Annotated in this window: 52 protein-coding genes, 2 tRNA genes and 1 pseudogene; 33 read left to right on the forward strand and 22 right to left on the reverse strand. The window is 63.2% G+C overall.

Going from position 1 to position 57,414, the window contains the following annotated elements; all coding sequences use genetic code 11:
• Positions 1-329: 329 nt before the first annotated feature.
• On the reverse strand, positions 330-1,106 hold the full coding sequence (locus tag BM193_RS26515; RefSeq protein WP_070282850.1) for an enoyl-CoA hydratase: 777 nt from the start codon (positions 1,104-1,106) through the stop codon (positions 330-332).
• Between the two features lie 174 nt (positions 1,107-1,280).
• Here BM193_RS26515 and BM193_RS26520 point away from each other — a divergent pair, with 174 nt between their 5' ends.
• A complete protein-coding gene (locus tag BM193_RS26520) occupies positions 1,281-2,489 on the forward strand; it encodes an MFS transporter (RefSeq protein WP_254786432.1) in 1,209 nt (402 codons plus the stop codon).
• A 136-nt stretch (positions 2,490-2,625) separates the two neighbouring features.
• Positions 2,626-3,063: a universal stress protein gene (locus BM193_RS26525; RefSeq protein WP_092804077.1), complete on the forward strand. Its 438-nt coding sequence runs from the start codon at positions 2,626-2,628 to the stop codon at positions 3,061-3,063.
• 37 nt (positions 3,064-3,100) lie between these two features.
• On the opposite strand, the gene BM193_RS26530 is transcribed toward BM193_RS26525, so the two are convergent.
• Entirely contained in the window at positions 3,101-4,096 is a 996-nt protein-coding gene (locus BM193_RS26530; RefSeq protein WP_254786442.1) for a murein transglycosylase A, read from the reverse strand.
• Between the two features lie 283 nt (positions 4,097-4,379).
• Between BM193_RS26530 and BM193_RS28915 the strand changes: the two genes are divergently transcribed.
• Positions 4,380-4,526 (forward strand): hypothetical protein, encoded by a 147-nt coding sequence (locus BM193_RS28915; protein ID WP_175533430.1) that lies wholly within the window; start codon positions 4,380-4,382, stop codon positions 4,524-4,526.
• Between the two features lie 24 nt (positions 4,527-4,550).
• Here the strand turns inward: BM193_RS28915 and apaG are convergent, their stop codons facing one another.
• On the reverse strand, positions 4,551-4,925 hold the full coding sequence (gene apaG, locus BM193_RS26535; protein ID WP_092804098.1) for a Co2+/Mg2+ efflux protein ApaG: 375 nt from the start codon (positions 4,923-4,925) through the stop codon (positions 4,551-4,553).
• A gap of 168 nt (positions 4,926-5,093) precedes the next feature.
• Here apaG and rpe point away from each other — a divergent pair, with 168 nt between their 5' ends.
• From rpe to BM193_RS26570, 7 genes are all read left to right on the forward strand, one after another.
• Positions 5,094-5,768, forward strand: a complete 675-nt coding sequence (gene rpe / locus BM193_RS26540) for a ribulose-phosphate 3-epimerase (protein WP_034753544.1) — start codon at positions 5,094-5,096, stop codon at positions 5,766-5,768.
• On the forward strand, positions 5,768-6,484 hold the full coding sequence (locus BM193_RS26545; protein ID WP_092804074.1) for a phosphoglycolate phosphatase: 717 nt from the start codon (positions 5,768-5,770) through the stop codon (positions 6,482-6,484). Before rpe ends, BM193_RS26545 begins: the two co-directional genes overlap by 1 nt.
• 243 nt (positions 6,485-6,727) lie before the next feature.
• The gene (gene trpE, locus BM193_RS26550; protein ID WP_092804071.1) at positions 6,728-8,224 is read left to right on the forward strand and encodes an anthranilate synthase component I; all 1,497 of its coding nucleotides are present in this window, start codon (positions 6,728-6,730) and stop codon (positions 8,222-8,224) included.
• Between the two features lies 1 nt (position 8,225).
• The gene (locus BM193_RS26555) at positions 8,226-8,789 is read left to right on the forward strand and encodes an aminodeoxychorismate/anthranilate synthase component II (RefSeq protein WP_092804068.1); all 564 of its coding nucleotides are present in this window, start codon (positions 8,226-8,228) and stop codon (positions 8,787-8,789) included.
• Between the two features lie 65 nt (positions 8,790-8,854).
• Positions 8,855-9,898 (forward strand): anthranilate phosphoribosyltransferase, encoded by a 1,044-nt coding sequence (gene trpD / locus BM193_RS26560; protein ID WP_092804065.1) that lies wholly within the window; start codon positions 8,855-8,857, stop codon positions 9,896-9,898.
• A gap of 34 nt (positions 9,899-9,932) precedes the next feature.
• Positions 9,933-10,733, forward strand: a complete 801-nt coding sequence (gene trpC, locus BM193_RS26565; protein ID WP_092804062.1) for an indole-3-glycerol phosphate synthase TrpC — start codon at positions 9,933-9,935, stop codon at positions 10,731-10,733.
• A 20-nt stretch (positions 10,734-10,753) separates the two neighbouring features.
• The gene (locus BM193_RS26570; protein WP_092804059.1) at positions 10,754-11,224 is read left to right on the forward strand and encodes a hypothetical protein; all 471 of its coding nucleotides are present in this window, start codon (positions 10,754-10,756) and stop codon (positions 11,222-11,224) included.
• On the opposite strand, the gene BM193_RS26575 is transcribed toward BM193_RS26570, so the two are convergent.
• The 10 genes from BM193_RS26575 to dkgB form a co-directional block, all read right to left on the reverse strand.
• Complete coding sequence (locus tag BM193_RS26575; RefSeq protein ID WP_254786433.1) at positions 11,175-12,380, reverse strand: GGDEF domain-containing protein; 1,206 nt, start codon at positions 12,378-12,380, stop codon at positions 11,175-11,177. The genes BM193_RS26570 and BM193_RS26575 overlap by 50 nt on opposite strands.
• Before the next feature lie 60 nt (positions 12,381-12,440).
• Positions 12,441-13,619, reverse strand: coding sequence for a GGDEF domain-containing protein (locus BM193_RS26580; RefSeq protein WP_254786434.1), 1,179 nt, complete (start codon positions 13,617-13,619; stop codon positions 12,441-12,443).
• 166 nt (positions 13,620-13,785) lie between these two features.
• The gene (locus BM193_RS26585) at positions 13,786-15,633 is read right to left on the reverse strand and encodes a M61 family metallopeptidase (protein WP_092804053.1); all 1,848 of its coding nucleotides are present in this window, start codon (positions 15,631-15,633) and stop codon (positions 13,786-13,788) included.
• A 27-nt stretch (positions 15,634-15,660) separates the two neighbouring features.
• Positions 15,661-16,269 carry a nucleotidyltransferase family protein gene (locus tag BM193_RS26590; protein WP_092804050.1) on the reverse strand — a complete coding sequence of 203 codons (609 nt, stop codon included), beginning with the start codon at positions 16,267-16,269 and terminating at the stop codon, positions 15,661-15,663.
• 13 nt (positions 16,270-16,282) lie between these two features.
• On the reverse strand, positions 16,283-18,547 hold the full coding sequence (locus BM193_RS26595; protein WP_092804047.1) for a xanthine dehydrogenase family protein molybdopterin-binding subunit: 2,265 nt from the start codon (positions 18,545-18,547) through the stop codon (positions 16,283-16,285).
• Positions 18,548-18,557: 10 nt separating this feature from the next.
• The gene (locus BM193_RS26600) at positions 18,558-19,016 is read right to left on the reverse strand and encodes a (2Fe-2S)-binding protein (protein ID WP_092804044.1); all 459 of its coding nucleotides are present in this window, start codon (positions 19,014-19,016) and stop codon (positions 18,558-18,560) included.
• 132 nt (positions 19,017-19,148) lie between these two features.
• On the reverse strand, positions 19,149-19,865 hold the full coding sequence (locus tag BM193_RS26605; protein WP_254786435.1) for a DsbC family protein: 717 nt from the start codon (positions 19,863-19,865) through the stop codon (positions 19,149-19,151).
• Between the two features lie 161 nt (positions 19,866-20,026).
• Positions 20,027-21,265 (reverse strand): FAD-dependent monooxygenase, encoded by a 1,239-nt coding sequence (locus BM193_RS26610; RefSeq protein ID WP_175533431.1) that lies wholly within the window; start codon positions 21,263-21,265, stop codon positions 20,027-20,029.
• A gap of 66 nt (positions 21,266-21,331) precedes the next feature.
• Positions 21,332-22,261 (reverse strand): TIGR03571 family LLM class oxidoreductase, encoded by a 930-nt coding sequence (locus BM193_RS26615; RefSeq protein ID WP_092804035.1) that lies wholly within the window; start codon positions 22,259-22,261, stop codon positions 21,332-21,334.
• A gap of 10 nt (positions 22,262-22,271) precedes the next feature.
• Positions 22,272-23,096, reverse strand: coding sequence for a 2,5-didehydrogluconate reductase DkgB (gene dkgB, locus BM193_RS26620; protein WP_092804032.1), 825 nt, complete (start codon positions 23,094-23,096; stop codon positions 22,272-22,274).
• Between the two features lie 186 nt (positions 23,097-23,282).
• Between dkgB and BM193_RS26625 the strand changes: the two genes are divergently transcribed.
• The 3 genes from BM193_RS26625 (at position 23,283) to BM193_RS26635 (ending at position 25,225) form a co-directional block, all read left to right on the forward strand.
• Positions 23,283-23,358, forward strand: a tRNA-Phe gene (locus tag BM193_RS26625).
• 255 nt (positions 23,359-23,613) lie between these two features.
• The gene (locus BM193_RS26630; RefSeq protein WP_092804029.1) at positions 23,614-24,759 is read left to right on the forward strand and encodes an ImmA/IrrE family metallo-endopeptidase; all 1,146 of its coding nucleotides are present in this window, start codon (positions 23,614-23,616) and stop codon (positions 24,757-24,759) included.
• The gene (locus BM193_RS26635; protein WP_092804027.1) at positions 24,746-25,225 is read left to right on the forward strand and encodes a DUF4411 family protein; all 480 of its coding nucleotides are present in this window, start codon (positions 24,746-24,748) and stop codon (positions 25,223-25,225) included. Before BM193_RS26630 ends, BM193_RS26635 begins: the two co-directional genes overlap by 14 nt.
• A gap of 49 nt (positions 25,226-25,274) precedes the next feature.
• Here BM193_RS26635 and BM193_RS26640 read toward each other — a convergent pair whose 3' ends face one another.
• Entirely contained in the window at positions 25,275-25,814 is a 540-nt protein-coding gene (locus BM193_RS26640) for a DUF2058 domain-containing protein (protein ID WP_070223805.1), read from the reverse strand.
• A 266-nt stretch (positions 25,815-26,080) separates the two neighbouring features.
• Between BM193_RS26640 and BM193_RS26645 the strand changes: the two genes are divergently transcribed.
• The 3 genes from BM193_RS26645 (at position 26,081) to BM193_RS26655 (ending at position 31,415) form a co-directional block, all read left to right on the forward strand.
• Positions 26,081-26,386 (forward strand): PsiF family protein, encoded by a 306-nt coding sequence (locus BM193_RS26645; RefSeq protein ID WP_092804024.1) that lies wholly within the window; start codon positions 26,081-26,083, stop codon positions 26,384-26,386.
• A 259-nt stretch (positions 26,387-26,645) separates the two neighbouring features.
• Positions 26,646-28,916 carry a putative bifunctional diguanylate cyclase/phosphodiesterase gene (locus tag BM193_RS26650; RefSeq protein WP_092804021.1) on the forward strand — a complete coding sequence of 757 codons (2,271 nt, stop codon included), beginning with the start codon at positions 26,646-26,648 and terminating at the stop codon, positions 28,914-28,916.
• A 93-nt stretch (positions 28,917-29,009) separates the two neighbouring features.
• A complete protein-coding gene (locus BM193_RS26655) occupies positions 29,010-31,415 on the forward strand; it encodes a S9 family peptidase (RefSeq protein ID WP_092804002.1) in 2,406 nt (801 codons plus the stop codon).
• Between the two features lie 79 nt (positions 31,416-31,494).
• On the opposite strand, the gene BM193_RS26660 is transcribed toward BM193_RS26655, so the two are convergent.
• On the reverse strand, positions 31,495-32,490 hold the full coding sequence (locus BM193_RS26660; protein ID WP_092803999.1) for a cytochrome-c peroxidase: 996 nt from the start codon (positions 32,488-32,490) through the stop codon (positions 31,495-31,497).
• A gap of 208 nt (positions 32,491-32,698) precedes the next feature.
• Between BM193_RS26660 and BM193_RS26665 the strand changes: the two genes are divergently transcribed.
• On the forward strand, positions 32,699-33,130 hold the full coding sequence (locus BM193_RS26665) for a hypothetical protein (RefSeq protein WP_092803996.1): 432 nt from the start codon (positions 32,699-32,701) through the stop codon (positions 33,128-33,130).
• Positions 33,131-33,171: 41 nt separating this feature from the next.
• Here the strand turns inward: BM193_RS26665 and BM193_RS26670 are convergent, their stop codons facing one another.
• A complete protein-coding gene (locus tag BM193_RS26670; RefSeq protein ID WP_254786437.1) occupies positions 33,172-33,942 on the reverse strand; it encodes a hypothetical protein in 771 nt (256 codons plus the stop codon).
• A gap of 118 nt (positions 33,943-34,060) precedes the next feature.
• On the opposite strand from BM193_RS26670, the gene BM193_RS26675 reads away from it, so the two are divergent.
• The 3 genes from BM193_RS26675 (at position 34,061) to BM193_RS26685 (ending at position 37,350) form a co-directional block, all read left to right on the forward strand.
• Positions 34,061-34,136 (forward strand) — tRNA-Phe (locus tag BM193_RS26675).
• A gap of 283 nt (positions 34,137-34,419) precedes the next feature.
• Complete coding sequence (locus tag BM193_RS29320) at positions 34,420-34,752, forward strand: hypothetical protein (RefSeq protein WP_092803990.1); 333 nt, start codon at positions 34,420-34,422, stop codon at positions 34,750-34,752.
• A 147-nt stretch (positions 34,753-34,899) separates the two neighbouring features.
• Positions 34,900-37,350 (forward strand): acyl-CoA dehydrogenase, encoded by a 2,451-nt coding sequence (locus BM193_RS26685; RefSeq protein WP_254786443.1) that lies wholly within the window; start codon positions 34,900-34,902, stop codon positions 37,348-37,350.
• On the opposite strand, the pseudogene BM193_RS29210 reads toward BM193_RS26685, so the two are convergent.
• Positions 37,329-38,444, reverse strand: a pseudogene (locus BM193_RS29210) (TCR/Tet family MFS transporter); the annotation flags it as partial. The gene BM193_RS26685 and the pseudogene BM193_RS29210 overlap by 22 nt on opposite strands.
• A gap of 105 nt (positions 38,445-38,549) precedes the next feature.
• Between BM193_RS29210 and BM193_RS26695 the strand changes: the two are divergent.
• The 8 genes from BM193_RS26695 (at position 38,550) to BM193_RS26730 (ending at position 48,232) form a co-directional block, all read left to right on the forward strand.
• Positions 38,550-39,188: a TetR/AcrR family transcriptional regulator gene (locus tag BM193_RS26695; protein ID WP_092803984.1), complete on the forward strand. Its 639-nt coding sequence runs from the start codon at positions 38,550-38,552 to the stop codon at positions 39,186-39,188.
• Between the two features lie 233 nt (positions 39,189-39,421).
• Positions 39,422-40,810, forward strand: a complete 1,389-nt coding sequence (locus BM193_RS26700) for an FAD-binding oxidoreductase (protein ID WP_092804092.1) — start codon at positions 39,422-39,424, stop codon at positions 40,808-40,810.
• A gap of 125 nt (positions 40,811-40,935) precedes the next feature.
• Complete coding sequence (gene yegQ / locus BM193_RS26705) at positions 40,936-42,297, forward strand: prephenate-dependent tRNA uridine(34) hydroxylase TrhP (RefSeq protein WP_092832566.1); 1,362 nt, start codon at positions 40,936-40,938, stop codon at positions 42,295-42,297.
• 184 nt (positions 42,298-42,481) lie between these two features.
• Complete coding sequence (locus BM193_RS26710) at positions 42,482-43,729, forward strand: DUF819 family protein (RefSeq protein ID WP_092803978.1); 1,248 nt, start codon at positions 42,482-42,484, stop codon at positions 43,727-43,729.
• A gap of 239 nt (positions 43,730-43,968) precedes the next feature.
• A complete protein-coding gene (locus BM193_RS26715) occupies positions 43,969-44,766 on the forward strand; it encodes a Stf0 family sulfotransferase (protein WP_092803975.1) in 798 nt (265 codons plus the stop codon).
• 63 nt (positions 44,767-44,829) lie between these two features.
• Positions 44,830-45,876 carry a polysaccharide pyruvyl transferase family protein gene (locus tag BM193_RS26720; RefSeq protein ID WP_139176371.1) on the forward strand — a complete coding sequence of 349 codons (1,047 nt, stop codon included), beginning with the start codon at positions 44,830-44,832 and terminating at the stop codon, positions 45,874-45,876.
• A complete protein-coding gene (locus BM193_RS26725) occupies positions 45,873-47,177 on the forward strand; it encodes a Rieske 2Fe-2S domain-containing protein (RefSeq protein ID WP_092803969.1) in 1,305 nt (434 codons plus the stop codon). Before BM193_RS26720 ends, BM193_RS26725 begins: the two co-directional genes overlap by 4 nt.
• Complete coding sequence (locus tag BM193_RS26730) at positions 47,174-48,232, forward strand: glycosyltransferase family 2 protein (protein WP_092803966.1); 1,059 nt, start codon at positions 47,174-47,176, stop codon at positions 48,230-48,232. The genes BM193_RS26725 and BM193_RS26730 overlap by 4 nt, the downstream gene beginning before the upstream one ends.
• Here the strand turns inward: BM193_RS26730 and BM193_RS26735 are convergent.
• Positions 48,229-49,980, reverse strand: a complete 1,752-nt coding sequence (locus tag BM193_RS26735) for an ABC transporter ATP-binding protein (protein WP_139176368.1) — start codon at positions 49,978-49,980, stop codon at positions 48,229-48,231. The two genes, BM193_RS26730 and BM193_RS26735, sit on opposite strands and share 4 nt — an antisense overlap.
• Before the next feature lie 333 nt (positions 49,981-50,313).
• On the opposite strand from BM193_RS26735, the gene BM193_RS28585 reads away from it, so the two are divergent.
• Complete coding sequence (locus BM193_RS28585) at positions 50,314-50,586, forward strand: hypothetical protein (protein WP_139176365.1); 273 nt, start codon at positions 50,314-50,316, stop codon at positions 50,584-50,586.
• A gap of 38 nt (positions 50,587-50,624) precedes the next feature.
• A complete protein-coding gene (gdhA, locus tag BM193_RS26745; protein ID WP_092803960.1) occupies positions 50,625-51,968 on the forward strand; it encodes an NADP-specific glutamate dehydrogenase in 1,344 nt (447 codons plus the stop codon).
• A gap of 129 nt (positions 51,969-52,097) precedes the next feature.
• Here the strand turns inward: gdhA and BM193_RS26750 are convergent, their stop codons facing one another.
• On the reverse strand, positions 52,098-52,655 hold the full coding sequence (locus BM193_RS26750; RefSeq protein ID WP_092803957.1) for a flavin reductase family protein: 558 nt from the start codon (positions 52,653-52,655) through the stop codon (positions 52,098-52,100).
• 179 nt (positions 52,656-52,834) lie between these two features.
• Between BM193_RS26750 and BM193_RS26755 the strand changes: the two genes are divergently transcribed.
• The 3 genes from BM193_RS26755 (at position 52,835) to BM193_RS26765 (ending at position 55,349) form a co-directional block, all read left to right on the forward strand.
• Positions 52,835-53,464, forward strand: a complete 630-nt coding sequence (locus tag BM193_RS26755; RefSeq protein WP_092803954.1) for a GIN domain-containing protein — start codon at positions 52,835-52,837, stop codon at positions 53,462-53,464.
• Between the two features lie 43 nt (positions 53,465-53,507).
• Positions 53,508-54,302: an enoyl-CoA hydratase gene (locus BM193_RS26760; RefSeq protein WP_092803951.1), complete on the forward strand. Its 795-nt coding sequence runs from the start codon at positions 53,508-53,510 to the stop codon at positions 54,300-54,302.
• 90 nt (positions 54,303-54,392) lie between these two features.
• On the forward strand, positions 54,393-55,349 hold the full coding sequence (locus tag BM193_RS26765) for an alpha/beta fold hydrolase (RefSeq protein ID WP_092803948.1): 957 nt from the start codon (positions 54,393-54,395) through the stop codon (positions 55,347-55,349).
• Here BM193_RS26765 and BM193_RS26770 read toward each other — a convergent pair.
• The 3 genes from BM193_RS26770 to BM193_RS26780 are packed head-to-tail and all read right to left on the reverse strand — an operon-like array spanning position 55,346 to position 57,355.
• Complete coding sequence (locus BM193_RS26770) at positions 55,346-56,083, reverse strand: AIM24 family protein (protein WP_092803945.1); 738 nt, start codon at positions 56,081-56,083, stop codon at positions 55,346-55,348. The two genes, BM193_RS26765 and BM193_RS26770, sit on opposite strands and share 4 nt — an antisense overlap.
• A gap of 3 nt (positions 56,084-56,086) precedes the next feature.
• Positions 56,087-56,728 (reverse strand): AIM24 family protein, encoded by a 642-nt coding sequence (locus BM193_RS26775; protein ID WP_092803942.1) that lies wholly within the window; start codon positions 56,726-56,728, stop codon positions 56,087-56,089.
• Between the two features lie 9 nt (positions 56,729-56,737).
• Positions 56,738-57,355 carry an AIM24 family protein gene (locus BM193_RS26780; RefSeq protein WP_217638531.1) on the reverse strand — a complete coding sequence of 206 codons (618 nt, stop codon included), beginning with the start codon at positions 57,353-57,355 and terminating at the stop codon, positions 56,738-56,740.
• Between the last annotated feature and the right edge of the window lie 59 nt (positions 57,356-57,414).

The raw sequence follows: 57,414 nt of genomic DNA on the forward strand, positions 1-57,414 counted from the left end.
TCAAAAACAACTGACAGGCCACTTCTTGCGAAGCGTCCTATTTCATTTATTTCTTCGTGAACATTTGATATTTTAAGTTAGACGCCAATCCGAAGATCGGCGCTGCACTTGCATCAAATGTCCACACTTATCGACTGTTAATTGTTAAAGAACTGTATTCGGTACTGCTTTCGCGCTATCGACAAAGCGTTGTGTTTGTCAGCTGCGAAGAAGGAAGAGTATGAAGCGTTTCGGCTATTTCGTCAACCTTCTTTTTTGCCGTTTGCTACTGCATCCGGCTCCCTCTGTTTCGCTAAAACCACTGCGTTGCATCGGGGAGGCGAATCATATCAAAGACCGTCGAAGTTTGGCAAGCGCTTTTCCAGGAAAGCGTGCATGCCTTCCTTTTGTGCCGGCGTGCCGAAGGCCGCCTGGAATAAACGGCGCTCGTAGGCGACACCATCGGTCAAAGTGGTTTCAAAGGCGCGGTTGACGCAATCCTTGATCATCATGGCCACCGAGGTCGGCATGGCGGCGATGGTCTTGGCGGCGGCCAGGGTTTCTTCCAGCAACTTATCGGCGGGCACCACGCGCGATACCAGGCCGATGCGTTCCGCCTCGGCCGCGTCGATGGTGCGCGCCGTCAACAACAGATCCATGGCCTTGGCCTTGCCGATGGCGCGCGGCAAGCGCTGCGTACCGCCCGCACCTGGCGTGACGCCAACCTTGATTTCCGGCTGGCCAAACTTGGCGCTGTCAGCGGCGATCAGGAAATCGCACATCATGGCCAGCTCGCAGCCGCCGCCCAATGCATAGCCCGCCACCGCACCGACCACGGGTTTGCGCACGCGCAGGATATGTTCCCAGTTGCGGCTGATGTAACCCTGGGTAAAGGTGTCGGGATAAGTATAGTCGGCCATGGCGGCGATATCGGCGCCGGCGGCAAAGGCTTTTTCGCTACCGGTGAGCACGATGCAGCCGATATTCTCGTCGGCATCGAACTTGAGCAAGGCATCGCCCAGCTCATTCATCATGTTGTCGTTCAAGGCGTTGAGCGCCTTCGGGCGGTTCAGGCGGATGACCGCCACTTTGTCCTGGATATCGATGATCAAGTCTTCGTATTGCATAGTGTCTCCTCTGGATGAACGCGGTAGCGACGATTGTAGCGGCTAACGGCAGCGGCGCGACAGGCGCGCTGTTATTATTCTGAGCCTGATTACTTTCTTATCGAGCAGCAAATTTCCTCCCCTCGTCTCCAGTCACTGGCCAGCCGCCTGCGCGGCGATGGCAGCGCCGCCAGCGTGAATTTCCGCCGCCTGTGGTTCAGCAATGGCCTCAATTGCTTCGGCGCCCAGATCACCTCGCTGGCCCTGCCCCTGTGCGCCGTGCTCTTGCTGCACGCCACGCCGGAACAGATGGGCCTGCTCGTCGCTTTGCAGGCGCTGCCGTTTGCCCTCTTCGGCTTGCCTGTCGGCGTGCTGCTGGACCGGCGCAGCAAGCACCCGATCATGCTGTTCAGCGAAAGCATGTCCGGCCTGGCCCTGGCCAGCGTGGCCGTCGCCTGGTGGTGCGGCGTGCTGTCGATGCCATGGTTATATATAGTGGGCTTCATCATCGGCACGGGCTTTGTCGTGGGCGGCGGCGCCGAGCAAGTGTTTCTGACCTTCCTCGTGGGCCGCGACGGCTTGATCGATGCGCAGTCAAAATTCGCCGCCACGGAATCGGCTTCGCGCCTGATCGGCCCCGGCCTGGCCGGCGTGCTGGTGCAAGTGCTGTCGGCGCCCGTCGCCATCCTGTGCACGGCCTGCGGTTATTTGATTTCCGTGTTCAATCTGCGCGCCATGAGCGTGCGCGATCCGCGCCCTGCTCCGTCCGACAAGCACGCCTTGCGCGACATCGCCGATGGCTTGCTGTTCGTCTGGCGCGAACCGCTGCTGCGCGCGCTGGCCTGGGGCGCGGGCATCTGGCACTTCCTGTTTTATGCCAGCATGGCCCTGGCCGTGCTGTTCGCCACGCATGACCTGGGCATGAGCCCCGGCGTGCTGGGCATGACGCAGATGCTGGGCGGCGCCGGCGTGCTGCTCAGTGCCTTCATCGTCAAGCCCCTGACCCGGCGCTATGGCACGGGCCGCACCATTCTCATCGGGCTGGCCTCCACGTCCGTGTGTTTTGCCCTGACGCCAACCATCCCGGCGCTGCTGTTCGGCAGCGCGGCCGCCAGCGCCGTGGCATATGCGATCTTGATGTTCTTTTTCGATTGCGGCGTGATGCTGTTCTTTATTCCCTACCTGGGCTTGCGCCAGAAGGTCACGCCCGATGCCATGCTGGGCCGCATGACGTCGACCATGCGTTTCCTGACGGTGGCCACGGCGCCGCTGGGCGCGCTGGCAGCCGGCTGGGTGGCCGAACATTTTGGCGTGCGCAATGGCCTGGCGTGCATCGCGGCCGGCAGCATTGCGTTGACGGTCGCCATGGTATGGGGCACGCCGCTGCGTAGCGTGCGCACCTGAAGCCATGAACGGGCATACACTGCCAAAGATTGCCTTGGCGACACTATTTTCGGCAAAGCCTGAACGATTTGATTTACATCAAGGAAGTAATTGACGTAAATCCATAAGCTGTCTTACATCACTTGAGGAGCACGCCATGTTTAACACCATCTTATTTCCCACCGACGGCTCGCCGTTGTCCGACAAAGCCGCCGAGACGGCCCTCGCCTTCGCGCAATTGAACAAGGCCAAGCTGGTCGCCATCAGCGTGGTGCAACCGTTCCCGTTCTCGCCGATGGCCGATGGCGGCATCGTGCTCGACGCCGGCCTGTACGAGCAGCAGATGCAGGAAGCGTCGCAGCGCGCCATCGACAAGATCGGCGAGGCGGCGCGCGCCGCCGGCGTGCCCTTCGAAGGCGTGGTGGCCGTCTCGCCCAGCCCGCATGAAGAAATCGTCAATGCGGCGCAAACCTACCAGTGCGACATCATCCTGATGGCCTCGCATGGCCGCAAGGGCTTGAACAAGCTGTTTGTGGGCAGCGAAACGCAAAAAGTGCTGGCGCACACCCACTTGCCAGTGATGGTTTTACGTTAAGCGACACCACGCACCGCCCGGCGCCGCGCCATTCCCTCTAGCGCGCCGGCGCCTGCTTGGGCAGCAACACCCACACCGCGCCGCTCTGCTTCATGCGGCCCGCGTTCTCGGCCGCTTCCGCGCCAAAACCAAAGAAATAATCGACACGGATCGGCCCGCGAATGGCGCCGCCCGTATCCTGCGCCATCACCAGGCGCTGCATGGGGATATCGCTATTGGCTTGCGTGGTCGACAGGAACACGGGCGCGCCCAGCGGCACATAGCGCGAATCGATGGCCACCGAGCGCTGCGGCGTCAGCGGCACGCCCAGCGCGCCCTTCGGTCCCACTTTCGGATCGGGCAAGCGCTCTTCCTTGAAGAAGACATAGCTGGGATTGGCATTGAACAACTCATCCTTGCGCGTGGGGTGGCCGGCGATCCACGCCTTGATGCCCTGCGCCGATGCCTGGCTCATGGTCAGCTCGCCCTTGTCGACCAGATAGCGGCCGATGGATTTATACGGGTGGCCATTCTGGTCCGCGTATGCCACGCGCACGGTTTCCTGCGTATCCGTCAGCTGCACCCGGCCGCTGCCCTGCACTTGCAGGAAGAATGCCTCGACTTCATCATCGACCCACAGCAATTCCTTGCCCGTCACGGACGTGGCGCGCTCGATGTCGGCGCGCGTGGCGTACGGCACCACCTTCTTGCCCACCAGCTTGCCACGCAGGCGCATGTTTTTCAATTCCGGATACACGCCGGACAGGTCGACGGAAACGAGATCGTCGGGCACCTTGTACAGCGGCGTCTGGTACGGGCCGCCCCGCTTGCGCGCGCCGTGCAGCAGCGGCTCGTAGTAACCCGTCACCAGCCCCGTGCTGACGCCGTCGGCGGCGACCACCTGGTTCGGCACGAAGAAGGTTTCGAAGAACAGGCGGATGGCCTTGTCGCTGTCGGCATTCACCTGGCGCGCAATCGTGCACGACTCTTTCCAGTCCGGGCGCTTGACCAGCACGCCGCACGAAGCCATGAAGGCGGGCCAGGCGGCGCGCATGTCGTCGCGCGCCCAGCCGGGCAAGGCGGCAAACTTGGCGGGCACGAAAGTGGGCGCGGCCGTATCCGTGGCATCCTTGGCATCGGCGGGCTTGGCCGGCACGGGCTTGACGACGGTCGGTGCGATGGCCGGCGCCTTGCCGCTGGCGGTGCCGGGCGCCGCCGGTGGCGTGGTGCAGGCGGACAGCGCGAGCGCGACGCCGCCGATGGAAACGAGTAGACTACCGCGTGTAAAGAGACGACGGTGCAAAAATAAGCTGCGGATAAATAACATAGGGGTGCGTATGTGGATCTTGATGATAGAGGCGCTGGTGGCGTTCTTCCTGCTGGCATTTATAGTCTGGTGGACCATGTATTCGGGCAAGAAGCCCGCGCCGCCAGCACGCAAACAACTGCGTGAAAAGCAGGACGCCACCGAAAAGCTGAAATAAGCGGCGCGCATCCGCGCCATCTGATTAATGCAGGGTGCGCGGCACCGACAGCACGAACTCGGGAATCAACGCTTCGAACTGGTGGCCATCTTCGGCCACGCAGAAATATTCGCCGCGCATCGAGCCTTGCGGCGTGCCCAGCATGGTGCCGCTCGTGTATTCGAACTGTTCGCCCGGCTGCAGCAGCGGCTGGTGACCGACGGCGCCCAGGCCGCGCACCTCTTCCACCTTGTTGTTCGCATCCGTGATGACCCAGTGGCGCGAAATCAGCTGCGCGCCCACGGTGCCCGTGTTCACGACGCGAATCGTGTAGCTGAACACGTGCCGCCCCTGGTCCGGTGCCGATTGCTCGGGCAGGTATTGCGTCTTGACCGTTACCGTAAATTCATAAGTCGCCATCGTCATTCCTATTCAGACATTGCCAGTCATATATGGTGTGTCGCGCGTGCCCGATTAGCCACGGCGCGCCGCGTATTCTGTGTTTTGCTATGCGTCAATAAGGCATGGTAGCGGCGTCAAGCGTAAAATAGCGCATCTTCGCATTTTCTCTCCTTTGGCTACTTCACCATGACAACATTCCGTATCGCTCCCAGCATCCTGTCCGCCGACTTTGCCCGCCTGGGCGAGGAAGTGCGCAACGTCGTTACCGCCGGCGCCGACATCATCCACTTCGACGTGATGGACAATCACTACGTGCCGAACCTGACCATCGGCCCGCTGGTGTGCGAAGCGATCCGCCCGCACGTGCAAGTGCCCATCGACGTGCATCTGATGGTCAAGCCTGTCGATCGCATTATCCCGGATTTCGCCAAGGCTGGCGCGAACATCATCACCTTCCACCCGGAAGCGTCGGATCACGTCGACCGTTCGCTGCAGCTGATCCGCGACAATGGCTGCAAATCGGGCCTGGTTTTCAACCCGGGCACGCCGCTGCACTATCTGGAACACGTGATGGACAAGATCGACATCATCCTGATCATGTCCGTCAACCCGGGCTTCGGCGGCCAGTCGTTCATCCCGCAAGCGCTGAAGAAAATCGCCGAAGCGCGCCGCATGATCGACGAATCGGGCCGTGACATCATGCTGGAAGTCGACGGCGGCATCAAGATCGACAACATCGCCGCCGCCGCCGCCGCCGGCGCCGACACCTTTGTCGCCGGCTCGGCCATCTTCGGCAAGCCTGACTACAAGGCCGTCATCGACGCCATGCGCGCCGAGCTCGCAGCCGTCAAGGGCGCCTGATGCAAGCGGGCACGGTGAAAGACCACGTCCTGGCCGGCGTGCGCGCCGCCATCATCGACCTCGATGGTACGATGCTCGACACCGTGCCCGATTTCCATGTTGCCATCAACGGCATGCGCGCGGAACTGGGGCTCGCGCCCATCAGCGCCGAGGCCATCAAGCTGATGGTGGGCAAGGGCTCGGAAAACCTGATCCGCACCGTGCTGGCGCTCGACTTCGATGCCACCGGCGTGGAACAGCGCTTCGAGCAGACGATGGACGCCTACCAGCGCCACTACCTGGCCATCAACGGCCAGTTCAGCACCCTGTATCCGGACGTGGAAGCGGGCCTGGCGGCGATGCAGGCGGCGGGCCTGCGCCTGGCCTGCGTCACCAACAAGCCGATCGCCTTCGCCCTGCCCCTGCTGAAACAGAAAAAACTCGATGGCTATTTCGAGATCGTCTACGGCGGCGATTCGCTGCCAAGGAAGAAACCGGACCCGCTGCCGCTGCTGCAGGTGTGCGCGGACTTCGACCTGGCGCCCGCCAGAGTGGTGGCCATCGGCGACTCCTCAAATGACGCGCAAGCGGCACGGGCTGCGGCTTGCCCCGTCCTGACGGTACCGTATGGCTACAACCACGGACACTCTATACACGACACCGATTCCGATGGTATAGTAAATACGCTGCTTGAAGCGGCCCATTTTATTAGCATGCAAAACAGACCAGCATACTGACCAACACCACACCGTGAACACGTTTCTCATCAAAAAACACAATGTCACCCAAACCGGCTCGATTGAGGCCTGGCTTTGGCGACGCTGGCAATCCTGGCAGGCCTGAGGGCCGAGCCGTGTAAGATTGCTGTCGGCTGCACGCGCGCATGTTGCGCATCTGGTGTGTACCGGCAGGTTTTTTGATAACCCACCGCAGGGCTAGTGCATCGTGCACACGCGTCCCCTGGCGGCATGGAGAGAAACATGACCGAACTCGAATTCAAATCGCTGGCCCAGCAAGGCTACAACCGCATCCCCCTGATCGCGGAAGCCTTCGCCGACCTGGAAACCCCGCTCACCCTGTACCTGAAACTGGCGCAGACCCAGCAAGGCGGCAAGAACACCTTTTTACTCGAATCCGTCGTCGGCGGCGAGCGCTTCGGCCGCTATTCCTTCATCGGCTTGCCCGCCACGACCGTGCTGCGCAGCCATGGCAAGCGCACCGAGATCGTCAAGAACGGCGTCGTCATCGAAGAACACGAAGGCAATCCGCTCGACTTCATCGAACAGTACCAGTCGCGCTTCCAGGTGGCCCTGCGTCCCGGCATGCCACGCTTCTGCGGCGGCCTGGCCGGCTACTTCGGCTACGACACGGTACGCCACATCGAGAAAAAACTCGCCGGCGGCGCGCCCAAAGATGACTTGAACCTGCCCGACATCCAGCTGATGGTGACGGAGGAACTGGCCGTCATCGACAACCTGTCCGGCAAACTCTACCTGATCGTCTACGCCGACACGACGCAGCCCGAGTCCTTCAGCAAGGCGCGCCAGCGCCTGAAGGACTTGCGCATGATGCTGCGCCGCGGCGTCGATGCGCCCGTCACGAGCGCCTCCGTGCGCACGGAAACCATCCGCGATTTTTCCAAGGAAGAGTACCTGAAGGCCGTCGCCAAGGCGCACGAATACGTGATGGCGGGCGACCTGATGCAGGTGCAGATCGGCCAGCGCATCCGCAAGCCGTACGTCGATTCGCCGCTGACCCTGTACCGCGCACTGCGTTCGCTGAACCCGTCGCCGTATATGTACTTCTATAACTTCGGCGACATGCAGATCATCGGCGCATCGCCCGAGATTTTGGTGCGCAATGAAAACCTGGGCGACGGCGGCAAGAAAGTGACGTTGCGCCCCATCGCCGGCACCCGGCCGCGCGGCGCCACGCCCGAACGCGACGCCGAATTGTCGGCCGAACTGCTGGCCGACCCGAAAGAGATCGCCGAGCACGTGATGCTGATCGACCTGGCGCGCAACGACATCGGCCGTATCGCCGAGACGGGCAGCGTGCATGTCACCGACCGCATGGTCATCGAAAAATATTCACATGTGCAGCACATCGTCTCGAACGTGGAAGGCAAGCTGAAAGACGGCTTGTCGAACCTGGACGTGCTGCGCGCCACCTTCCCGGCCGGCACCCTGACGGGCGCGCCGAAAGTGCGCGCCATGGAAGTGATCGACGAACTGGAAATCACCAAACGCGGCATCTATGGCGGCGCCTGCGGCTATTTGTCGTTTGGCGGTGAAATGGATGTGGCGATCGCCATCCGCACGGGCGTGATCAAGGACGGCATGCTGTACGTGCAGGCCGCGGCCGGCATTGTCGCCGACTCGATTCCCGAGATGGAATGGCAGGAAACCGAAAACAAGGCGCGCGCCGTACTGCGTGCCGCCGAACAAGTGCAAGATGGCCTGGATGGGGAGTTTTAAGATGCTGCTGATGATCGATAACTATGACTCCTTCACCTATAACATCGTGCAGTATTTCGGCGAGTTGGGCGAAGACGTGCGCGTCTACCGCAATGATGAAATCACGATCGAACAGATCGAGGCGCTGAACCCGGACCGCATCTGCATCTCGCCCGGCCCGAAAGCGCCAGCGCAGGCGGGCATTTCGGTGGACGTGCTCAAGCACTTCGCCGGCAAGAAGCCTATCCTCGGCGTGTGCCTGGGCCACCAGGCCATCGGCGAAGCGTTTGGCGGAAAAGTCATCCGCGCCAAGCAGGTCATGCATGGCAAGACTTCCCTCATCGCGCATACGGGCGTGGGCGTCTTTCTAGGCTTGCCCAGCCCCTTCACAGTGATCCGCTACCACTCTTTGGCGATCGAACGTGCCTCGCTGCCTTCCTGCCTGGAAGTGACGGCGTGGACGGACGACGGCGAAATCATGGGCGTGCGCCACCGGGAATACGATATCGAGGGCGTGCAGTTCCACCCCGAATCGATCCTCTCGGAGCACGGCCACGCCCTGCTGAAGAATTTCCTCGAGCGCTGATTCCATGCGCACGCCACGGCGTGCCATCAGTGTCCTCCTGCGCCATCATTGAAGAAGGAAGCATCATGCCGATCACCCCACAAGAAGCCCTGCTGCGCTGCATCGAACACCGCGAGATTTTTCACGACGAAATGCTGTACCTGTTCCGCCAGATCATGTCCGGCGAAATGTCGCCCACCATGATCGCCGCGCTGACCATGGGCTTGCGCGTGAAAAAGGAAACCATCGGCGAAATCGCCGCCGCCGCGCAAGTGATGCGCGAGTTTTCCACCAAGGTGCCCATGGCCGACACCACCAACCTGCTCGACATCGTCGGCACGGGCGGCGACGGCGCGCACACGTTCAATATTTCCACCGCCTCGATGTTCGTGGCCGCCGCCGCCGGCGCGCGCGTGGCCAAACATGGCGGGCGCAGCGTGTCCTCCTCGTCCGGCAGCGCCGACGTGCTGGACTCCCTGGGCGTCAATATCAACCTGCAGCCCGAGCAGATCGCCCAGTCGATCGCGCAAACGGGCATCGGCTTCATGTACGCGCCGAACCACCACGCGGCCATGAAGCATGCGGCGCCCGTGCGCAAAGAACTCGGCGTGCGCACGATTTTCAATATTCTCGGCCCGCTGACCAATCCCGCCGGCGCGCCCAACATCCTGATGGGCGTGTTCCACGCCGACCTGGTCGGCATCCAGGTGCGCGTGCTGCAGCGCCTGGGCGCGCAGCATGCCATCGTCGTGTATGGCCGCGACAACATGGATGAAGTGTCGCTGGGCGCCGGTACCATGGTGGGTGAACTGGTCAACGGCGAAATCCGCGAGTATGAAATCCACCCGGAAGACTTTGGCTTGCAGATGATCGCCAGCCGCAACCTGAAGGTGGCCGATTCCACCGAGTCGAAAGCGAAAATGATGGAAGCGCTGCGCGGCGAACCCGGCGCCGCTTCCGATATCGTCGCCCTGAACGCGGGCACGGCGCTGTATGCGGCCGGCGTGGCCAGCTCGATCGAAGATGGCCTGGCGCGCGCGCGCACCGCCGTCAGCTCGGGCGCCGCGCTGGCGAAACTTGCGCAATTCGTGCAGGTCACGCAGCAGCTGGGCACCCCGGTGCAAGCGTGATCTCCCTGCCCTCATTGATAGAATAGCGAACATCATGTCCGACATACTCGATAAAATCCTGGCCGTGAAAGCCGATGAAGTGGCGAAGGCGAAAGCCCGCCGCAGCCTGGCCAGCCTGCGCGGCGACGTGGAAAGCGACAGCGCCCTGCGCGCCGGCCTGCGCGGCTTTGAGGCCAGCCTGCGCCAGCACATCGCCGCCGGCAAGCCCGGCATCATCGCCGAGGTAAAAAAAGCCTCGCCGTCGAAAGGCGTGATCCGCGCCGATTTCCGCCCGGCCGACATTGCCGCCAGCTATGCCCAGCATGGCGCGGCCTGCCTGTCCGTGCTGACGGACGAGCAGTTCTTCCAGGGCTCCGTCGAGTACCTGCAGCAGGCGCGCGCCGCCTGCGCCATTCCCGTGCTGCGCAAGGACTTCATGGTCGACATGTACCAGATCTATGAAGCGCGCGCCATGGGCGCCGACTGCATCCTGCTGATCGTCGCGGCGCTCGACCATGGCCTGATGGCGGAGATGGAAGCCTGTGCCCATGAACTGGGCATGGGCGTGCTGATCGAAAGCCACGACGGCGAGGAACTGACGGCGGCACTGAAACTCAAGAGCGCGCTGATCGGCATCAACAACCGCAACCTGCGCACCTTCGAGACGTCGCTCGATACCACCATCAATCTCTTGCCGCGCATCCCGCAAGACCGCTTGATCATCACCGAATCGGGCATCCACAGCACGGCCGACGTGCAGCGCATGCGCGAGGCGAATGTCCACAGCTTCCTGGTGGGCGAAGCGTTCATGCGCGCGCCGGACCCCGGCGTGGAACTGGAACGCCTGTTCAGCTAAGAAGTGGTACTCTGGCGGTCATGAGACAGCTGCTGACCGTCCTTGCCGTTGGCGCGCTGCTGGCGGCATGCCAGAAAGCGCCGGAACCGCGCGCGCGGACACCCGCCAGTGTCCCTGCCGCGCCGCCGGCGCCGAAAGCCATCGTCCCCGCGGCCACCATCGATGCCTACAAGCTGCTGGTGGCGCGGCAGATCATGGATGCCAATACGCCATTTACCTTCAGCGGGCGCCTGCCGCCCATGCTGCCGGCCATCGTCGTCCTCGACCTGAGCGTGGGACGCGATGGCGCCCTGAAAAGCGTGCGCGTGCACCGCTCGCGCGACAACGAAGCCTCCAGCGCGGCGCTGGCCGCCGTGCGGCGCGTCCCGGACGCCTTCCCGCCGGCGGCGCAATTGATGCGCGGCCGCGACAAGACCCTCGAGTTCTCCGAGACTTTCTTATTCAACGATCAATACCGATTTCAGCTGCGGACATTGTCCGGACCACAGTAGCCGGTCCTGTCGCATCGACTTCGATGCGGTCGCGGCCATTTTCCTTGGCCAGGTACAGCGCCGCGTCGGCGCGCGACAGCAGCTGGTCCAGCTCTTCCTGCACCGACGCCTGGCAAGCCACGCCAATACTCACGGTACAGGGCGGCAATCCGCCGGTATTCGGTTCGCGCAGCAAGGCGCGGATGCGCTCGGCCACGCCCAGCGCGCTGTGCGGCGCCATGTCGGGCATCAGCACGACAAACTCTTCACCGCCAAAACGCGCCACGCAATCGGACTCGCGCAGCGCGCCGCCGATGATGGTGGCCACGTGCGCCAGCACCTTGTCGCCCGTCGCGTGGCCGTAGCGGTCATTGATCGACTTGAAGAAATCGAGGTCGATGCTGAGCAAGGTCAAGGGCTGGCGGTGGCGTGGCAGATTGGCTTTTTCGCGCTCGTACACATCGCCGAAACCGCGCCGGTTCAACACCTGCGTCAGGGGATCGTGCGTGGAGCGGCGCTCGAGTATCGTCTGCAGGCGCCGCGTCGCCACGGTCATGAAGCCCACCGTCAGCAGCAGCGCCATGAAATTGGCCGCCGCCAGGTAGATGCTGGCCAGGGTGCCCGCGACCGTCAAATCCACGCTGGCGCCGCCATGCAGCAGGGCGGACGCGCCCCGCACCAGCACCACCAGCGCCTGCACCAGCATCAGGCTGCCAAAGAAGAGGCTGGAAAAATGCCGTTCGCCATGGCGCAATACCAAGTGCGCCTGGCGCGCATAGAACAGGAACACCACCAGGGAAAAGACCGCGACGCGGCGCGAGAAGTCGGGCGTGGCCAGCAGCCACCAGGCGATGCCGGCCGTGCCGAGAGCGCAGGCCAGCGCGTAGAAACGCAGGCTGGGCGCCTGTTCATAGAATTTTTCCGTGCCCAGCATCGACAGGCCGATACCCAGCATCAGGGCGACATTCGCGCCCAGCAGCGCCACCGCGTCGGGCCAGGCACCGCGCGCGCCAAACAGGAATGACGCGCATACCAGCAACAGCAAGCCTGCCGCCCAATGTCCCAGGCCATGCACTTCGCGCCGGAAACTGCGATACACGGAAAACATGACGATGCTCATGGCCCCGCACATCAGGGTGGTCATCAACATGATGGTGCGGGGATCGAGGGTTTCCACAGTCGAGTGAAGCCTAAAAAATCAATGGAGCAATTTTAGTTCAGTTATGGAAAATATAGTTCAGTTCTGGCAAATATGCTGCCGGTGTTTCAGCTGAGCAAGTTCCGGCTGCGCCACCTCGATGCGGTCGCGTCCCAGCTGCTTGGCGCGGTACAAGGCTCGGTCCGATCGCAGCAGCAGGCTGTCGAGCGTTTCGTCATGCGATGCCTGGCAGGCGATGCCGATGCTCAGCGTATATTTCGGCAGTGCCGGATCGGGCCGCGGTTGGCGCAAGGCATCCTGGATGCGCCGCGCCACCAGTTCGGCGCGCGCCGGCGGCGCATCGGGCAGCAGGACGACGAATTCCTCGCCGCCGAATCGCGCCACGGCATCGCGCTCGCGCAAGGCGCCGCTGATGACGCCCGCCACATCGACCAGCACGCGGTCGCCCATGGCGTGACCGTGGCGGTCGTTGATGGCCTTGAAGAAATCCAGGTCGATGCTCATCAGCGCCAACGGCTGGCGCGCGCTTTCCCTGGCGTGCCATGCGGCGAAACCGCGCCGGTTCAGCACGGCCGTCAGCGGATCGCGGTTGGAGCGCTGCTCCAGCAACGACTGCAGGCGGCGCGTGGCCACGGTCATGAAACCGACGGGCAGCAGCAAGGTCATGAATGCCGTGACGGCCAGATACAGGCTGTGATACGGACCGCCGTGCAGGATGTCGCTGCCGGCGCCGCCATCCTGCAGGGCCGAGATGGCGCGGTGCAAGACCGACAGCGATTGCACCAGGGTCAGCATGCCGAAAAACAGGGTCGACACATGCCGTTCGCCATGCCGCGCGATCACGAGGAATTGCGTAGCGTTCAACACCAGCATCAACAAGGAAAACATCGCCACGCGCATGGCGAAGTCGGGCCACAGATACAGCCAGCACAGCATGACCAGCAGCCCCAGCAGCCAGACCCCATGAAACAGGTGCCAGGCGGGCCGCACGCCATAGAAGCGCTGGGTGCCGATCAGCAGCATGCCGGCGCCGCACAGGAACACGGAATTGGCCACCGGCAAGAGGATGCCGGGTGGGACCATGTCGCGCAAGCCGAACAGAACACTGGAAACCACGAGGCCCAGCATGCCGAACACCCATTCGCGCAAGCCCTGCACCGTCGAGGGAAAGCTGCGCTGGGCGGCGAACAGCACCACGCACATGGCCACCCCCATCAAGGTGGACATCAGGATAATGGTGGCGGGATCAAGTTTCACGAGGGACACGGTACGGTGAGCGGGCACATCGCGCTGTACATGCTGACAAGCACAAAAAATTTCGTGCGAGAAATTGTACCGTGAAACATGGCGTGGCAACCGCCGGCAGGGGAAATCTTGTGCATGGCACAAGCCGCCCTGCCGGCGGCGGCAACAACCGTGTGCCTTACATGGCGCTAGGGCGCTTCGGTCCCGTGGCTTTCTTCGGCGCCGGCAAGATGGCCAGGCTGACGCCCGGCGCGCGGTCGCCTTGCAGCACGGCGCTGAACGTCATCAGCTCGTCGCGGCGGAAGGCGTGGATCGCCACCGTGGCGCCGACCGCGTAACGGCCCAGCAAGGAGTCCAGGTTGGCCGGGTTGCCAGCCACGCGCAAGCCATCGACGGCCACCAGCACGTCACCCGCGGACAAGCCTGCCAGGTGGGCGGCGCCGCCCTGGTGCACCTGCGCCAGCTTGGCGTCGTTGCCGTCGCGGCCCAGGTTGACGTCCAGGCTGGGCTTGTGCGCCTTGCGCGCATCGCTGTATTTCACGCCGAACGGCGCCAGCAGGCGCGCCAGCGGCACGTCGTCCGTGCCGCGGATGTAGCGCTCGAAGAAGGGCTTCATGCGCGTGCCGGCAATCTCGTCGAACAGGGCTTCGACTTCGGCCGGCGTCACGCCGCGGCCTTTGCCTTCCCCCTTGCCCTTGTAGAAATCGCGGCCATAGCGTTGCCACAAGGCCTGCATCACGTCGTCCAGCGATTTTTCGCCATTCGTCTTGCTGCGCAATGTCAGGTCGAACGCCAGCGCGATCAGCGAACCCTTGGTGTAGTAGCTGACGATGGCGTTCGGCGCGTTTTCATCCTGGCGATAGTATTTGCCCCAGGCGTCGAAGCTGGAATCGGCCACGCTCTGCTTGGTGCGGCCGCTGCCGCGCAAGACGCTGTTGACGGTCTTGCCCAGCAGCTTGAAGTACGCTTCCTCGTCGATCAAACCCGCCCGCACCAGCATCAGGTCGTCGTAGTAGCTGGTGAAGCCTTCGAATAGCCACAGCAGCGGCGAGTAGCTTTCCGCCTGCAGGTTGTATGGCGCGAACGCGGCCGGCTTGATGCGCTTGACGTTCCAGGTATGGAAGTACTCGTGGCTGCACAGGCCCAGGAATTTCAGGTAGCCGTCGCCGATCTCCGTGCTGCTCGATGCCGTCGTCGGCAGGTCGGCGCGCGCGCAGATCAATGCCGTCGAGGCGCGGTGTTCCAGGCCGCCGTAGCCGTCGCCGACGGCCATGGTCATGAACACGTAGCGGTCCATCGGCGCTTTCTTGGTCTTCGGCTCGAAGAAGGCGATCTGCGTTTCGCAGATGGCTTTCAGGTCGCGCGACAAGCGCTCCAGGTCCAGGTTCGGCACCTTGCCCGTGACGACGATATCGTGCGGCACGCCGTGCGCCTTGAAGGTGGCCAGCGCGAAGTCGCCCATCTCCACCGGGTGGTCGATCAGCTCATCGTAGTTGGCCGCCTGGTAGCTGCCGAAGCCATAGCGCTTGGCTTTCAGTTCCGGCAGGGTGGTAGCCACGCGCCAGGTCTTGCAGGCCGCATCCTTCGGCTGCACGATATGCACTTCATGGGCGTCGGACTCCTGCCCCAGCACGCGCAGGAACACGCTGGTGCCGTTGAAGAAACCATGGTTCTGGTCCAGGTGGGCGGCGCGCACGGACAAGTCCCAGGCATACACCTCGTACTCCACCGTCAAGGGGCCCTTGCAGGGCGCGGCCTGCCACGAGTGCTTGTCCAGCTTGGCCAGGGCCACTGCCTTGCCCTCGGATTCGGCGCGGATGCTGACGATGTTGCGCGAAAATTCGCGGATCATGTAGCTGCCCGGGATCCAGGCCGGCAAGGCAAAGACCTGGCCGATGGCGGCCGGCGCCTTGACGGTCAACGTCACCTTGAACATATGGCCAGCCAGATCAAGGGCGGCGATGCTGTAGATGATGCCGGCGGCGGGCGCCTTGGCGATGCTTTTTTTAATGACTGCTTTCTTCATGTTTTCCTCGTGTCTGGCATGGATGTTCTAAAGTCGCCCGGTCGCGCCATGCACCGGCGACAAATCGTCCGGAGTGTCGATGTCGCGCAGGATGCCGCCGTCATCGACGGACACCTCGCGCACCGCATGGCTTTGCACGATGCTGCGCGCACCCTGGTCGCCGTCCAGCGCCAGCAGCAGCGGCAGGTGGACGGCGCTGAACGCGACAGGATTGCCGCGCCGGCCCTGGAAGACGGGCACCGCGATGCGCGCGCCATCGGCAATGGCGTGCGACAAGGCGGCGATTGTAGCCGGTTCCACGCCAGGCATGTCGCCCAGGGCGATCAGCCAGCCCGGCGCGCCGCGCACATGATTGATGCCGCAGGTCAGCGAGGCGGCCATGCCCGTGTCCGCGTCGTGGCAGACGCGCACTTCGCAGCCCAGCGCGCCGAGTGCGCGCGCCACCTGCGTGTCGTCGGCGCGCACCACGGCCAGCACGCGCGGCAAGGCGGCCAGCATGTTCGTCGCTGCGGCCACCACCACCGGCAAACCCGCATGCGGGCCTTCGGCCAGTGGCTGCAGTAATTTGTTCTGTACGCCGGAAGGGTCGAACCTGCGTCCCCTTCCGGCTGCCAGCAAGATGCCGACCGTACTCACAACACCACTGCCGTCATGCGGCCGCCAGGTCGAACGGCAGCTTGCGCAGGCGCTTGCCCGTCAGGGCAAACAGCGCATTGGCAAAGGCGGGCGCCAGCGGCGGCACGCCCGGTTCGCCCATGCCCGTCGGCGCGTCGCCCGATGGCACCAGGTGCACCTCGATCACCGGCATGTCGGGCATGCGCGGCACGGGGTAGTCGCCGAAGTTCTGCTGCTCCACCACGCCATCCTTGAGCGTGATGGCCGCGCCGGGAATGGTCATGCCCAGCGCCATCAGCGCGGCGCCTTGCACCTGCGCCTCGATCGTCAGCGGATTGACAGCCAGGTTGCAATGCACGCCCGCCCATACCTGGTGCAGCCTGGGGGCGCCTTCCACCACCGACGCCGTCACCACGTAGGCGACCACGGAGTTGAACGATTCATGCATGGCCACGCCCCAGGCCTGCCCTTTCGGCAGCTTCTTCCTGCCATAGCCGGACTTGGCCACGGCCAGGTCCAGCGCGGCGATGTGGCGCGTGTGCTTGGCGTCGATCAGCTGCTTGCGGTAGGCGACGGGGTCCATCTTCGCCACGTGCGCCGCTTCGTCGATCAGGGTTTCCATGACGAAGGCCGTATGCGTCGAGCCGACGGAGCGCCACCACAGCACGGGCACGTTCGCCTTGGCCGCGTGCACGGACAGTTTCATCGGCAGGGTGTACGGCTCGCCCATGCCTTCGACCATGGTGCCATCGACGCCATTTTTCACCATGAAGGCCTCAAAGGGCGTGCCGGCCATGATGGACTGGCCCACGATGGTATGGTCCCAGGCGAGGATCTTGCCCTTGGCATCGAGACCGATCTGCGCGCGGTGCACATGCGACGGCCGGTAGTAGCCGCCCTTGATGTCATCCTCGCGGCTCCACATCAGTTTCAGCGGCCCGCTCTTGCCCGCAGCACGGTACGCCTTGGCCACGTTGACGGCTTCGACCACGTAATCCGACGAGGGCACGGCGCGCCGGCCGAAGCCGCCGCCGGCCATCATCGTGTGCAGGGTCACCTGCTCGGGTTTCAGGCCGGAGGTGGCGGCAATGGCCGCCTGGTCGCCCGTCTGGAATTGCGAGCCGACCCACATCGTGCATTTGTCGGCCTGCAGGTCGACGACGCAATTGAGCGGCTCCATCGGCGCGTGCGCCAGATAGGGGAATTCGTAGACGGCTTCGATCTTCTTCGGCGCCTTGGCCAGCGCGGCGACGTCGTATGCGCGCGCCACCGTGCCCGGCGTCCTGGCCAGCGCCTTGAAGGCCGCCAGCTGCTTGTCGCTGCTGACCTTTTCCACGGCGCTGCTGTCCCACTCGATCACCAGCGCATCGCGCCCCTGCTTGGCGGGCCAGTAGCCGTCGGCGATGACGGCCACGCCGCTGCCGCCACGGTCGGTTTTGACTTCCAGCACTTCCAGCACGCCCTGGATGGCCTTCGCCTTGCTGGCGTCGAATTTCGCCACCTTCGCGCCAAACACGGGCGGGCGCGCCACCATCGCCACTTTCGCGCCGGGCGGCTTGAAGTCGATGCCGAACTGCTGTTTTCCCGTGGACTTGGCGGCCGCATCCAGGCGTTTCACGGGTTTGCCGATGATGGCAAACTCGCGCGGGTCCTTCAGCTTGACCGTGGCGGGCACGCTCTGGCGCATGGCCGCGTCGGCAAACTCGCCATACGTCGCCTTTTGTCCGCCGGGGCCATACAGCACGCCCTTGGCGGCGCGTACCTGGTCAGGGTTCACTTTCCACTGCGCGGCGGCGGCGCCCACCAGCATGGCGCGCGCCTTGGCGCCGATTTCGCGGTACTGCGTAAACGAATGGGCGATGCTGCCCGAGCCGCCCGTCATCTGCATGCCGTAGGCGGCATCCTTGTACTGCTCGCCGGCCGGCGCCAGCGCCCCGTGCACCAGGCTCCAGTCGGCGTCGAGTTCCTCGGCGATCAGCATGGGCAGGCTGGTTTGCACGCCCTGGCCGAATTCCAGCCGGTTCACCTGCACCGTCACCGTGTTATCGGGGGCGATGTGCAGGAAGGCGTTCGGCGCGTACGCGGGCTTGGCGGGGGCGGCATCGGCCGCCTGCGCCAGCTTGCCCGCGCCGGGCAGGAAAAAGCCCAGCATCAAGCCGCCGCCGGCCACCGCGCCGGCCTTCATGAAACCGCGCCGCGAGACGCCATCGGCGACAGCCGCCGGCGTCGAAGCGAGGGCCGCGCCCAAGGTCACGCCACCGTGCTGCAATGCTTCCTGATTCAACCATTCGATACGCATGTCGCTCTCCTCAGGCCAGGGTCTTGGCCGCGTCCTTGATGGCCGCGCGGATCCGTTGATAGGTGCCGCAGCGGCAGATATTGCCGCTCATGGCGCCGTCGATGTCGGCATCGCTGGGCGACTTGTTGGTGCGCAGCAGCGCCGTGGCGCTCATCACCTGGCCGCTTTGACAGTAGCCGCATTGCGGCACGTCGTGCAGCACCCACGCCGCCTGCACTGCCTTGCCCACCTGGTCGTTTTCCATCGCTTCGATGGTGGTGATCTTTTGCGCGCCGACGGAGGAAATCGGCGTGATGCACGAGCGGATGGCCTGGCCGTCGAGGTGCACCGTGCAGGCGCCGCACAGGGCCGCGCCGCAGCCGAATTTGGTGCCCGTCATGTTCAGGTTATCGCGCAACGCCCACAGGACGGGCGTGGAAGGATCGGCGTCGACCTGCGTGTCGCGTCCGTTGATGTTCAAGGTAATCATCTGCTGCTTCCCCTTTTTTGGATTGTTATTGAATCTACAAACAACACTTGATGATACGACAGCGGAAAAAAATGCAAAAAAAAGCGCGCCTTGCGAGGGCGCGCCGTCCTATCCTCCTGGCGACAGCCCGGATTACTTGATGGTCGAGAGTTTCTGTTCCAGCGTCTTGGTATCGATGGCGCCCGGAATGCGGCTGCCATCGGTAAAGAAGATGGCCGGCGTGCCCGATACGCGCAGCTGCTGGCCCAGCGCCAGGATTTTTTCATGCGGGTTGGCGCAATTGGCGGCTACCGTGGCCGGCACTTTACCGTTCAGCATCCAGTCGTCCCAGGCCTTGTTGCGGTCTGGCGCGCACCACACATTGCGCGACTTGACGATGGAATCGGGCGACAGGATGTTGTACATGAAGGTGTAGACGGTGACATTGTCGATTTCCTTCAGCGCGGTCTGGCGGAAACGCTTGCAGTAGCCGCAGTTCGGGTCTTCGAACACGGCGATCACGCGCTTGCCATTGCCCTTGACGGTTTTCATGGCCGAATCGAGCGGCAGATCGGAGAACTTGATGCGGTTGACTTCGTCCAGGCGCACCTTGGTCAGGTCTTGCGAGGTCTTGGCGTCGAAGACGTGGCCAACGAACAGATATTGCGCATTCTTGTCCGTGTACAGGATGTCGCCACCCGTGCGCACTTCATACAGGCCGCCATACGGGGTTTCCTTGACCGAGTCCACCTTGGCGCCTTCGCCCAGGCGCGGCTCGATCAGCTTCTTGATGCTCGCTTCCGTCGGCGTTTCCGCGCCGGCGCACGACATCATCAGGCCCGAGGCCATCAGCAAGGCGATTTTGCTCATGCTTCCGTTCATTGTTATCACTATCACTTCTCCACTTGAAACGCCCGGCGGAACTGGCATGGAGCCCGGCGCCGTTACCTCTTTAACAAAACGATCGCCGCAGACGAGCTGCGGCGACCTTGAATTTTCACTGCTGCCATTATCCGGTGATATCTTAAGATCTACTGATTTCCCAGCGCATGCGAAATCATTTTTCGCTTCAGCGCCGGTAATTTATCCAGCAAGTTTAATCCCAAATTGCGAACCACGCGCAACGGCTCCAGATCGGCGCCAAACAGCCGCGCCAAACCATCGGTCGCCAGCTGCATCAGCAGCACGTCTTCCTTGCGCGCGCGGGCGTAGCGGGCCAGCACGCGCTCGTCGCCGATGCCGCGGTGCGCTTCGCGCTCGGTAATCGTCTTGACCAGCTGCGCCACGTCGGCAAAGCCCAGGTTCATGCCGTGGCCGGCCATCGGGTGCACCACGTGGGCGGCATCGCCCACCAGGGCCACGCGCGGCGCCACCATGGCGTGCGGGCGCATCAGGGTCAGCGGAAACGCGCGCACCAGCTCCGGCTGCAAAGGCGTCAGCTTGCCCAGTTTGTCGTGACAGTAGGCGGCCAGGCGCGCGGCCAGGGCGTCGGCCGGTTCGGACATCAGGGTATCGGCCAGGGCATCGGGCGCCGACCAGACGAGAGAGACGCGCTCGCCCGGCAGCGGCAACAGCGCGACGATGCCTTCGCTGCCCGTGAACCACTGGTGCGCCGCGCCATGGTGCGGCTTTTCACAGGCGAAGTTGCTGACCACGCCGCGCTGGCCATAGGGCCGGTAATCGAGGCCGATGTCGCACTGGCCGCGCACCCACGACTGGGCGCCGTCCGCGCCCACCACCAGGGCGCAGGTGATGGTGTCGCCGCCATCGAGGTGCACGATGGCCGCGTCATTCGTCCATTCCAGGCGGCTGGCGCGGCCCGTCACCACGTTGACGTTCTGCGCGAATTTCAGGGCGGCGTCGAGCGCCTGGCCCAGGTTGCGGTCTTCGACGATCCACGCCAGGGTACCCACATGCGCACCGAAGGAGTCAAATCCCAAGCCGCCCGCGTGCGCGCCGTCGCCGTTGACCAGCATGGCGTCGACGGGCGCCACCCGCTCCGCCGCCAAGGCGCCCCACACCTTCAGGGACGACAGCAGCTGGTGCGCCGTGTGATTGAGCGCATACACGCGCACATCCCAGCTCGGCTCGACCGGCCTGGCGGCCGACGTGGACGCGGGCGGGCTGGCCGGGCATAACAGGGTGACGCTTTGTCCTGCCTGGGCAAACGCCAGCGCCGTGGTTTTCGCGATGGCGCCGTTGCCGACGATGCAAACGTCGCTATGGCTATGCATGAAGCGCCGCATGGTGGGGGAAGAGGGACTGTTCATGCGGCCATTATAGCGTTTGCCCCACCCTTTTCAGATAGTCCGGAAGTACAGGACGCATGCCCCAGGTCAAGCGGCGCCATGAAACACGGGCAGCACATATTCCGCGATTTCCTGCATGCTCTCGGCCAGCGGACGGCGGTTCTGCCGCAGCTGCAAGCCGATGTGCCGCACGCCGGCCTCGCGCATGGCCGCCAGCTCGGCGACCAGGCCAGCGCGCCCCGTGCGCCCGCCGAAGCGGAAGCGCTGCAGCGGCAGCGATGGATCGTCGTCCAGGTCCAGGTGAATGAAACTGACGTAGGGCTTGTCGTTTCCGGCCACGGCGCGCCACTGTGCCGCGCGCCGCGCATGGTCTTCCGGCGTGCCCGGATAGGCGAGCCAGCCATCCATCTGCGCGCCGATCCACGCGGGCGACTGCTGCGCCAGGCCCGCCACCAGCAGCGGCAACGGCGCGGCCGGCTTGGGCAGCAAACGGATGCCCGATGGCAGGCGCGTCTCGCCCCAGTCGCGCAGCATGGCCACCTGCTCGCGGAAGACGGCGCCGCGCTGCGCGAAATCGCGCCCGAACACGGGATACTCGACGGGCCGGTCGCCGCTGGCCACGCCCAGCAACAGGCGCCCTCCACTCAACTGGTCGACGCTGGCCGCCGCCTTCAGGGTCAATACCGGCTCGCGCAGCGGCAGCACCACGGCGGCCGTGCCCAGCAAGATGTCTTGCGTGATGCCGGCCAGGTAGCCCAGATACGTAAACACCTCGAAGACCTGGGCCGCATCGCCGAACGACGGGTCGTACAAGGGCACGTCGCGCAGCCACAGTGCGCGAAAACCCAGGCGGTCGGCCAGCCTTGCCAGCGCCGCATGCTGTTGCATGTCCGGCTCGCCCGGTACGCGGCCGGACGCCGCATTCGCCTGGCGGCCCAGGGACGACCAGTCATTATCGAGCGGCAGTTCCAGGCCGATGCTCAATCCCTGCTGCCCCAGCTTTTGCATCGCAGTCATGGTCCGCACCTCAATCCCACTGCGGCGCCAGGCCGTCCGGATTGGCCAGGCGCTCGCCCCGCTCCAGGGTGGCCATCTGCGCCATCTCGTCCGGCGACAGGGTGATGCGCTGGAAATGCAGGTTCGCTTCCAGGTTGGCGCGCTTGGTGGACGAGGGAATCACGGCAAAGCCCTGCTGCAACGACCAGCTGAGCGCCACTTGCGCCGGCGTCACGCCATGTTTGGCGGCAATGGCCGCGATCACGGGATCGGCCATCACCTTGCCATACGCGAGCGGCATGTAGGCCGTGATGTGGATGCCCTGGCTGCGCGCGAACTCGACGACCTTGCGGTTTTGCAGGAAGGGGTGGATCTCGACCTGCTGCGTGGCGATTTCCGACGCACCCACCGTATCGATGGCTTGCCGCAGCTGCGCATTCGTAAAATTTGACACGCCGATGGCGCGGGTCAGCCCCTGCGCCTTGGCCTGCGCCAGCGCCGCCATGGTCTCGGCCACGGGAATGGCGTCCTGCGGCGACGGCCAGTGGATCAGCGTTAAATCCAGCTGCTCCAGCCGCAGCTTGTGCAGGCTGTCTTTTAAACTGGGAATCAGCTTGTCGCGCTGCAGATTGTCGATCCAGATCTTGGTGGTGACAAACAGCTCGCCGCGCGGGACGGCGCTGGCGGCGATCGCCTGCCCCACGTCGGCTTCATTGCCGTAGATTTGCGCCGTGTCGATATGGCGGTAGCCGACGTCGAGGCCCGTCGTGACGGAATCGATGACGACCTGGCCCTGCAGGCGGAAAGTGCCCAGGCCGATTTCAGGGATGGCGGTGTGTCGGGTAGTGGCGTGCATGCGGTAATCCTCTCAAGTCAGTAACGATGGCCACACTATGCGCCCATCCTTTGTTGAGAAAAATACCGTTTATCTCAAATCATATTTGACCCACGCGCAAGTAATGGAATATGAATCCTGGAAATGCAGGAAAAGTCGCAGCCAGCTCTTGCATTCGCGTTTCGGTCTGCTATAATTCGCCACCTTGGCCTGGTAGCTCAGTCGGTAGAGCAGAGGATTGAAAATCCTTGTGTCGGTGGTTCGATTCCGCCCCGGGCCACCAAGAATTCGTTTCACGTTCAAAAACGCCACCTTCGGGTGGCGTTTTTGTTTGTGGGCGCTGAAATTTCAACTGAAGCCTGACCTACCTCTGATACCTATACGGCACGCGCGCCTATGATGCAGCGGTACGCCTTAACTCTTGTTGGCTCAAAATACCATACGGCCATCAACTTCGAGAAAACACCACGAGCGGGACGATACGGGAGAGCACAGACGGCCGGACACCGCACTGACATATATGTATAATTTGCCCACAATGGAACGACTTCATTCGATCAATGCGTCCCGAATAGCTTGGTGCTGCGCTGACCACGGCATGTCTACTGACGAACTTGCGGCTGAGGTCAATATCACGCCAAATAGCATGGATCGTCTCATGAATGGCGAAGGCTTGACATTCGCTCAGCTGAGTAAAATTGCTGAATATTTCGGACGAGGGGTATTATTTTTTCTCGAACCAGGCCCCGCAATTGAAGAGCAAGTACACACCCTGGCTTTCCGCACACTTGCGAACCAAAAGCCTGAGCTGACAACAAAGCTAAAAAAATTCATTGAACGCGTGGAACGTCAGCGTTCGGTTTACTTAAGCTTGCGTGACGAACTGAGCAATCAAGATTTGCCAATTTTCGCACCGCCAGATATTCCCCTCGACAACCCGCGTGAAGCGGCAAAAATTGCAAGAAAGTGGTTGCAATTAAACGCCACCAATACGTTTGATACCTATCGCGATGCTGTCGAAGCACGGGGAGTTCTCGTGTTCCTTAGCAATGGATACAACGGGAAGTGGCAAATTGCGAAAGAAAATCCAATTCTCGGTTTTACGCTATACGATCCCGAGTGCCCAGTCATTGTCGTCAAGAAGCAGCAATGGCATCCGCAGCAGTCATTTACGCTCATGCATGAACTGGGGCATCTGCTGCTACACAAAGCAAGTTCAATCGATGATGAAGATGATATGCATTCGCACCGCGGCCTCGAACGTGATGCGAACGCATTTGCAGGTCATATGCTGGTGCCGGACGAATTTTTGGCCAGAATCCAGGATGCGACTCGCCCAGCCAATGCGGCAGAATTCGATGTCTGGTTGTCGCGGGAGCGCAAAGCATGGGGAGTCAGTGCCGAAGTTATTTTACGGCGATTGCTTGATAGCGGACGACTACAACAACACCAATATACGGCTTACCGTGAATGGCGATCCAATTTGGTTTTTCCAGAGGGCGACGGTGGATCGCGGGCCTATCGACATCGAGAACCCAAACATATCTTCGGAGACACATTTGTCCGAACGGTATTAAATGCCCTCAGCGGCCGCCATATTACCCTTTCGAAAGCTAGCAGCTATCTCGACGGTCTAAAACTTAACGATCTGCATCAACTGGAACGTTACTATGCAGGTGTTTGACGCATCCGCTATTGTCTATGCTTGGGACAACTATCCCTTGGTCCAATTTCCTGGCATGTGGCGATGGATGGCAGATAGATTAGTCGATCACACTATCACAATGCCTCATGTGGCATTGTCTGAAGTGGGACATGTAGCACCTGAGTGCGCACGGTGGCTCGAAGGCAACAGCATAGGCAAGCTTCCCATGAGCGATGCCATTCTTCAAGATGCCATACGCATTAAAAATTTACTTGGGATCATCGGCGATCAATACGGTGGTGGGGTAGACGAGAATGATCTAATGATTATCGCCACCGCGCGCGCCGCTCAAGCACGCCTGATTTCCAATGAGGCGGCGCAGCCTGGTCGCCCTAAATTAATGGCAAATTATAAAATTCCAGCAGTATGCGCACTGCCAGAAGTTAGGGTGAACTGCATCACCTTTGTGGAATTCGTCAAGCAATCCCAAGTCGTATTCGGCTAACAATCACTCTAACACCCGCTTTCGCGCTCCAGAACTGCGGCGCCTTTCCTTACCACATCAAATCATCAGGAATCTGGAACGCCGCGTACGGATCATCCTCGTCCACCTGCGTGCTGGCCTGCTTGACGCGCACGACGATGGCCGGGTCGCGTTCGGCGATCTTGTCGGCGATGATGCGCGGCACCAGTTCCACGGCGCCGCCCAGGCAGACGATCACCAGACGCCCCGCCACCAGGTGGGCCTGCACGGCGGCCGTCACGTAGATGCGCTCGATCTTGTTGTTGAACGTGAAGTTATACGGCACGTCGCCGTTGTTGCCCTTGCTCTGGCGATTCTTTTGCACCATTTGCGCGATCTGCGCCACGATGGCTTTCTGGTTGGCGGCCGCGTCGCGCTGGGCGTTCAGCTCACGCGCCCGCTCGGCGTTCTTGCGCTGGGTCTCGAGCGCGGCCAGGCGCACTTCGTCGACACTTTGCGTGCCGCTCTTGCGCTCGTCCTTCTTTTGCTTGCTCTTGTCCTGGTTGGCCAATTTGACCTTTTTCTTGTCGACCAGGCCGGCCTTTAAAAACTGCTCTTGCAACGAGACCATAACTACTCCGTATTGAGGGTGCGCCGGCCAAGGCAGCGGCATCGGCCGGTGGAAAGTCGCTAGCATAGCAAAAAACAGGGCCGCTGCCGCCGCAACATGGCTGCCCGGGCCGGCCGACAGGCGCTGCGCGTCAGGCAGTAACAAAAAGACACACTCGAGTGGAAATTTTGTTGATAAATGTCATATAGTTAGTTACGTTTTGCATATCGGCAGTTGTCTGCCGGTTGCACGTCCCCTTCCACTGACTGCGTCTACAAGGATTTGCCATGAAACAATTAATCGCCCTCTGCATCGCCGCCGCGTTTGCCGGCTCCGCCTTTGCCGCCGCACCGGAAGCGGCGCCCGCCGCCAAGACGGCGCAGCAATCGAAAATGACCACCTGCAATGCCGATGCCGCCGGCAAGAAGGGCGATGAACGCAAGGCCTTCATGAAGGAATGCCTGAGCGCCAAGCCGGCGCCGGCCATGACGCAGCAAAACAAGATGAAGGCCTGCAATGCCGACGCCAAGGACATGAAGGGCGATGCCCGCAAGGCTTTCATGAAAGAATGCCTGAGCGCGCCAAAGAAATAAGCGCCGCTTCGACGCGCCAGCGTGCGCTTCACTGCACGACGCCAGCCGACAGGCTGGCTTTTTTTTGCTCCCGCAAACGGCGCGGCGCCCTGGGCAGGGTGTCCTTGCCCCGCCAACGGACCGGTGAATGCGGCAGCAACGCTGAAGCGTGACAATCATGATGAATGATCAAGATGACAAGAGGATTGATAGCGCGTAATATTTACTCAGCAGTAATGCACGGCGCGGCGGCAGCTTACCCCAGGGGAAGGATGGCAGCGTGGCGATATCGAGCGATCTCGCGCACTGGCGCGGCCTGGTCTTTACCCGCCTGTTGCAGGTGGTGCTGCTGCTTGGCATCGTCACGGCCATTCCCAGCGCGCTGCTGGCCGCGAGCGAAGCCATCTGGTCCATCGTCGCCCTCGACTTGCTGGCCATCGGCTGGATCGGCGTCATCTGGCATAGTCGCGCCATGCCCTACCGCTGGCGCGTCTGGCAATTCCTGATCGTCGCTTACCTGGTGGGCGTGGGCCTGCTGCTGAAAATCGGTCCCGTCAGCCAGATCTACATGATGCTCATGCCCGTACTGGCGGCACTGCTGCTGGGCATGCGGCCGGCCTTGTCCACCCTGGTCCTGACCTCGCTGACCATCTTTTTCCTCGGCCTGCATCCCGACGTCGCCCTGCGCCTGCCGGGCACGCCCGACTCTCCCGTGCTGCGCGCGCTGATCGTGGCCCTGAACTTCCTGTTTATCGCCGCCGTGCTGACCCTGTCCTGCGCCTTCCTGCTGCGCCACCTGGAAGACAGTAGCCAGGCCTTGTCGCAGCTCAACGCCGAGCTGCGCCTGACGGCGACGGCGCTGGCCCGCCTGAACGACATGGTGATGATCGCCGACGTGCTCGATGTCCCGTCCGGCCCCGGCGCGGTGCCCGCCACGCGCATCATCTTCGTCAACGACGCCTTCGAGCGCAGCAGCGGCTATGCGCGCGCCGAGGTGCTGGGCCGCAGCCTGCTGTTCCAGCAAGGTCCCGCCACCGATGCGGACGAACTGGCGCGCATCGCCGCCGCCATGGCCCGCGCCCAGCCGGCCAGGGCGGAATTGCTGAACTACAACAAGGCCGGCAAGGCGTACTGGGTCGAGGCGGAACTGGTGCCGTTCACGGATGCGGATGGCAGGCAGACGCACTGGGTGGCTGTCGAGCGCGAAATCGACGAGCGCAAGAAATCGGAAGCGGACATCCACCGCCTGGCCTTCTACGACGTGCTGACGGGCTTGCCCAACCGACGCCTGCTGATGGACCGCATCAGCCACCTGCTGGCCGCCGCGCCGCGCGACCATACGATCAGCGCGCTGATGTTCATCGACCTCGACCACTTCAAGCACATCAACGACGCGCGCGGCCATGCCACGGGCGACGCGCTGCTGCGCCTGGCGGGCGAACGGCTGGCGCAGCTGATGCGCAAGGCCGACACGGTGGCGCGCATCGGCGGCGACGAATTCGTCGTGCTGCTGGCGCACCTGGCCGATGACCTGGACAACGCCGCCCGCGCGGCGGCCCAGGTGGCCGAAAAAATCCGCGCGGCCATCGCGCGCGACTTCGACATCGGCGCCCAGTCCTATCATTGCAGCGCCAGCATCGGCGTGACCCTGCTGCCGAAAGCGGGCCAGCAGGCGCACGACCTGCTGCGCGAAGCCGACATCGCCATGTACCGCGCCAAGGCGGAAGGGCGCAACGGCATCGCCTTCTTTGAAGCGGCCATGCAGGCGGGCCTGGAGCGCCGCCTGACCCTGGAACGGGCGCTGGCGCGCGCCCTCGACGTGGGGCAATTGTGCATGCACGTGCAGCCGCAGGTCGACCGCCACGGCCGGATGACGGGGGCCGAATTGCTGATGCGCTGGCCGCAGGCGGACGGCAGCTTTATCGCACCCGACATATTCATCCCCATCGCCGAGGAATCGGGGCTCATCATCAGGCTCGGGCACTGGGCCCTGCGCGAAGCGTGCCGCGCCGCCAGCCTGCTGGCACAGGCCCAGCCTGGCCACCCCATCCCCCTGTCCGTGAATGTCAGTCCGGCCCAGTTCCGCCAGCCCGACTTCGCCACCCGCGTGCAGGCGGCGCTGGCCGAACACGGCACGCCGGCCGCCGCCCTGATCCTGGAGCTGACGGAAGGCTTGCTGATCGACCAGCGCGACGCCTCGCTGGCGCGCATGCGCGACCTGGCGAACCTGGGCATCCGCTTTTCCATCGACGATTTCGGCACCGGTTATTCCAGCCTCGCCTACCTGACCTCGATGCCGCTGTACGAACTCAAAATCGACAAGCGCTTCATCGACGACACGCCGCGCGAAGCGCGCGACACGGCCATCGTGCAGGCGATCCTGGCCATGGCGCGCCACTTGGGCTTGCGCGTCGTGGCCGAAGGCGTGGAAACGCAGGAGCAGGCCGACTTCCTGATCGCCCACGATTGCGACGGCTTGCAGGGCTACCTGTATGCGTCGCCGATGCCGCTCGATGACCTTCTCGCCTGGCGGGCCCGGCATCAAGCTTAGCTTTCCGACATTTCCTGCATGAAACTCCTCCGCTAGAATACCGGCCTCATAGTCCTGCACCTTCACCGCTCTTTCTTGTTAAAGTGATCTCCGATGCGTCTGGTTCTCCCCCTGTTGGCCCGCCCACTACTGCTGACCTTGCTCGCAGCCGCCCTGCCCGCCGCCCATGCGGCCCCCGCCACCACCACTGCCCCTACGCCGATCAGCCTGGACCAGGCCATGGCCGATCCCGACTGGATCGGCACGCCCGTCGAAGCGGCCTGGTGGGGCTGGAATGGCCAGCTGTATTACAAGCAAAAGCGCCTCGGCTCGCCCCTGCGCGACACCTACCAATTGCCCGGCGCGAACGCCGCGCTGAATAGCGGCAAGAAGGTCGATGACGCGCAGCTGGCGAACCTCGATGGCCAGCAGATGGTCGTCAACCGGGCCGGCACGCGCGCCATCCTGCTGCGCAACGGCGACTTGTTCGAGCGCGACCTGAAAAGCGGCGCCCTGGTGCAGATCACGCGCGGCGTGTCGGCCATCAGCGATCCGCAATATTCCGCCGACGGCGGCGCCGTGCAATACCGCAGCGGCACCGACTGGTTCAGCTGGAGCCGCGCGGATCGCCTGAGCGCGCCCGTGGCCCTGCTGCGCGCCGCCAAGGACCCGGACGCCAAGCCCGACGCCGATGCCCAGCGCGACCTGCAATTGCGCCTGATCGTCAACCTGGCGCGCCAGAAGGAAGAGCGCGACACGAGCCGCGAACGCCGCCACGAAGAGCGCCGCCTGGATGCCACGCGCGCGCCGGCTCCGATCTACCTGGGCGACAAGGTCACGATTTCCGGCAGCGCCCTGTCGCCGGATGGCCGCTGGCTGCTGTTCGTCACGCAAGACAAGGCGGCGGAAAAAGGCAAGCTGGGCAAACTGGCGCGCTACATCACGGAAACGGGCTACCCGGACGTGGATGACGAACGCACGCGCGTGGGCCGCAACATGCCCATCGCGCAAAGCCTGAAACTGGCAGACCTGCGCACGGGCACGGTGCGCGAGATCGGTTTCGACAGCCTGCCCGGCATCGCCACCGACCCGCTGGCGGCCTTGCGCGCGGAACAGAAACTGCCGCCGCTGAAAGGCAACCGTCCCGTGCGCGTCGACGCCCAGCGCGATGGCATCGCCTGGACCGACGACGGCAGCAAGGTGAGCGTGCGCGTGCGCGCCATCGACAACAAGGACCGCTGGATCGCCAATGTCGACCTGGCCAATGGCGCCCTGCTGCCCGTGCACCGCATCAGCGACGCGGCCTGGGTCAACCGCCGCGCCGACGAATTCGGCTGGTTGCCCGACAACGCCACCCTGTGGTATCTGTCCGAGGAAAGCGGCTACGCCCACCTGTACACGAAAACGGGCGCCGCGCCCGCGCGCGCGCTGACCAGCGGCCAGTGGGAAGTGAGCAATGTCGAATGGAGCCGCGACGGCAAGAACGCCTACTTTATCTGCAACCCGCAAGCGCCCGGCACGTATGAAGTGTGCGCCAGCACGGCGAAAGATGGCGGCGCGCGCGAAATCACCAGCTTGAAAGGCGTGGAAAACTTCGGCCTGTCGCCCGATGGCGGCAAGCTGCTGCTGCGCTATTCCACCAGCTATGTGCCGGCCCAGCTGGCCACCGTGTCCGTGGCGGGCGGCAAGGCGAATATCCTGACGGACACGCGCAGCGACGCCTTCAAGGCGCGCAACTGGGTCATGCCGCAACTGGTGCAAGTACCGTCCACGCATGGCGCGGCGCCCATCTGGGCCAAGCTGTACCGCCCCGCAACACTGGAAGCAGGCAAACACTATCCGATCGTCATGTTCGCCCACGGCGCCGGCTACCTGCAGAACGTGACGCAGCGCTATCCGGTCTATTTCCGCGAGCAAATGTTCCACAATCTGCTGGTGCAGCAAGGTTTCATTGTGCTCGACGTCGATTACCGCGCCTCGCTCGGTTACGGCAGCGCCTGGCGCACTGCCATCTACCGCCAGATGGGCCACCCTGAACTGGAAGATTTCATCGACGGCGCCAACTGGCTGGCGCAGCAGCACCAGGGCGACATCAAGAACGTGGGCATCTATGGCGGCAGCTATGGCGGCTTCATGAGCCTGATGGCCCTGATGCGCGCGCCGGACGTCTTCAAATCGGGCGCGGCCCTGCGCCCCGTGACGGACTGGACGACCTACAACCACGAGTACACGGCGAACATCCTGAACACGCCGGAACTCGATCCGCAAGCGTATAAAATTTCCTCGCCGATCGAATACGCGGACAAGCTGACGGGCAACCTGCTGATCGCCCACGGCATGATCGACGACAACGTGTTTTACCAGGACTCCGTGCGCCTGTCGCAGCGCCTGATCGAGCTGAAAAAGGATAACTGGGAAATGGCCAGCTACCCGATGGAACGCCACGGCTTCGTGCAGCCGGAAGCGTGGTATGACGAGTACCGCCGCATTTATCAGTTATTCCAGCGCACGCTGAAGTAAAGGCTGGGGTCGGCCCCCCGCCTGCGCCAGCGTCAAGCGTTGCGTTAACTAGGTTGCGGGGCTGCCCCCAAACAAGCACTCAGTCAAACGGCAGGGGCCGCGGCGTCGTGTCGCTCGATGGCGGCAGGATCGGCAGCACGATGTGCGGCTGCTTGCCCGTCAGGGTTTTCAAAAAGGCCACCAGTTTCGCGTTTTCATCGGGCGTGAAAGTGCGGCCCAGCTGCAAACGGCCCATCACGTCGACGGCCTGCGCCAGGGTCGCCGCCTCGCCATCGTGGAAATAGGGGTAGGTCAATTCCACGTTGCGCAGGGTCGGCACCTTGAAGTTGAAGCGGTCCGCATCCTTGCCCGTCACGGCCGCGCGCCCTTGCGTCGTCATGGCCGTCTTGTACGGCTCGACGATGCCCATCTTCTGGAAGCTGTTGCCGCCCACGGCGGGGCCGTGATGACAGGCGATGCAGCCGCTCGTCTTGAACAGCTGGTAGCCGGCCAGTTCATCTTTCGTCAGCGCGCTTTTTTTGCCCGTCAACCATTGATCGAAGCGCGAATCGGGCGTCACCAGCACCTCTTCGAAGGCGGCGATGGCGCGCGTGACTTGCTCGATGGTCAGCTTGTCCTGGCCAAACACGTGCTGGAATTCCTGGCGGTAGGCGGGAATCGAGGCCAGCACGTCGATGGCCAGCTCGTGCGTAAAAGCCATCTCGCCCGGATTGGCGATGGGGCCGCCCGCCTGCTCCTGCAAATCCTTGGCGCGGCCATCCCAGAATTGCGCCACGTTCATGCTGGAATTGAGCACCGTGGGTGAATTGATGGGTCCCCGCTGCCAATTGTGGCCGATCGAGGTCTTGATGTTATCCGTGCCGCCCATGCTCAGGTTGTGACAGCTATTGCAGGAAATAAAGCCCGAACGCGACAGCCGCGGATCGAAAAACAGCTTTTTACCCAGTTCCACCATGGCCGGATTGGCCACCTTGGCGGCAATGATGGGCTGGATCGGCTCTTTCTCGGCGGCATGGACGATGCCGCCAAAGGCCAGGCTGGTGATGAAGAGAAAAGGTGAGAGGGTGCGGCGCATAGTCTAACTCCTGGAAACATTCCCGAATCGGCGGTGCACGCCGGCGCGGGAATGCGGCGCGCCGGCCCGGTCGCCACCCGACCATCGCTGATTGGATGTTGATTTATATTAACTTTGACTGGTTGGCAATGAAAATGACCGGGGTCAAGGTTCTGCCACCACGCGAATTGCGCTTGCCATTTCAGCAAGCGTGGCACATGATGAAGGCATGACGACCTCCACCACCTCCGCCCTGCTGCGCGCCGCCTGCGCCAGCCTCCTGTTGCTGACCGCCAGCGCCTGCGGCAGCGCCCCTACGCAAGATGATGCGTCGCCCGCACCGGGCAATGCCGGCTTGCTGGCGCAGATCCAGGCGGAAGTGGGTCCCGCCGCCTGTGATTCCACCCAGCAATGCCAAACCGTCGCCATCGGCGCCAAGGCTTGCGGCGGGCCCGAACGCTACCTGGCGTGGTCCAGCAAGGACAATGACGGCAAGAAACTCAAGGCCCTGGCCCAGGCGCATGCGGAAGCGAGCCGCAAGCAGCAGCAGGCGGACGGCATGATGTCGACCTGCTCCATCGTCACGGACCCGGGCGCCACCTGCGAAGCGGGGCGCTGCGTGCTGCAAAAGAGCGGCATGGGCGGCAGCTCGGCGCTATAAAAAAGCCGCTGGATCAGCGGCTTTTGGGGTTCTGCAAGGCATCAAGGCTGCAGCTGCAAGGTCTTGACGATCTTGCTCTCCACCTTCTCGCCCGCGCCCGAGGTGGCATTCCTGCTTTCCTTGCGCAGCAACAATAAGTGGTCGCCGCTGACGCCATACTGGCGCGTCTCGTCCGTCTTTTGCGTAAAGCTGACGACAACGAAAGCGCGCCCGCTCACGTCAAAGTGAAAACGGCTGGCCAGCGGCGTGCCGTCCGCCGCGATCCACACCTCGATGCCGCCGTCGAACTTCTTCACATACTTGCGGTCTTTCTCAGGCACCTTGTCGAGCGACAAGGTAAAACTCAGCAAGCGTGCCGGCTTGCCCTTGTAGCTATCGACCTTTTCGGCGCTGAACACGGCTTCCTCGATCTCGCGCGACAGGGCGTCCGCCGCCGACACCATGGAACGCAATTCCGTCGCCTTCATTTCTCCCAGCGCAAAGCCGATCGGCGTCCTGGCCTTCGGGTCTTTCACCTTGGCGCGCTGCTCGGCCTCCACTTTCGCCAGCAAATCCTTGCCATAGAGCACCTGCAAGCCCGCCGGTCCGCCCTCGACAGTCACCGTGGCCTGGCCGCTATCTTCTTCCGCCTCCTTGCCCTCGCCCTCACGGCGCCAGCTTTTCGATTCCACCTGCGCCTTGATCGGCGTTTGCCCCTGCAGCCGCGCCAGTGCCGCATTCAGGTCGGCCAAGCCATCGGCCCGCGCCGTCCCGCAAAACAAACCGAACAAGCCGGCCAGCGCCAGCCATTGCATGCCATTACGTCGCTGCATCGCACATCCCTTCAAGTCATACAAGGATGCCAAAACACCATGTTTTGGCCATCTGTTGCATTTGAACACAGCTAACTCTGGTCAGGTGGAAAGTCTTTCTGCTATAATTCGCCGCCTTGGCCTGGTAGCTCAGTCGGTAGAGCAGAGGATTGAAAATCCTTGTGTCGGTGGTTCGATTCCGCCCCGGGCCACCAAGAATTCAGCAGTACATAGCAAAAAGCCAACCTTCGGGTTGGCTTTTTTGTTTTCCCCGGAAAAAACCTGCCATCCCGTCGCTGTGTACGCAAACGAACGGACTGCAGCCGCCCAAGCGCCCATGCTGCAGGCAGACCACTCCTCCTTCCCGCCGCTAGCGCCCTGCGCGACACGGCAGACGGGTCGGCTGGTCAGTTCTCCCCGCCACACCGCCATGCGAAACTCGCGCCCGACGCCGTCGAGCCGTTCCGTACATAACGGCTCACTGCCAAAGGATGCACCATGAAACCTACCCTGATACTGCTCGCGCTCGCCTCTACCCTCGCCCTGACTGCTTGCCAGCGCGAAGCGCCACCCGCGCCCACCGTCGTGCAAGTCGTCCCTGGCGCGCCTGGCCCTGCCGGTGCCACCGGCGCCACGGGCGCCACGGGGGCGGAAGCGCCTGCCGGCGCGACCGGCGCCACCGGTGCCACGGGCCAGACTGGCGACAGCGGCGCGCAAGGCAATGATGGCGCCAAGGGCGAAATGGGCGCTACCGGCGATGAAGGTGCCAAAGGCGACACGGGCGCCAAGGGTAAAACCGGCGACACCGTGATTGTCGTTCCACAGCGCTGATCCCGCCACCATCGGGGGCACCGCCCCCGTACTTCCCGCACAACGCCAACCCATCCGGTTGGCGTTGTGCGTATGCGCACTACCGCACAGTAACATCGGCCGCATGCGCCTACCCTGTCCCTATTCAATGGGAGATATCGCATGCTGATGATGATACTGGTGGCAGCCTTGCTCTGCCTGATCGTAGTGTTCGCGCCCGGCCCCGTGCGCCGCGCCCTGATTACCCCGCATCTGCTGGCTTTGTTCAAGCGCATCTTGCCAAGCATGTCCGACACGGAGCGCGACGCGCTTGAGGCGGGCACCACGTGGTGGGATGCGGAACTGTTTTCCGGCCAGCCGGACTGGTCCAAGCTGCTGGCGTATGCGCCCCCCACGCTGAGCGCCGAAGAGCGCCACTTTCTCGACCACGACGTCGAGCGCTTGTGTGCACTGGTCAATGACTGGGACACGCAGCAGTTGCTGGATTTGCCGCCGCCAGCCTGGGCCTACATGAAAAGCCAGGGCTTCCTCGGCATGATCATTCCCAAGCAATATGGCGGCAGGCAGTTTTCCGCCTACATGCACTCGCAGGTGGTGATGAAGCTGTCGACGCGCTGCTCGGCGCTGGCCGTCAGCGTGATGGTGCCCAACTCATTGGGGCCGGCCGAACTGCTGCTGCACTACGGCACCGAAGAACAGAAAAACCATTATCTGCCGCGCCTGGCGGCCGGCACCGAGATTCCCTGCTTTGCCCTCACCAGTCCGTATGCGGGTTCCGATGCGGCCGCCATCCCCGACCTGGGCGTGGTCTGCATGGGCATGCATGAGGAGCGAGCTACCCTGGGTTTCCGCATCACCTGGAACAAGCGCTACATCACCCTGGCGCCCGTGGCGACGTTACTGGGGCTGGCATTCCAGACCAGCGATCCCGAGCACTTGCTGTCCGACAACGACGCGCCCGGCATCACCTGCGCGCTGATTCCCGCCAGCCACGATGGCGTGGTGATCGGCCGGCGCCACCATCCCTTGAACGCCGTCTTCCAGAACGGCCCCACGTCAGGCAAGGATGTCTTCATCCCCATGGAGTGGGTCATCGGCGGCCAGGCGCAGGTGGGCAAGGGCTGGCGCATGCTGATGGAGTGCCTGGCGGCCGGGCGCGCCATTTCGCTGCCTTCGTCCAGCGTGGGCATGGGCAAGATGGCCGTGCGCGGCACCAGCGCGTACGCGGCCGTGCGGCGCCAGTTCAACATGCCGATCGGCAAGTTCGAAGGGGTGCAGGAAGCGCTGGCGCGCATGGGCGCCAATCTGTACCTGATGGATGCGGCGCGCACCTTGTCGGCGCTGGGCGTGGACCTGGGCGAAAAGCCGGCCGTCATTTCCGCCATCGTCAAATACCACGTCACGGAACGGGGCCGCGCGCTCGTCAATGACGGCATGGATATTCTCGGCGGCAAGGGCATATGTAGCGGGCCAAACAACTTCCTCGCCAGCGCCTACCAGCAGATTCCCATCGCCATCACCGTCGAGGGCGCCAACATCCTCACGCGCAGCCTGATCATCTTCGGCCAGGGCGCCATCCGCGCCCATCCGTATGTACTCAGGGAAATGGCCGCCGTCGGCGAAAGCGACGGCCGCAAGGCCTTGCGCGATTTCGACGCGGCCTTCTTCGGCCACGTCGGCTTTGTGCTGGGCAACCTGGCACGGGGCCTGTGGTACGGGCTGGGCGGCGCGCGCCTGGCCGCCGTGCCGCAGGCGGGCGCGCCCGAGCTGGCGCCCTACTACCGCGCCCTCACGCGGCTGTCGACGGCGTTTGCCGTCATGACGGATATGTCGATGTTCGTGCTCGGCGGCGAACTCAAGCGCCGCGAGCGGCTGTCCGCGCGCCTCGGCGACGTGGTCTCGCAACTGTATTTATGCTCGTCCGTGCTGAAGCGCTACGAGGATGACGGGCGGCCGCCAGCCGATTTGCCGTATGTGCACTGGTCGCTGCAGGATGCGCTGGTGAAAGCCCAGCAGGGCTTGACGGGCGTGCTGGAGAATTTCCCCGCGCGCGGGCTGGCCGTACTGCTGCGCACGCTGCTGTTCCCGTTCGGCTTGCCGCACCGCCTACCTTCGGACGAGCTGGGCAGCGACGTGACGCACGCCATGCAGACGGCCGGCGCCGACCGCGAGCGCCTGCTGGCCGATTGCTACGTGGCCAGCGAGGGTAGCCAAGGCAACGACCCGCTGGCCAGTGCCGAACGGGCCTTGATTTTGCTGCCGCAAGTCACGGCCATCGAAAAGCGCCTGAAAGACATGCCGGAAGGCGCGGGCCTCAAGCACATGCCGCAAAGCCTGCCTGCCATGCAAACATGGCTGTCCGCCGCGAAAGCGGCAGGCGCCGTCAACTGCCAGGAGCACAATACCCTGCTGGAATTTGCGCGCCTGGTCGACGGCTTGATCCAGGTCGACGATTTTGCGCCCGCCGCGACGCAGGCAGCGCAGGACGCCTATCCGCGCGATGACGCCGGCGTCGTCGCGGCCAGCGACAAGCCCAGCACGAGCGGCACCAGCGCCGCGTACACGACGATGACGGAAAGCCAGACGGCGCCGGGCCAGTACGCCCTGACGCCAAAATAAATGCTGGAAAACACCAGCGGGCACAGCACGGACGCCAGGCTCACGGCCGAGGCCAGCACGCCCTGGAACTGGCCTTGCCGGTCCTCGGACACTTGCCGCGTCGCCAGCGACTGCAGGGCTGGCGCGCCGATGCCGCCCAGGGCGAAGACGGGCATGATGGCGAAGATCATCCAGCTGCGCGTGGCGAACGCCATGACGACCAGGGCCAGGCAGGCGCAAGCGATGCCCGCCAGGATGGTGGCCCGCTCGCCCAGCAGCCTGACGGCGGGGCCGGGCAGAAAAGCCTGCGCCAGCGCCTGGCATACGCCGAAGGCGCCCAGCGACAGGCCGATCCACAAGCCATTCCACTCGAACGCATCGTGGCCCCACAGCGCCCAGCACACGCCATACACTTCACCGGCGGCACTGAAGGCAAAGAAGATGGCGGTGATCGGCAGCAAGCTTTTCTGGGAAAACACCCAGCGCAGCGGATGCAGGGGGTTCAATGCCGCCAGATCGATTTTCGCGCCCGCAGGCGGGCGTAGGGACGGGCGCGACTCGGGCAGCGTCAACAACGCCAGCAACAGGTTGCCAGCATTCAAGATGGCCGCCGCCATGAACGGCAGGCGCAGCCCGTAATCGCCGAGCGCGCCCCCCAGCACGGGGCCGATGATGAAGCCGGCACCGAACATGGCGTTGAGCAAGCCGAAACGGCGCGCCCGCGTTTCTTCGGGAGAAATATCGGTGATGTAGGCCGTGGCCACGGACACATTGGCGCTCGTCAACCCGGCAATGGCGCGTCCCAGCAGCAGCATCCACAGGCTGGGGGCAAAGGCCAGGAACAGGTAGTTGACGGCCGCGCCGGCCAGCGACAGCAACAGCACGGGGCGCCGCCCCAGGCGGTCGCTCAGAGAACCCAGCACGGGGGCAAAAATAAACTGCATCAGCGCGTACAGGGCCGTCATGACGCCGATGTACGGCGCCACGTTGGCTGCATGCGTGACCTCTTGCAACAGCGCCGGCAGGATGGGGAAGATCAGGCCGATGCCGACAGCGTCGAGCACGACGGTGGCGAAGATGACGGGCAGCGCTGCCACGGGGGCGGATAATTTCATATACTCAATCCAAATATATACTCAGTACATAAATAGTACGCCCAGCAAGGCTGCGCCATCAAGCGATATGTGTACTCAGTACACTTCGTGTATGATCGGGGCAACATGACCATTCCTACCGACCTCCGCTCCCGCAAACGCCTGGCCACCCGGCAAGCCATTTCCAATGCCGCCACGCGCCTGTTCTTCGTGCGCGGCTTCGAGCAGGTGACGGTGGACGACATCGCGGCGGCGGCCAATGTGGGGCGCATGACCGTGTTCAACCATTTCCCCCGCAAGGAAGACATGTTCTTCGACCGCGAGGAAGAGGGCCGCGAACTGCTGCGCGCCGCCTTGCGCCAGCGCGATCCCGCAGTGTCCCCCGTGGAAACCCTGCGCCTGCTGGCGCACCGCCTGGTGGCCGAGGACAGTCCCTACATCACGTTTTCCGCCGCTGGCCAGGGTTTCATTGCCACCATTGAGGCCAGCGAGACCCTGAAAGCGCGGGCGCGGGCCATCCGCGACGAGCTGGCGCAAGTGGTGGCAACGGCGTTGACCGACGGCGCGGGGCGCGACGCCCACGATCCCCAGGCCCGCCTGGCGGCCAGCCTGCTGCTGGCGACCTGGAGCGTGGCCCTGATCGAGGCGCACCGCGCATTCCGCCAGCATGGCGACGCACAGCGGGCCAAGGCCGGCTTTCTCGCCCTGCTGGACCAGGGCCATGCCGGCGTCAAGGCGGCGCTGGCCGGCACGCCCTACGCCTGAGCGATACCTCCCGGCTACCTCGCGGCCGCCTCCGCGCATCGCGCTTGCAGCCTGGCGCAGCGCAAATCCTCCCCATCTTTCCCCGCCATTGAGCGGCGCCTGTGCTTGCGTGAGCGCGTGCCGGCTTCCTATCATGAAGCCACGCGCCGGCCAGCGCTGCATGCAGGCCGGCACGGCGGATTTGTCTCCATAGTCAGTCACACTGCCCATCACCGTATCCAGGGAGGTAGATGATGAATACCTTGACGAATGGCCAGTTCAATGAGCTGCAAGCCTCATTGAGAGGGCAACTTTTACATGCGAACGACGCTGGCTACGACGGCGCCCGCGCCGTCTGGAATGCCATGATCGACCGGCATCCGGCCCTCATCGCGCGCTGCGCCGGCACGGCGGACGTGCGCGCCGCGCTGTCCTGGGCGCGCGACCACGGCCTGCCCCTTGCCGTGCGCGGCGGCGGCCACAATATCGCCGGCAGCGCCCTGTGCGACGATGGCCTGGTGATCGACCTGTCAGCCATGCGCTCGGTGCATATCGATCCGCAACGGCGCCGCGCCCAGGTCGAAGGCGGAGCCACGCTGCACGACTTCGATCACGAGGCGCAGGCGTTTGGCCTGGCCACGCCGCTGGGCATCAATTCCACGACGGGCGTGGCAGGGCTGGCCCTGGGCGGCGGCTTTGGCTGGCTCAGCCGGACACTGGGCCTGGCGGCCGACAATCTGCTGGCGGCCGACATGGTCATGGCCGACGGACAGTACCTGCATGCCAGCGCAACGCAACACCCCGACCTGTTCTGGGCCATCCGGGGCGGCGGCGGCAATTTCGGCGTGGTCACGCGCTTCGAATTCCAGCTGCATCCGGTCGGGCCGGAGGTCACCGCGGGACTCGTCGTCTTCCCCTACGCGCAAGCGAAGGCGGTGCTCACCAAGTACCGCGATTATGTCGATGCCATGCCCGATGAGCTGACGATCTGGGCCGTCCTGCGCAAGGCGCCGCCGCTGCCTTTTTTGGCGCAGGAGGTCCATGGCCAGGACGTGCTCGTCCTGCCCGTCTTTTCCACAGTGCCATCGGCGGCCATGCAGGAGGCGATCGGCCGCATCGGCCGCTTCGGCCAGCCGCTGGGCATGCACCTGGGCCCCGTGCCTTACGCGGCCTGGCAGCAGGCATTCGATCCCCTGCTCACGCCAGGCGCGCGCAACTACTGGAAATCGCATAATTTCACGCAGCTCAGCGACGCGGCCATCGATACCGTCATCCGCCATGCGGGCCGTCTGCCGACGCCGCAATGCGAGATCTTCCTCGGCCTGCTTGGCGGGCAGGCGAGCCGCCCGGCGCCGCAGGCGACGGCCTATCCGCACCGCGACGCCCTGTATGTGATGAACGTGCACACGCGCTGGGACGACCCGGCCGACGACGTGCGCTGCATAGCCTGGGCGCGCGACTTCTTCCAGGACGCGGCGCCCTATGCGACGGGCAGCGTGTATGTCAATTTCCTGACCGAGGATGAAAGCGAGCGCACGGCCGACGCGTATGGGGTGAACTATCCGCGCCTGGCGCGTATCAAGAAACAGTATGATCCCGCCAACCTGTTCCACGCCAACCAGAACATCCGGCCGGCCGCCTGACAGGCCACGCCGCGACGCCAGCACGGGCAGGCTGGCGTCGCGTCGCGGCATGCGGCAATCCCTTGATCCAGGGCAATGCAATGCCACGCTCTTGCGCCTACAATCGCCGGCTTTGCCCCTCGCCCATGCGCCACGCTCCCGAACTCCTCCTGCCTGCCGGCTCCCTGGCCAAGATGCATGCCGCCTTCGACTATGGCGCCGACGCCGTCTACGCGGGCCAGCCGCGCTACAGTTTGCGCGTGCGCAATAACGACTTTTCGACCTTGCACGCCTTGCAGGAAGGCATTGATGGCGCGCATGCGCGCGGCAAGCAGTTCTTTGTGGCCAGCAATATCTTCGCCCACAACGCCAAGCTGAAAACGTATCTGCGCGACATGGAGCCGGTGATCGCCATGCGCCCCGACGCGCTGATCATGGCCGATCCGGGCCTGATCATGATGGTGCGCGACAAGTGGCCGGAGATTCCCGTGCACTTGTCGGTGCAGGCGAATGCCGTCAACTGGGCCGACGTGAAATTCTGGCACCGCATGGGCCTGACGCGCGTGATCCTGTCGCGCGAACTGTCGCTCGACGAGATCGAGGAAATCCGCCAGCGCTGCCCGGAAATGGAACTCGAGGTGTTCGTCCACGGCGCCCTGTGCATCGCCTATTCGGGCCGCTGCCTGCTGTCCGGCTACTTCAACCACCGCGACCCGAACCAGGGCACGTGCACGAATTCCTGCCGCTGGGATTACAAGGTGAAAAACGCGGCGGAAGACGCCAGCGGCGACCTGGGCGCCATGCAGGTGGTGCCGCTCCAATTCCACCAGGCGCTGGCCGAGGCCGACAACAACGCGTTTTCCGCCCTGCACCAGCAGCCGCGCCACCCGCTGGCCGACCAGCCCTATCTCATCGAAGAAGCGCAGCGCCCGGGCCAGCTGATGCCCATCCTCGAAGACGAGCACGGCACCTACATCATGAATTCGAAGGACTTGCGCGCCGTCGAGCACATCGAGCGCCTGGTCAAGATCGGCGTCGATTCGCTGAAGGTCGAGGGCCGCACCAAGTCGCTGTACTACGCGGCGCGCACGGCGCAAGTCTACCGCCAGGCCATCGACGACGCCGTGGCGGGCCGCCCCTTCGATATCAGCCTGCTGGGCCAGCTGCAAGGCCTGGCCAACCGCGGCTACACGGACGGCTTTTACCAGCGCCATCACACGCAGGCGCACCAGAACTACATGCGCGGCGCGTCCGAGGCGGACCGCAGCCAGTACGTGGGCGACGTGCTGGACGTGACCGATGGCTGGGCCAGGGTGGAAGTGAAAAACCGCTTCGCCGTGGGCGACCGCATCGAAGCCCTGCATCCGGGCGGCAACCGCGACTTCACCATCGCCCGCATGCTGGCCGATGATGGCAGCGAGCTCCAGGTGGCGCCCGGCAGCGGCCACTTCGTGCGCATCGAACTCGACGGCGCGCTGAATAAAGCCTTGCTGGCGCGCTATTTGTAACCGCCAGTCTGGCGGCGGCATCGGCAAACCAGTCCGCAAGTGTTTGATTTGACAAGAGAAGTTTCGATTGCTAGCGCCTAAATAATTTGTTTAGGCTTCAACATTGCTATACGATACGGCCACCCTGCGCCCGGGGGCCTGATCGGCATCCCGGGCATCCCTGACACGTTCACCGGAATCCCCGATGCCACCTGCCACCTCTGCCCTGATCACCAATGACGCCGTCGTCCTCGGCCTGCTCGCCATCACTCTGGGGGCCGTCTTCTGGACCGCCTCGCGCGCGGACGGCTTCTGGAAAAAGTTTTACACGTATATCCCTTCCTTGCTGATGTGCTATCTGATCCCGGCGCTGCTCAATACCTTCGGCATCATCGACGGCAACGCCTCCGGCCTGTACGCCGTGGCGCGCGACTACCTGCTGCCCAGCGCGCTGGTCCTGCTGTGCGTGGCCATCGATTTCGGCGGCATTATCCGCCTCGGGCCCAAGGCCATCATCATGTTCCTCACGGGAACGCTGGGCGTCATGCTGGGCGCGCTCGTCTCGTTCGAGGCCCTGCGGCTGATCCACCCGGAAACGGTGGCGGGCGACACGTGGCGCGGCATGACGACTGTCGCCGGCTCGTGGATAGGCGGCGGCGCCAACCAGGCGGCCATGAAGGAAGTGTTTGAAGTGGACGCCACCCTGTTTGGCCAGTTCGTCGCCGTCGATGTGCTGGTGGCCAACGTCTGGACGGCCGTGCTGCTGTTCCTGGCCGGCCGCGCGGGCGCCTTCGACCGCTGGACCGGCGCGGATCTGTCCGCCATCAACGCGCTCAAGGACAGCATCGAAAGTTACCGTGCGCAGCATGCGCGCATCGCCACCCTGACCGACATCATGATCATCCTCGGCGTGGGCCTGGGCGTGACGGGCCTGTCACACTTCCTGGCCGGCCCCATCATCGGCTGGATCACCACCCTGCCGGCCGCATGGCGCCTGCAGGATTACAGCCTGACGTCGAACTTCTTCTGGATCGTCGTGCTCGCCACCACGTTCGGCCTGCTGCTGAGCTTTACCCGGGCGCGCAGCCTGGAAGGCGCGGGCGCCTCGACCATCGGCTCGGCCATGCTGTACGTGCTGGTGGCCACCATCGGTATGCACATGGACTTGAAGGCCCTGTTCGACAAGCCCTTTTTGTTCCTGCTGGGCCTGATCTGGATCGCCGTGCATGGCGGCCTGATGCTGCTCGTCGCCAAGCTGATCCGCGCGCCCCTGTTCTTCATGGCCGTGGGATCACAGGCGAACATCGGCGGCGCCGCCTCGGCCCCCGTCATCGCCAGCGCCTTCCACCCTTCGCTGGCGCCCGTCGGCGTGCTGCTGGCCGTGCTCGGCTACGCGCTGGGCACCTACGGCGCCTACATCACGGGCTTGATCCTGCGCGGCATGGCGGGGTGACGGTGCTGCCGGCAAGGTCAGGCGACCTGCAGTGCCTGACTTTGCCAAAAGCCACCGATAGTTGTTGTAGTGAGACACATGACAATATACATGGCAAAAAATGCAACTTCCTTCCTCTAGTGAGCTGAAGTAAGATAATATTTTAAAGCAACATCAATTCGATAAAAAACAGCTTATCGCTTTACTCTAAAAATGGCCTTGCACAAACAGCAAGGCACAGTCGGCCAAGTCCTCTACTCATGGATCACCTTCCCCAAACTTTGCTGACGGATGTCAGGTCAGCGTGGACCGGCACCCACCGCCCTACGCCCGCTGAAATGCGCGCGTCCCCTTACGATACAAGGTCACCGGCGCAAGCCACTAAAAAACTGCTGGTGTGCGCCGCGCCGCGCGCATCGAGCAAGCGGCTCGCACGATTGTTGCTCGGTGCAGGCATGGGCGTGCCGCTGGAGTATTTCAATATCAATAGCATCGAGCCGCTGACGCAGCGCTGGCAGATCAAAAAACAGGATTACCTGCAGAATATCTATGCCAGGCGTTCCGCAAATGGCATATTCGCCGCGAATATCCAGTTCCCGCAAATGCAAAAATGGCCCTTTGCACAAGACTTTGCCGCCTTGTTCGAGGGAGCGACGGTCATTCATTTGATCCGCGACAACAAGGTCGCCCAGGCAGCATCGCTGGCGACTTGCATGCTCACGGGACGCTGGAGTTTCGAAGAGAGCACGGTGACAAAAAATTTCTCGACCTGGCGCCTCAAGTTAGCGGCGCGCAAGGCAATGCAATTAATTGCAGAGGACGAACAGCTCTGGCAGGGCTGGTTCAGGCAACGGGACATCCAGCCGTTCGTCATCAGTACCGAACGTGTCAACCGGGAAGACCTGATGCTGATCAATGAAATCGCCGGCTTCCTTGGTACGGATATCGATGCCGCCAGCGCCCAGCGCATGCTGGGCGTGGATAGGGGAGCCTATCCGGGCGACCTGGAATTGAAAGCACGCCTGAACGCACTGATCGAAGAATTGTCGCTGCGGTGACATGCAACGGCGACCCATTTATCATATTTCCATCCAATCTACTGCAACAATACAGGATCCACATTGAATATCTTTATGGTGCGGCCGACCACGCGCAATATCGGCAACGATCTCATTGGCTACGCCACGGCGGAATTGTTGTACGAAGTCTTCGGACCATCAACGAACGTCGTCAGCATTCCCGCCTTGAAGGGACCACAGTTTGGCGGTCTGGTGCCGCGCCAGATCTATGACATGAACCGCCTCGCCGATGCCGTCATCGTCGGAGGCGGCAATTTGTTCGAGAACGGCCAGCTGTCCTACGATATGCAAGCGGTCAATGCCTTGCGCCGGCCGATGATGCTGATGGGCCTATCCCATGGCCGCATCACGGGCCGCGACGGGCAGATGGAAGACCGCACCGATGCGCTCAACCCCGCTGCGATACGGCACCTGGTCGAACACGCCAAGGTAGCCATGGTGCGCGACACGGGTTCGCAGGAAATCCTCGCCGACCTTGGTGCCAAGGTAACGGTCGGTGGCTGTCCCACCTTGTACCTGCCGCCAAATGCCGGCGGCGAGGCCGCCAAGGGTGGCGTGATCATTTCCGTTCGCCATCCCATGCGCATGAGCGTTCCTGCCACCTTGCAGTGGCGTATCGCTGAAGACCTGCGCCGCCTGATAGCGGCCCTGCGCGCCGAATATGCGCAACCGATCTATCTGGCCTGCCACGACTACATCGATCTCGAATTTGCGGCCGGATTCCCCGACGCGGCTCCCTTGTATTTTGACGAGGTCGGCCGCTACATCGAAGCGTTGCGCACCTGCACGCTGCACGTCAGCTACCGTCTGCATGGTTTCCTGCCCTGCCTGGCCATGGGCTCGCACAGCATCAATCTGTCGTATGACGAGCGGGGCAGCTCGATGCTCTCCACCATCGGCATGGCATCGTGGGATGTTGACCTGCTGCAAAACGGCGACTGCGTCGACGCCATCATGGATCGCGCGCGATCGATCGAGCACTATCGCCGCGCGCGCCAGGACGCCCTGCCATTGATCCAGGAATTGCGCCAGATCACGGTGCGCGGCCTGCAGGCATTGCGCGCCCTGGCCCAGGAGCAACCAGCATGACTTCGCTTGCCCCCTCCGCCGCCTCGCAGGGCGTCTGGCTGAAATACCATGCACGCGATCTCGCCGCGTGGGAAAACATGACCGGGCGCGTGCTTGAAGAGATCATTTCGACGGTCGGGCAAATGAAAGGGGCTGCGGCTGCCCAATTGCTGCGCGAGCAGGGTATCGAGCGGCTGCATGAGGTCATCGATACCGAGGATGTGACGGCGCTGCGCAACCAGGTGCTCGAACAATTGCGCCAGCCCTTGCTGGCCATGGCGGCGGCGGTGGGGCGCCAGATCCTGGGCTGGGATGGCGATTTTTATGTGGATGATTATTTGATCCTGCGCATTAACTTCCCTTACGAAGTTGCCCGCAAAACCAATCCGGCGAGTGAAAACCCCGGCATTGGCCGCCTCAGCGCGAACGTCCGCGATCAGTTTCAGGCCCGCAAGGTCATCGATCCCGTGTATGCCCCGAAAGATTATCACCGCGGCCACCCGCCAGCGGCCTGGGCACATGGTCCGCATATCGACAGCTGGGCAGGTCATTCCCGCGATGGACGCAATATCTGGTGGGCCATCGGCGACGTGCCGGCCGAAGCGGGCATGGTCCTGTATCCGGAATTGGCCGATGTCCCGCTGCCCTGCGAACGCCGCACGCTCTACCTGCAAGCGGGCTACCGCCTGCCGGTGCCGACCTACTTGCCACTGCAGGCGGGCGAGATGCTGGTCTTCGACCCCGAAGTGCTGCACGGCACGCATCTCAATACGACGGACGCGACGCGCGTGGCCATCTCCATGCGCCTCAATGCTTCCCGGCCCACCTTCGATCCTGCCTGCTTTTATTCACGCGAATTCTGGCGCCGGGCGGCCGATATCGAGCGGGGACATGACGAAGTCCTGCACCTGCGACGCGAAGACAACTTCGGCGCACCGGTTACGCCAGCACCCGTGCAAACGCCCCCTGCCGTTCCCGTCATCGCCGGCACCCTGGACCAGGCAGCCGGCCTCATACATGGCCGGCTGCCTGCGACTTTGCCTGACACAGGGCGCGTCATCGTCGATGCCGCCCCCTATCGCATCATGCTGGTACGAACCGGCGACGGCACCCGCGCCTACGACGCGGCTTGTCCTCATTATGGCGTGGATCTGGCCGATGGAGGATGCGACGCGGATAAGGTGTATTGCCCCGCATGTGCGATTGCGTTCGATTTACAAACAGGAAAGTCATCCTGTCCTTCACTGACGCTGCAATCGTATGACGTCAGGCAAGATGGAACCGGCGTGCACATAGGTGTAGCGCCCGCGGTAGCCACATGACGGCAAGCACGCCAGGCCTGTCCGCCGGACCGGAAACCGTGACGGCGACGGCGAGTGTCGTTATTTGCACCCGGAACGGCTGGACCAGAGGTTTTCTTGACGAAACCTTAAGATCCGTATTGATGCAGACCTGGCCTGCCAGCCAGATCTTGCTGGTCGATGATGCCAGCAGCGACGGCACAGCCGCCTATGTCCAGCATGCCTACCCCCAGGTGACCGTCCTGCAAAATGCGGGCACCGGGCTGGCCGCGGCCAGGAACACGGGAGTCGCCGCAGCCCGCTTTGCGTGGGTCGCGTTCATCGACGATGACGACGTCTGGCACCCCGAAAAACTGGCGCAGCAACTGGCACAGGCAAACGCCTGCGCCACGCCTGACGCGGTCATCTGGGCATCGCAGGTAGCCACGCTCAATAGCCATGGCGGCATGCCCGTACCCCGGGCGACGCCACGACAGTTTGCCACCTGGCCCGCCTGCCTGCTGGGCTCGCCGATTCAGCCATCGAGTGTGCTGCTCAGTAAAAATCTGCTTTCCCGCATGGGGCCGTTCAACGAGCAGATACCGGAAGGCGCCGCCTACGATTACTGGATACGCTGTCTGAGCAGTGGCATATCCATACGCTACAGCACCAATCCGTTGCTTTATTATCGACAACATCACCCACAAATGACGGCTGCGGTGCGCAAGCTCGAGCATTTCCTGCGTATTGACGCCCTTGTTGCCCCCCACCTTGCGCGGCTGGCGGCAGCGCAGGCGGACAGAATCCGTTTGGCACGCTGGCTGCACAACCTGCGTTCCCTGATGGCCCATTCCGGCGTGCGTGCAGCGCTACGCTACTGGAACACCAGCGTGCCGCTTCCGGCCCTGCGCCTGGGCCTGGGCCTGCGGATCATTTTCTATTTTTTGCTCGATACGCTGGGCTGCAGGTCGCCCCATCGGATACGCCACGTGCTACGCCAAAAAGCCATGCGCATACTCATCGGCGCGGATAGATCCCTCCCGCAGACGCAAGACGACATTTCCAGGCATCGCAGCCAGGGAACGCTGGTGGATTAAGCCAGGAAACCGTTGCAGGCAGGTTGCGGATGGTCACTGGCAGGTGCCGCATCCTGCGGCGCGCCGTGCTCCACCAAACGCCCCCGCTCGAGCACCAGCACCTGATCGGCATTTCGCACCTTGGCGAGGTCGTGCACAATCATGACGATGGTCATCGTGCCACGCAAGTTTTCGATCGCCCGGTAGACTGCACGCGCATTCGCAGGATCCAGTGCACTGGCGGGCTCGTCCAGCACCAGCACGCTGGGCTGGCGTAGCAAGGCCCGCGCCAGCGCCAGGCGCTGCCGCTCACCGCCCGACAGCTGCCGGCCATGATCACCAATCAGGGCGTCCAGCCCACCCGGGCGACGGGAGACAAAGTCCAGGGCTTGCGCTTGCTCCAGCGCGGCAAGCAAGGTTGCGTCCGTGACCGACTGCGCCGTCCATGTCAGATTTTCACGAATGGAGGCATTCAAAAAAAAGGAGTCTTGCGGAACATACGCCACCGAGCGGCGCCATGCGTGCACGGACTCGCCTGTGATCGGGATGCCATCCACCGTCATGCAGCCGCTGTCGGGCTGCAACAAGCCAAGTATCATATCGGCCAAGGTCGTCTTTCCGGCACCGGACTCGCCCACCAGCGCCACCATGCTGCCCGCCTCGATAACGACATTGATACCGTCAATGGCGTTCGGAGCAGCCGGACTGTAGCGGTAGGTCACGTCCTGCAATTGCAATTGATGACGCAGCACGATCGCCGCCACGCAATTCGGCTTCGCCTCCGCATGCAAGGTACATTGCGCCGTCACCGCTTCGATTTCGGCATATGCGGGCAAGCTGTTGGCGATGGTCTGGAGACCATGATACATGTCCCGCAGGATCGGTACCATGCGCGCAAAGACAAGCGCCAGCAGTATCATTTCCGGGAAAGCAAGCAGGTTGCCGCCTTGCGCCATCATCACCAGCACGCTCACGGCAATTGCCGCGCTGAGCTGCAACATGGCGCGCACCGTGGCGCCCGCCGTTTTATGTCGCCGCGTGGCCTGGTGCAATCCGGCCGAGCTGACATTGAAGGCATCGACGTGCTTGCCTTCGGCGCTCATGCTTTTCACCAGCTTCAAACCATTGACGAAGTCTGCCGTTTCGCGCTGTATGCTGCGCTGATGGCGCTCAAACTGCCGGCCAGACGCCTGGGCACGCCTGACAAGATTACGGGCAACCAGTGCAAGGATCAAGCCGATTGCCACTGCCGCCACCGTGAGTATCGGCGAAATCATTATCGCCACGACGACATTCGTCATCAGCAAGATGCCTTGTACCGCCAACTGCAAGCTTTGCACGGCACTCTGCCGCAAGGCTTCGACATCGCGGCAAAGAATGGCATGCAGATAGGCATGGGATTGGCTGCCCAGATAGTGCCACGATGCGCCAGCCACGGCCGCCATAGTGCGCTGGCGCAGCGCGGCGACAAAACGCAGTTGTACGTCCGCCGCCATGATGTCGCGGCACCATTCAATCAATGAACGACAAGCGATCACCGCCACCATCAATACCAGCAAGGTCGACAATGACAATGGCAGGCCCAGCATCTGCAAATGTTCACTGAGAAATTTACTGACAGCATCCTGGGGCGAGGTCCGGCTGCTGCCCAGCCGGAGTATAGGCAGCAGCAGCATGAGTCCCACGCCTTCGGTGGCGCCAGCCAGCAGCAGCAGCCCCATGGTCAAGGCGATGCGTCGTCGGCCTGCCGACTTGACGAGTTGCGCCACGAAATATGCGAACTCGCGCCGAAAACCCGATGGGCGAGCGGGCAAGGAGGATGTTTCCAACGTTTCCGTGGACGAGGGATTGGATGGATGGTGGTACACGGTAAGAAACGCTCCTGCAATTGGAAATGATATGAATTCGCCCCTTCCCTGCGAACAGGATGAGCCTTATCCCCGTGCCGCCCGGCATCCCGCGATGAGATTTTGATGCGTCGAAAATAGTAACATGGCTATGGCCTGGGCCAAAACGGTCCCCGCGAAATAGCGCACAGCTTGCGACACGAGGCCCGCTAAGGGAGCACCCGCGCTTTCATGCCGTGCATGTTGGCGAAGACCATGGCGGCCATCGGCGACGCGCAGGAAAGTGACCAGCGGTATGAGGTGAGCCGCATGCAGGCGCGCTTGCGCGAGCAAAGACAGGACATGGCTGCGTTGCCAGGCATGCCGGCAGGCCGCTCCGTCGCCAGGCGCTGTTGTTTGTCGGTCGTCATTCACACCGGACCACTGCCCGTTTTTGCGACGAAATTTCCCTTCCAAAATGCGCAACGATGTAGCAGAAACCCCTCAAAACCAAATTTCTGCACCATTTTCGTGCAAAATCTGCGATGATAGTTGCCCAAATAACCGATCACCTCCATGGAATTCTGATGAAATACGCATCTGCTCACGAGTACGTCCAGCATGTCGCCGCACGCAATCCAGGTCAGCCCGAGTTTCTGCAAGCCGTCACCGAAGTCATGGAGAGCTTGTGGCCGTTCCTGGAACAGCACCCGAAATACGCGGAACAAGGCTTGCTGGAACGCTTGATCGAGCCGGAGCGCGTGGTGATGTTCCGCGTGTCGTGGGTTGATGATCACGGGCAAGTGCAAGTCAATCGCGGCTACCGCATCCAGCACAGCATGGCCATCGGGCCGTACAAGGGCGGCATCCGCTTCCACCCGTCCGTCACCCTGTCCGTGCTGAAATTCCTGGCCTTCGAACAAACCTTCAAGAATGCCCTGACCACGTTACCGATGGGCGGCGGCAAGGGCGGCGCCGATTTCGATCCGAAGGGCAAGAGCCCGGGTGAGGTGATGCGCTTCTGCCAAGCCTTCGTGAGCGAACTGTTCCGCCATGTGGGGTCCGACACGGACGTGCCGGCCGGCGACATCGGCGTGGGCGGGCGCGAAGTGGGCTATATGGCCGGCATGATGAAAAAACTCAGCAACCGCGCCGATTGCGTGTTCACGGGCAAGGGCGCCAGCTTCGGCGGCTCGCTGATGCGGCCGGAAGCGACGGGCTACGGCACCGTGTATTTTGCGCAGGAAATGCTGAAGACGCGGGGCCGCTCCTTCGAAGGCATGCGCGTGTCCGTTTCCGGTTCGGGCAACGTGGCGCAGTACGCCGTGGAAAAAGCCATGGCCATGGGCGCAAAAGTCATCACCGTCTCCGATTCGAGCGGCACCGTCATCGATGAAGACGGCTTTACGCCGGACAAACTGGCCATCCTGATGGAAATCAAGAACCATTTGTATGGCCGGGTCAGCGACTACGCTGAACGCACGGGCGTGCGCTTCGAAGCAGGCGTGTCGCCATGGCATGTGCCGGTCGATATCGCCCTGCCCTGCGCCACGCAAAATGAACTGGATATCGCCGATGCGCGCCTGCTCATCGCCAACGGCGTGCAGTGCGTGGCCGAGGGCGCCAACATGCCCACCACCATCGAGGCGGCCAAGGCGTTCGAGGCGGCCGGCGTGCTGTACGCGCCGGGCAAGGCCAGCAATGCGGGCGGCGTGGCCACGTCCGGCCTGGAGATGAGCCAGAACGCGGCGCGCATGTCGTGGCCGCGCGAGGAAGTCGATGCGCGTTTGCTGCAGATCATGCAAGGCATCCACGCCGCGTGCAAGCAGTACGGCACGCGCGCCGATGGCACGGTCAGCTACGTGGATGGCGCCAATATTGCCGGTTTCGTCAAAGTGGCCGATGCGATGCTGGCACAAGGGGTGATTTAAGCGGCCTAACGACACCTGACAAAACCGTAGCGAGCGGAAGAAAGAGGTGGCTGAGAAGCGCAACCGTACTGAAGTACGGTGAGCATCGCAGGCCGCCTATATCGACGCGCAGTAGGTTTGGTCAGGTGTTTACAATATCTCAGGCTTCATCAGACTCTTGCGGCTGATGGTGCGGCCCGATACCATGAACTCGCCATTGCCCCGGTAGTGCAGGGTTTCGGGCAGCTTCGGCGACGTCGCCACGTGGGCTTTCACGCACTCGAAGATGAAGAAGCCGCCCTTCGGGTTGCCCGCCACCTGCGCCAGCTTGCATTCGAAGTTGGCGTAGCACTCGGCGATCAGCGGCGCGTCCACCTGCTCGGCCGGCTGCGCCGTCAAGCCGAAGGCCGTAAATTTGTCCGTGTCTTCGCCGCTGCAATTGCCGATCGCCACCACCTGGTCGACCATGTCGGCCGTGGGCAGGTTGATCACGCATGCCATGCTGCGCTTGATCATTTCATAGCTGTGGTTGGCGTCGGAAATAAAGCAGCCCAGCAGCGATGGCGACAATTCCATCAGCATGTGCCAGCCCATGGTCATGACGTTGCTCTCGCCCTTCCACGTTGAACTGACCAGCACGACCGGCCCCGGCTCGAGGAAACGGCGGATGTCGGCGACGGGATAATCTTCTTTGTGGTAATTTTTCATCTGCTCTCCTGGACGCGGTACGCCATAGCATAGCCGAACAGCGCCCTCGCGGGCGCGCGGCTCGCCGGCGGCGGCGTATCGCCGTCCATGCCGCGATTTGTGCAGTGCATCGCAACTTTCTCCCTTTTTCGAGAGCTTCCACCCTAGAATACATGGATCAACTACTCAAGGAAACTGCCATGCGTCCTCTGTTCCTGTTGCCAGCCCTGTCCCTCGCCTGCCTCGCCAGCCTCGCGCATGCCGACGAGCAGGCGCGCACCGTCGGCGCCTTCAATGCCATCGATATCCGCGGTCCCATCAGCCTCGAAGTCGAATCGGGCAAGGAACAGAGCGTGCTGCTGCGCGGCGACCAGAAGTTCCTCGGCAACGTTGTCATGGACGTGGTCGATGGCGAGCTGAAAATCTCGCTGAAGGACAAGAGCGTCAAGAAAACGGACGGCGATCCGCGCATCATCATCACCATGCCCACCTTGCGCAAGCTGATCGCCGAAGGCGCGGGCGAGAAGATCCTGACCAAGCTCAATGGCCCCAGGGTCGACATCAGCTACAAGGGCGCGGGCCGCCTGGCCGCCGACGGCAATGTCGACTGGCTGCGCCTGAAGGCGCAGGGCGTGGGCGACGTCGATACGAAAGCCTTGTTGGCGAGAAATGTCGACGTCAATTTCGATGGCATCGGCAACGTCAAGGTGTATTCCTCGGGTGAATTGAACGCCGTGGTGCGCGGCATGGGCGAACTGACCTATTACGGCAAGCCCAAGCTCGTGCACAAGTCGATCGCCGGCATCGGCAGCGTCAACGCCGCCAAGTAAGATTTCCTGAAAAAAACAAGGCCATCAGGCCACTGGAGACCGCATGACCGCAACAGCCGATACGGGCGCGCCGCTGGTGCTGCGCGAGGAGCACGATGGCCTCGTCACCCTGCGCCTGAACCGCCCCCTGCAATTCAATGCCCTGTCCGAAGCCATGCTGGCGGCCCTGCAAGAAGCGTTCGACGCCATCGCGCGCCAGCCGCACGTGCGCTGCGTGGTGCTGGCCGCCGAAGGCAAGGCCTTTTGCGCGGGCCACGACTTGCGCCAGATGCAGGCCACGCGCCGCCTCGATTACTATCAAACCCTGTTCGCGCAATGCTCGCGCGTGATGCAAGCCATCCAGGCCCTGCCCGTGCCCGTGATTGCCCGCGTGCACGGCATCGCCACGGCGGCCGGCTGCCAGCTGGTGGCCAGCTGCGACCTGGCTGTGGCGGGCACGTCCGCCCGCTTTGCCGTCTCCGGCATCAACGTGGGCCTGTTCTGCGCCACGCCGTCGGTGGCCCTGTCGCGCAATGTCTCGCCCAAGCGGGCCTTCGACATGCTGGTCACGGGCCGCTTCATCGACGCCGACACGGCCGCTGCCTGGGGGCTGGTCAACGAGGCCGTGGCGGACGACGCCCTCGACGCCGCCGTGGCGGGCCTGGCGCAGCAGATCATGGCAAAGAGCCCGGCAGCCATCCGCTATGGCAAGCAACTGTTTTACAAACAGCGCCAGCTGCCGCTGGAGGAAGCGTATGCCTGCGCTGGCGACGTCATGGCACGCAACATGATGGAAGACGACGCGCACGAAGGCGTTGCCGCCTTCCTGGAAAAGCGCGCACCACGCTGGCAGACATAGGGCCCCTTATCCGCCGCGGACATGATCTAGTTCCGCATGCGCGCGCGGCAATGGCCTAGAGTGAAAGCTCCCTGACTGACGGAGCCTGCCATGCGCATCCTGCACCGCACTTTCACCCGCGCCCTCGCCGCGGCCACCCTGCTCGCACTGTCCGGCCTGGCCCTGGCGGCGGGCGCTGCACGTGCCCCTGCCACGGCGGCACTCTCGCCGCCGCTGCCCGGTTTCAGCGACAAATTTATTCACGTCAATGGCGTGCGCCTGCATTATCGCGTCGGCGGCTGGGGCAAGCCCGTGGTCTTGCTGCACGGTTATGCCCAGACGGGCCACATGTGGGGGCCGGCCATGCTGGCGCTGGCCCGCACGCACACGGTGATCGTGCCGGACCTGCGCGGCGCGGGCGCTTCCGAACGGCCGCCGGGCGGCTACGACAAGGTGACCATGGCCAGCGATATCCATGCCCTGGTGCGCCAGGTATCGACGCAGCCTGCCGCGCTGGTGGGCCACGACATCGGCATGATGGTGGCCTACGCCTACGCGGCGCAATTTCCGGCCGATACGGAAAGAGTGGTGCTGATGGATGCCTTCCTGCCCGGCATCGGCGACTGGCGCAACGCGTTTCCCGCACAGGCCGTCTGGCATTTTCATTTCTATGGCGACACGCCGCTGGCCCTCGTCAAGGGGCGCGAGCGCCTGTATTTCGAGCATTTCTGGAACGATATGTCAGCCAACCGCAACAAGTCCGTCAAGGAAGCGGACCGGCGCATCTACACGGCCGCGTATGCGCAACCGGGCGGCATGCGCGCGGGGTTTTCCTATTTCAGCGATTTCGACAACGATGCGCGCGACTTCATCCGCCTGGCCGACACCAGCCTGCCCATGCCCGTGCTGACCATTGCCGGCGAAAAGTCAGCCAACACCTTCCTCGGCCGCCAGGTGGCGCTGGTGGCCACCGATGTGCACAGCGTCATCATTCCCGACACGGGACACTGGCTGATCGACGAGGCGCCAGAGCAGGTGCTGGCGGCGCTGGACGACTTTTTGCGTTAGCGGCTGTCCTTCATCTGCTGCTGCACGGACAGGCTCAGCTTGCCCAAGTCTTCCCTGCCCAGCAGCGGCAATTGCGCCAGCAGATTGGCCAGGGCCGAGCTGCCCGTCACGTCCAGCTCGGACGACTGCACCAGCACCGTGCCGGCGCCCGTGAAGTCGATCTGCTTTTCCTCGCCCGACAGGGTAAACCCCGTCAGGGCGCCGGCGGCCGAGGCCCAGCCCTGCACATGGGCGTAATCGTAGTGATAGGAGGGACTGGGGCAGTCGGCCCAGCCCAGCACGGCCTGCTCGTCGACCCGGCATGGCAATTCCAGGAAATGCACGGGGCCGTTCGACGAGGCGATGACTTTCCCGCTGCCGATCATGGTCAGATAGCCGGGCAAGGTGGATTCCTGGCAAATCACATCCTTGGTAAAACCCAGCAGGTTTTTCGCGCGGATGGTCATGTTGGCGTTGTCCAGGTCGTAGCACGCCAGGTCGTTGCCGTTGTCGCCCAGGATCAACTGGCCCTGTCCTTGCGCCACGACAAAGTGGTGCACGTATTTCGGCGCGTTGAAGGCGTTGCGCACGATCAGGTCGAGCACGCTGCTGCCCATGGCTTCGAAGCGCAGCTCGCCATAAAAGGCGATCATCTTGCCCTTGCGAATGAAGATCTGCTCCTTGACGTCGATGACATACGAAAAACGGTTCAGGTTATCGTTCTTCGGCAAGGTCTCTGGGTGATAAATCGTCATGGCTTACCTTTCGCTCGCTTGAATGTAGACCGTGCCCTGGCCCGTGAACTTCACCTGGTACGACTCGCCCGAGGTCTGGCCGACGAAGGTTTTCCAGTTCAGGTCCGTGACGATGGCCGAACTGAGCTGGCCCGTGTGGCCGATATACGCCTGCGGGTCGACAAAGACGGGCACGTCCGGCGTGACGGGCAAGCCGATGGCATTGCCGTCGGACAAAATCGCCACCTCGCCCGTGCCTTGCAGGGTGGTGGTAAACAGCCCTTGGCCGGAAGCCATGCCGCGCACCACGCCCTGCACGCCGCCCTGGTTGCCGAGGAACATGGTGCCGGCCGTCAGGCGCGCGTCGAAGGCCAGCAAGGAGTCGCTTTCCACGTAAAACGTTTCGCCGCGCACGGGGACGATGCTGACGAACAGGCCCGCGTGCGCATAAAACACGCTGCCGCTGCCGCGCGCCGACATCATCGCGTAGCCTTCGTTCGTGACGGCGCGCATGGCCAGGCTTTGCACGCCCTGGCCCGCCAGGAACGAGCGGCTGAACGCCACATCGCCCTGGTAGGCCACCATGGAACCCTTGCGGGCGAAGACTTCTTCATTGCCGAGCTTAACCTCGAGCATCTTTTCATTGATTTGCTGATAGACGGGCATCGCGCGCTCCTAGCGTTCGGCGGGCTGGATGAACACCACGCCCTGGCCTGTGAATTTGTGCTGGTACGACTCGCCCGAGCTTTCGCCGATCATCGTGCGCCAGTTGACGTCGAAGACAAATTCCTGGCGGATATCGCCCTTGAAGCCGACAAAGGCGTCCGGGTCCACGCGCAGCGGGTGCGCTGGCGTCACTTCCAGCATGATCAGGTTGCCGCGCGAAATGACGGCCAGGTTGCCGTGGCCTTCGACGGTGGTGGAGAACAGGCCCTGGCCCGAGCTGGCGCCGCGCAGGCCGGCAAAGCTGGTGCCCGTCTTCAGGCTCGTGTCGTAGGCCAGCAGGCTGCTGCTTTCGATGGTCAGCTTTTCGCCCGTCAACGCCATGACGGTGATCTCGGCCGCATTCTGCGCAAAAAACACCGTTCCCGTGCCAGCGGCCTGCATCACCTGCATGCCTTCGTTCGTCACCTTGCGCTTGAGCGCGCCAAACAGGCCCTCGCCCCCCAGCAGGGATTTTTCAAATTTGATGCTGCCCGTGTAGGCGACCATGGCGCCAGCGATGGCCAGCACTTTTTCATCCTGCAGGCGCACTTCCAGCAGGCGGTCGGTATTGGTGCGGAAACTGGTCACGCGCGACTCCCCAAGAATGCCAGGACACAAAGCCATGGCTGTGCGACAAGATACCGGTG

This window comes from Janthinobacterium sp. 344, from assembly GCF_900112025.1.
GTDB lineage: Bacteria > Pseudomonadota > Gammaproteobacteria > Burkholderiales > Burkholderiaceae_D > Janthinobacterium.

Coding starts and splice junctions, on each gene's coding strand:
- BM193_RS26545 (WP_092804074.1), top strand. CDS start 5,768: ATGCAAGCGGGCACGGTGAAAGACCACGTCCTGGCCGGCGTGCGCGCC.
- BM193_RS26770 (WP_092803945.1), bottom strand. CDS start 56,083: ATGACGATTTATCACCCAGAGACCTTGCCGAAGAACGATAACCTGAAC.
- BM193_RS26655 (WP_092804002.1), top strand. CDS start 29,010: ATGCGTCTGGTTCTCCCCCTGTTGGCCCGCCCACTACTGCTGACCTTG.
- BM193_RS26775 (WP_092803942.1), bottom strand. CDS start 56,728: ATGCCCGTCTATCAGCAAATCAATGAAAAGATGCTCGAGGTTAAGCTC.
- apaG (WP_092804098.1), bottom strand. CDS start 4,925: ATGGCGACTTATGAATTTACGGTAACGGTCAAGACGCAATACCTGCCC.
- BM193_RS26645 (WP_092804024.1), top strand. CDS start 26,081: ATGAAACAATTAATCGCCCTCTGCATCGCCGCCGCGTTTGCCGGCTCC.
- BM193_RS26595 (WP_092804047.1), bottom strand. CDS start 18,547: ATGCGTATCGAATGGTTGAATCAGGAAGCATTGCAGCACGGTGGCGTG.
- trpC (WP_092804062.1), top strand. CDS start 9,933: ATGTCCGACATACTCGATAAAATCCTGGCCGTGAAAGCCGATGAAGTG.
- BM193_RS26635 (WP_092804027.1), top strand. CDS start 24,746: ATGCAGGTGTTTGACGCATCCGCTATTGTCTATGCTTGGGACAACTAT.
- BM193_RS26755 (WP_092803954.1), top strand. CDS start 52,835: ATGCGTCCTCTGTTCCTGTTGCCAGCCCTGTCCCTCGCCTGCCTCGCC.
- BM193_RS29320 (WP_092803990.1), top strand. CDS start 34,420: ATGAAACCTACCCTGATACTGCTCGCGCTCGCCTCTACCCTCGCCCTG.
- BM193_RS26750 (WP_092803957.1), bottom strand. CDS start 52,655: ATGAAAAATTACCACAAAGAAGATTATCCCGTCGCCGACATCCGCCGT.
- BM193_RS26715 (WP_092803975.1), top strand. CDS start 43,969: ATGGATCACCTTCCCCAAACTTTGCTGACGGATGTCAGGTCAGCGTGG.
- BM193_RS26570 (WP_092804059.1), top strand. CDS start 10,754: ATGAGACAGCTGCTGACCGTCCTTGCCGTTGGCGCGCTGCTGGCGGCA.
- gdhA (WP_092803960.1), top strand. CDS start 50,625: ATGAAATACGCATCTGCTCACGAGTACGTCCAGCATGTCGCCGCACGC.
- BM193_RS26660 (WP_092803999.1), bottom strand. CDS start 32,490: ATGCGCCGCACCCTCTCACCTTTTCTCTTCATCACCAGCCTGGCCTTT.
- BM193_RS26615 (WP_092804035.1), bottom strand. CDS start 22,261: ATGACTGCGATGCAAAAGCTGGGGCAGCAGGGATTGAGCATCGGCCTG.
- BM193_RS26760 (WP_092803951.1), top strand. CDS start 53,508: ATGACCGCAACAGCCGATACGGGCGCGCCGCTGGTGCTGCGCGAGGAG.
- BM193_RS26730 (WP_092803966.1), top strand. CDS start 47,174: ATGACGGCAAGCACGCCAGGCCTGTCCGCCGGACCGGAAACCGTGACG.
- BM193_RS26725 (WP_092803969.1), top strand. CDS start 45,873: ATGACTTCGCTTGCCCCCTCCGCCGCCTCGCAGGGCGTCTGGCTGAAA.
- yegQ (WP_092832566.1), top strand. CDS start 40,936: ATGCGCCACGCTCCCGAACTCCTCCTGCCTGCCGGCTCCCTGGCCAAG.
- BM193_RS26700 (WP_092804092.1), top strand. CDS start 39,422: ATGAATACCTTGACGAATGGCCAGTTCAATGAGCTGCAAGCCTCATTG.
- rpe (WP_034753544.1), top strand. CDS start 5,094: ATGACAACATTCCGTATCGCTCCCAGCATCCTGTCCGCCGACTTTGCC.
- trpD (WP_092804065.1), top strand. CDS start 8,855: ATGCCGATCACCCCACAAGAAGCCCTGCTGCGCTGCATCGAACACCGC.
- BM193_RS26555 (WP_092804068.1), top strand. CDS start 8,226: ATGCTGCTGATGATCGATAACTATGACTCCTTCACCTATAACATCGTG.
- BM193_RS28915 (WP_175533430.1), top strand. CDS start 4,380: ATGTGGATCTTGATGATAGAGGCGCTGGTGGCGTTCTTCCTGCTGGCA.
- BM193_RS26710 (WP_092803978.1), top strand. CDS start 42,482: ATGCCACCTGCCACCTCTGCCCTGATCACCAATGACGCCGTCGTCCTC.
- BM193_RS28585 (WP_139176365.1), top strand. CDS start 50,314: ATGGCGGCCATCGGCGACGCGCAGGAAAGTGACCAGCGGTATGAGGTG.
- BM193_RS26630 (WP_092804029.1), top strand. CDS start 23,614: ATGGAACGACTTCATTCGATCAATGCGTCCCGAATAGCTTGGTGCTGC.
- BM193_RS26640 (WP_070223805.1), bottom strand. CDS start 25,814: ATGGTCTCGTTGCAAGAGCAGTTTTTAAAGGCCGGCCTGGTCGACAAG.
- BM193_RS26670 (WP_254786437.1), bottom strand. CDS start 33,942: ATGCAGCGACGTAATGGCATGCAATGGCTGGCGCTGGCCGGCTTGTTC.
- BM193_RS26600 (WP_092804044.1), bottom strand. CDS start 19,016: ATGATTACCTTGAACATCAACGGACGCGACACGCAGGTCGACGCCGAT.
- dkgB (WP_092804032.1), bottom strand. CDS start 23,096: ATGCACGCCACTACCCGACACACCGCCATCCCTGAAATCGGCCTGGGC.
- BM193_RS26695 (WP_092803984.1), top strand. CDS start 38,550: ATGACCATTCCTACCGACCTCCGCTCCCGCAAACGCCTGGCCACCCGG.
- BM193_RS26585 (WP_092804053.1), bottom strand. CDS start 15,633: ATGAAGAAAGCAGTCATTAAAAAAAGCATCGCCAAGGCGCCCGCCGCC.
- BM193_RS26665 (WP_092803996.1), top strand. CDS start 32,699: ATGACGACCTCCACCACCTCCGCCCTGCTGCGCGCCGCCTGCGCCAGC.
- BM193_RS26610 (WP_175533431.1), bottom strand. CDS start 21,265: ATGAACAGTCCCTCTTCCCCCACCATGCGGCGCTTCATGCATAGCCAT.
- trpE (WP_092804071.1), top strand. CDS start 6,728: ATGACCGAACTCGAATTCAAATCGCTGGCCCAGCAAGGCTACAACCGC.
- BM193_RS26530 (WP_254786442.1), bottom strand. CDS start 4,096: ATGCGCGCCGCCTGGCCCGCCTTCATGGCTTCGTGCGGCGTGCTGGTC.
- BM193_RS26605 (WP_254786435.1), bottom strand. CDS start 19,865: ATGAGCAAAATCGCCTTGCTGATGGCCTCGGGCCTGATGATGTCGTGC.
- BM193_RS26685 (WP_254786443.1), top strand. CDS start 34,900: ATGATGATACTGGTGGCAGCCTTGCTCTGCCTGATCGTAGTGTTCGCG.
- BM193_RS26765 (WP_092803948.1), top strand. CDS start 54,393: ATGCGCATCCTGCACCGCACTTTCACCCGCGCCCTCGCCGCGGCCACC.
- BM193_RS26515 (WP_070282850.1), bottom strand. CDS start 1,106: ATGCAATACGAAGACTTGATCATCGATATCCAGGACAAAGTGGCGGTC.
- BM193_RS26525 (WP_092804077.1), top strand. CDS start 2,626: ATGTTTAACACCATCTTATTTCCCACCGACGGCTCGCCGTTGTCCGAC.